This is a genomic window from Streptomyces sp. NPDC060205 (genome assembly GCF_042728395.1).
GTDB lineage: Bacteria > Actinomycetota > Actinomycetes > Streptomycetales > Streptomycetaceae > Streptomyces.
Genome location: NZ_JBHWZP010000027.1, coordinates 1 through 50,148, shown reverse-complemented (window position 1 = coordinate 50,148; position 50,148 = coordinate 1). Strand labels below are relative to the sequence as shown.

Here is a 50,148-nt window from a genome sequence, read left to right as displayed (position 1 = left end):
GTCGGCCACAGCACCGCTGACGGCACCTCACGCCAGGCGGCGGAACACCGGCTTCACCGGGCGTCCGGTCAGCCAGGGTGTGGGATCGCCCGCGTCCAGCGCCTTGCGGTACACCGCGCACGCCTGGGCCACCACGTCCACGGTGTGGTCGATGTCGGTGTCGCTGAGCGCGCTGCTCACCACGAACGACGGGGCGAGCACCCCGCCCGCCAGGAGCCGGTGCAGGAACAGGGTGCGGTACTCCTGCGACGGCTGCCCCTTCTCGTCGAGGGTCGCGAAGACGAGGTTGCTGGCCCGGCCCCGTACGACGACGTGGTCGCCGACGCCCATACCGGCGGCGGCCTCGCGAACCCCGGCGGCCAGCCGCTCGCCGAGAGCGTGCAGGCGGGCGGTGATGCCCTCCTCGACGTAGGTGGTGAGCACGGCCGTCGCGGCGGCCAGGGAGTGCGTCTCCGCGCCGTGCGTCGTGGACAGCAGGAACACCCGCTCGCCGGAGTGCCGCAGCCCGCCCCGCTCCATGAGGTCGCGGCGCCCGGCCAGCGCGGAGACGGCGAACCCGTTGCCCAGCGCCTTGCCGAAGGTGGAGAGGTCGGGGACGACTCCGTACAGGCCCTGGGCGCCCGCCTCGGACCAGCGCAGGCCGGTGATCATCTCGTCGAAGATCAGTACGCAGCCGTGCCGGTCGGCCAGTTCGCGCAGGCCCGCGAGGTAGCCGGGCGGCGGCTCGGTGTGGGTGGCGGGTTCGAGGATCAGACAGGCGACCTCGCCCTGGTGCCGGGTCAGCAGTTCCTCCGTGGCGGCCAGGTCCCCGTACGGGAACGCCACCGTGAGGTCGGTGGTCGCCGCCGGGATGCCGGCCGACATGGGTGTGGTGCCGATGAACCAGTCGTCGGTGGAGAAGAACGGGTGGTCGCCGCAGATGGCCACCCGCGGGCGTCCGGTGACCGCGCGGGCGAGCCGTATCGCGGCGGTGGTGGCGTCGGAGCCGTTCTTCGCGAACTTCACCATCTCGGCGGTCGGCACGGTGGCCAGGAAGTGTTCCGCCGCCTCGGCCTCCACGATGGACGGCCGTACGAAGTTGCTGCCGCGGTCCAGTTCGCGGCGTACCGCCTCGATCACGCGCGGGTGGGCGTGGCCGAGGCTGACCGACCGCAGGCCGGAGCCGTACTCGATGTAGCGGTTGCCGTCGACGTCCCAGACGTGGGCGCCGCGGCCGTGGTCGATGACCGGGGCCAGGTGCTCGGGGTACTGGTCGTCGCCCTTGGCGTACGTGTGCGCGCCGCCGGGAATCACGGCGTGCAGCCGCTCGTTGGCCAGCCGCGACCGGGGCAGGGAGAATTCCTGACCGATGTCCACGGTCCGCACGCTCTCTTCGGTGTCCACGGTGTCTTCGGTGTCCACGGTGACTTCAGCTCTCTCTCTGCTTCAGGACCTCGGCGAGGCTCGGCGCCTCCCGGTCCCGCTGGGACATCGAGGTGGCGGGCAGCGGCCAGGGGATGCCGAGTTCCGGGTCGTCGAAGGCGATCGTCACGTCCTCGGCCGGGTCGTGCGGTCGGTCGATGCGGTAGGAGGTGTCGGCTGTCGCGGTCAGCGCCTGGAAGCCGTGTGCGCAGCCCGCCGGGATGTAGAGGGTCTTCTGCGTCTCACCCGACAGTTCGAACCACGCCACGTTGCGGTACGTCGGCGAGTTCGGCCGCAGATCCACGACGACGTCGAAGATCTCCCCGTACGAGCAGCGCACGAGCTTGGCCTCGCCCGCTCCGGAGCGCAGGTGCAGGCCGCGCAGGACGCCCCGGACCGAGCGGGAGACGCTGTCCTGGATGAAGGCGTTCGGGTCCAGGCCCACCGAGCGGACCACGTCGGCGTCGAAGGTGCGGCAGAAGAAGCCGCGCTCGTCGGCGTACGGCGTCGGTTCGAACAGGTACGCGCCGGCGATCGCCGGGACTTCGGTCGCTTTCATGAGGTTCATGAGGTTCATGAGGCCTTCCGCAGGGCGTGTGCAGGGCGGGCGGCCGGGAAGAGGGCCGCGGTCAACGCGGTGAACTGGTGGTCGAGTTGGCGGGTGGCCAGCAGGTTCCGCTCGGTGAGGGTCCGCCGGACCTGCGGCGCGCTGCGCTCCAGCTCCCGGAACTGCCGCAGGAGCCGGTCGGCGTCGACCTCGCGGGCCGGGTGGCAGTACGCGTCGAGCCCCATCCGGGCCATCAGCGCGTCGCTCTTCGCCGCGTAGCTGAGGGCGAGCGTCGGTGTGCCGGCCTTCAGCGCGCAGACCAGGTTGTGGTAGCGCGTCGCGACGACGGTGTCGGCCGCCGCCGTCTCCTTCATCAGGTCGGCCAGTGAGGACGCCTCGGAGGCGGTGACCAGCGGTGAGTCCACGGCGTCGAGGATCGCGGCGACCACCGGCCTGTCGCACTCGTCGCCGGTGAGCAGCCGGACGGGCCTGCCGTCCTCGACCAGCGCGCGGACGACCCGGGTGGTCCCCTCCAGATAGCGGCGGTGGATCTCCTCGGCGCGGGCGCGGTCGTCGTTGCCGCCGTGGAAGTCCATGACACCGACGCAGACCGTGCCCGGGGCCGGGGTGCCCGAAGGCTGTTGCGAGGACGCTCTCGACTGCGGTGCGGGCTGCGGCGTCGGCAGCGCGAACGCGAGGTCCGGGTAGACCTCGTCGTGTGCGGTGTCCACGCCCATGTCCCGCAGAGCTTCCCGCGAGTGGACGTCCCGGTAGGACCGGTACGCGGCCAGCCGCGCCGACCAGCGCACCAGGATCCGGGTCGGCCGGTTGCCGATCGCGGCGGCGCCGACACCGACGAGCGCGACGCGGGTGCGCGTCAGCCGGCCGCTCGCGCAGAGCAGGAAGAGGGAGTAGGGGAAGCCCCACGGCCGCAGGGGCAGCGTGGCTTCCAGGACGCCCATCCCGGGCACGATCACCACGTCGTGCCGGCGCACCCAGGCGGCGGTGCGGAAGACGTCGACCAGCTTGCCGAGGCCCTTCCCCACGATCGCGCCGAGGCGTGACGCGGTCCGGTACTCGCCGCGGTACCAGTGCAGCCGCGTCGCGGGGATCCCGTACCGGGCCTCGACGACCTCGGGTCCCCCGCACAGCGCGTCCACGGCCGCCTCCGGGTGGGCGGTGCGGAGGTAGCCGAGTACGGCCTCCAGCGATCCGTCGTTGCCGAGGTTGCCGGAACCGAGCAGGCCGAACACCCCGACGCGCACCGGGGTTTCGCCCCCGGGAGCCCCGGACGTCCCAGGCGCCCCAGATTCCCCGGACGCCCCGGGCGCCCCGGTCACCTCGGTTTCCGGCTTCATGTCCGCCTGCCCTCACGGCCGGCGACGACCGCGTCCACGGAGACGTCGTACCGGCCCGGGTCGACCGGGGCGCGGTCCTCGACCCGCTCGCCGGTGCCCGGCCGGGCCCGGCTGGTCATCCACGACGCCAGGTGGCGGTAGCAGGCGCGCCGGTCGGCCGGGGACAGCGGCGCCCGCCGGATCGCGGAGGCGAAGCCCCAGACGTACTCGGCGAGCAGCCGGGGTGTCGGGTGCAGGAGGCCTGCCCGGCGCGGGTCCAGGTTGACGCAGCGGGAGCGCTTGGAGGGGTTCGCGCGCTCGGCGCGGGTGGGGTGGTCGCGGCGGAAGTACAGCAGTTCCGGCACCTGGTGGAAGGGGCCGTGCAGGGTGATCTCGGCGACGAACGTGCGGTCCGCGTGGTGGTAGCTGTCGTGCGGCTTCACCCGGCGCAGCATGTCGGCCCGCATCACGCCGTAGAAGTCGTCGCCGCCGGGTTCGAACAGCAGGCTGCGGAAGCGCTCGGGCGCGTGCGGCGAGTCGGTGGCGAGCCCGTACTCGTAGGGGACCTTGACCTTGCCGTCCTCGTCGATGACGGCCTGGCCGCTGTGCGCGAGGACCACGTCGGGGCGCTCGTCCAGGGCCTCGACGCAGGCCCGCAGCAGGTCGCGGGCGTACAGGTCGTCGTGCGAGGCCCACTTGAACAGTTCGCCGCGGCACTCGGTGAACACGTAGTTGTGGTTCGGGGCGGCGCCGATGTTCCGGGGCAGCCGGATGTACCGGATGCGTGAGTCCCGTGCGGCGTACGCGCGGCAGATGTCCTGGGTCCCGTCGGCCGAGGCGTTGTCGGAGATGACCAGTTCGAAGTCCTCGTACGTCTGGCCGAGCAGGGCGTCGAGCGACTCGGCGAGGTACTCCTCGCCGTTGTAGACGGGCAGGCCGATGCTCAGCCTGGGTCGGGCAGTCATGGGGTCCTCACTTCGGGGATGGGGTGGTGGGCGCGCTCGCGCAGGGCGGACCGCAGTTGCAGCCACCAGACGGCCGAGGCGCAGACGGTCGCGGCGGCGACGCCCCAGGCCGAGCCGACGGTGCCGGCCAGGGCGGCTCCGCCGAGGCCGCCGCCGACATAGCAGGCGGAGGCGAAGAGCTGGCAGCGCAGGCTGCGGCGGGCGGCGGCGAGCGCGCGCAGTCCGGCCGCCGCGCCGCTGCCGAGTCCGGCACCCGCGACGCCGAGCGTGGCGGGCACGATGAGCTGCGCGGCGGAGTCCCAGACGTCGCCGAGCACGAGTTCGCCCGCCCGGTCCGGCATCAGCAGCAGGGCCGCGCCCCACAGCAGCGCGGCGGCGGCCTGTCCGCCGCCGAGGAGGAGGCAGAACCTGGCGAGCCGGTGCGGGGCCCGCCGCAGTACCCGGGCCGCCTCCGCGACGGTGACCAGGGAAAGGCCCATGAGGAGGGCGAGGAACGGGCCGAGGAGCAGTTCCGCGCCGCGGACCGCGCCCACCGCGCCGACGCCGACGATCACTCCGAGTCCGTACGCGCGCAGTTGGCTCGCGCCGCTGAGGCTGACGTTCTCCACCAGGTACCGGTAGCCGAGGTCGCGTTGCTCGCGCAGCCAGCCGCGTGCCAGGGCCGGCCGGGGGCGGATGCCGGACTGGAGGCAGCCGTAGCCGGCGGCGACCGCGGCGGACGCGCCCCAGGCGAGCACGAAGGCGGCGACGGTGTCCACGCGGGCCGCGATCACCATGGCCGGGACGAGCGCGACGCCCCATACGAGGTCGTTGACGAACGCCTTGCGTCCGGCGCCCGCGGCGAAGAACGCGAACCGCCAGGCGTCCTGGAGGAGCAGTGCCGGAAGGACGACGCCGAGGGAGATGAACGCGGGCCCCACCCGGTCGCCGATTCCCAGTCCGACCAGCAGGCACACCGCGCCGAGGGCCGCGCCCACGCCGAGCGCGGCGCCCGAGGAGCGGGCCGCCGCCGCCCGCCAGGACGCCTCCGGTACGCCGCTGAAGCGCACGACGAGCGGGTCGGTGGCGAGCCCGCGGGCGACGTTGAGCACCACGCCGTAGGTCAGCCAGGCCAGGCTGAACACGCCGAACGCGGTCAGGCCCAGCGAGCGTGCCACGTAGATGCCCACCGCGAAGTTGGTCATGCTGGAGGCCGCCTGATCGGCCAGTCCCCAGGACAGCCGGCCGACGATGCCCTTCCTGGCGGACCGATCTGCCGACTGGTCGGCGGACCGATCCGCGGACCGGTCGGCGGACTGCTCGGCGGGGCGGCCTGCGGCCGTGGCCCGGTCCGCCGGTGTCGGTGGCTTCTCCCCCTCGGTGGCCATCGGCGTCATGCCTTGATCAGCCCGGCGCCGTGCAGGGCGTCGGCCGCGACGACGACGGTGTCGAACGGCAGCCCCGCCCGTTCGGCGACGTCCAGCAGACTGTGCTCGCCGTCGGAGAGGCTGAGCACCCAGAGCATGGCCATCTGGGCCTGCTTGGCGTCGCTGCGGCCACCGAGCGAGTCGTACAGCCCGCGCCGTCCCAACTGTGGTTCGCCGTAGGGGCTGAGGTTGACGTAACTGCGGTTGCGGTCGAGCACGCCGAACGCCTCGCGGCAGACGGCGAGGGTGTCCTCCATCGCCTCCGGGGAGACGAAGTCCGGGTTGTCCCCCGAGGTGTGGTACTCGGGATAGCCGGCGTACGGGGTCCGGCTGAGCGAGCCCACGCCGAGGTTGAACCCGGGTGAGCAGTACTGCCGCTCGTCGTAGCCGTACGGGGTGAACTCGTTGATGCGGTGAGGGCGTTCGGACGCGGTCAGCACGTGCCGCAGCACGCGGTCGATCTCCGCGTCACCTCGCCTGCTCTGCTTGTAGTTCAACTGCCCCGAGTCCCCGGCGCAGGCCAGCACCAGCCCGTGCCTGACCCGCTCGATCCGCTCGGCGTTGCGGGCCAGCCAGGTGATCGCCCCGACGGTCCCGGGCGCGAAGATGAACCGGTAGGTGTAGTACGGCGTCGTCTCCGCCAGGGCACGGGCCAGGTAGGCCGCCACCGCGACGCCCGCCAGGTTGTCGTTGGCCAGCGACGGATGGCAGACGTGGCAGGAGACGATCACCTCGTCGGAGACCTGCCCCGGCACGACGTGCTCGGCGTAGGTGAGGTGCCCGTCGGCGAGGGTCGAGTCGATACGGACCTCGTAGTCGCCGTCCGGCAGCCCGTCCAGGGTCTCCTGGGACAGGCAGAAGCCCCACTTCGGCTCGTAGTAACTCGTGCGGTACGGGACCAGGTCGGGCTGGTCCGGCAGGGTGTACAGGTGCTCGCGCAGCTCGGACAGCGGCATGGTGGCGGACACCGGCACGCTGTAGCCGAGCACGTGCAGGCTGGACGCGGCGAAGTCGACGACCCGCCTGCCCGCGCTGTCGGCGATGTAGGCGTCCCGGATGTTCCACTCCTGCGGGACCGTCCAGTCGAGCACCTGCGTCCCGGTCGGCACCTCGTGCACCTGGAGAGGGACGTACTCGTTGACGATGTCCAGGGTGGCGCGCACCCCGTCGCCGGTGATGCTCCGGCAGAGCGGGTACAGCCGCTCCACCAGCGCGTGCATCTCCTCGCCCGGCGTGCTCATCGGCGCCACCGCAGGGTGTCGTCGACGGAGCCGGCCTCGGAGGCCGCGCGCAGTACGGCGAGGCGGGTGAAGCGCCGGTCGAAGTCCTCCTTGGTCAGCGCGTGTTTGCGGTAGGCGTCGGCGAGTTCGTGCGCGCCCTGCTCGACCGTCCACTCGCAGTCGAAGCCGGGGATCGCGGCGCGGAAGCGGGAGAAGTCCACCCGGTACGAGCGCGGGTCGGCGCCGTTCTCGCCGGTGATCCGCACCTTCGCCCCGGACACCGCGTCGGCGACCTGGTCGGCGATCTCGGCGACCGTGACGTTGTTGACCTCGCTGCCGATGTTGAACGCGCGGTCGTGCACCGCGTCCCGGGGCGCGGTCAGCGCGGCCGTGAAGGCGCGGGCGATGTCGGCGGCGTGCACCAGCGGGCGCCAGGGCGTGCCGTCGGAGAGCACCAGCACCTCGCCGGACAGCAGCGCGTGGCCCACGAGGTTGTTCAGCACGATGTCGGCGCGCAGCCGGGGCGAGTAGCCGAAGGCGGTGGCGTTGCGCATGAACACGGGGCTGAAGTCGTCGTCGGCGAGCGCGTGCAGGTCGTCCTCGACCCGCACCTTGGACTCCGCGTACGGCGTCACGGGGCGCAACGGGGCGTCCTCGGCGACGAGTTCACCGCCGCCGGCCGCGCCGTAGACCGAGCAGGTGGACGCGTACAGGAAGCGCCGCACCCCGGCCTCGCGGGCCAGCCGGGCCAGTCGTACGGAGGCGTGGTGGTTGATGTCGTAGGTGAGGTCCGGTGCCAGCGCTCCCAGCGGGTCGTTGGAGAGCGCGGCCAGGTGGATCACGGCGTCCACGCCGGCCACGTGCTCGGCCGTGACGTCGCGCAGGTCCACCCGGTGTCCCTGCGGGTCGTCGGGCTGCGGGCCGAGGACGCAGTCGGCGAACAGGCCGGCGTCGAGACCGACGACCTCGTGCCCGGCGGCGGCGAGGACCGGGGCCATCACGGTGCCCAGGTAGCCCTGGTGGCCGGTCAGCAGTACGCGCAAGGTTCATTCCCCCAGTGGTGAAGTGCCCGGGCCAAAAGTGCCCAGGTCGAGCGTGAGTTTGTGGACGGCGAACGCCTCGGCGTAGCGGGCGTGGCATTCGATGCCGCGGATGCGGGCGAGGCCGAGGAACGCCTCCCGGTCGTACCAGGGCCGGTGCCGCTGCGAGGGGTAGTGCTCCTGCAGCAGCCGCACCTTCCGTTCGGCGGTGTCGGGCGTCAGCGGCTGGTACGCCGCCATCCGGCCGAGGTCGCCGTCCCATTTGACGATCTCGTAGCCGAGTACGAGGTGGTCGCGGAACGCGGTGGGCAGCAGTCGCGCCAGGCCGCGGTGGTCCTGGTGCGCGTCGTCGGTGCGCGGGGCGAGGACCAGGTCCGGATCCGTGCGCGCGCGCAGTTCCTCGACGGCGGCCTTGGCCTCCTCCCACTGCGCGGGCAGCCGCCCGTCGGCCAGTTTGAGCACGGTCAGCCGCAGGTCGGCGCCGGGGCAGAAGGCTTCGAGCGCGGCCTGCTCCTCCTGTTCGCGTTCGCTGCCGCCGCCGGTGAGCACCAGGGCGTCGACGCGCAGGCCCGGCCGGGCGAGGCACATCGTCAGCAGGGTGCCGCCGGCGCCGATGGCGATGTCGTCGCAGTGCGCGCCGACCGCGACGATCCGGTCCAGGCGTCCGGATCCGAGCCCGATCACGCGCTGCCCACTCTGGTGCCCGCCCGTGCGCCGTCCCGCTCCCACACGGCCCAGGGGCGGTCGCCCCGGGCGTAGGCCTCGTCGAGGGCGGCCTTCTCCTTGACGGTGTCGGTCGGCTTCCAGAAGCCGCGGTGCTGGTGCGCCACCAGCCGTCCCTGCTTGGCCAGTTGGCCGCAGCCGTCGGCGACGAGGTCGCCGCCCTCCGGGATGTGGTCGAAGATCTCCTGGCGGAGCACGAAGTAGCCGCCGTTCTCCCACAGCGGCATGTCGCTGACCGCGGTGATGCCTCCCACCAGGCCGTCCTCGCCGAGGTCGACGCAGTGGAACGAGGACTGCGGCGGCACCACCATCATCGACGCGCCCGCGTCGCGGCGGGCGAACTGGTCGATCATCTGGGGCAGGGGTGCGTCGGTGAGCACGTCGGCGTAGTTGGCGAGGAACATCTCGTCGCCGTCGAGGTGGTGCCGTACCCGGCGCAGCCGCTCCCCGATCGGTGACTCGATGCCGGTCTGCGCGAACGTGATCGTCCAGTCGGCTATGTCGGTGGACAGCAGCTCGGTGCGCCCGCCGCGCAGGACGAAGTCGTTGGACGTCGTCTCCTCGTAGTTGAGGAAGAAGTCCTTGATGTGGTGGGCCCCGTAGCCGAGGCACAGGATGAACTCGGTGTGCCCGAAGTACGCGTAGTAGCGCATGACGTGCCAGATCAGCGGCCGGGGGCCGACCATGGCCATCGGCTTGGGCGTGTCGTCGGAGGCTCCGTTGCGCATGCGCAGTCCGTAACCGCCGCAGAACAGAACGACCTTCATGCTGCAATCTCCTTCACGACGCGTCCTCGACGGCGTTGAGTTCCGGTATGACGATGCTGAGTTCCGGTATGGGGAAGACCAGCCGGCCGCCCCACTCGTGCACGAAGGACAGCTGCTCGACCAGCTCGGTGCGCAGGTTCCACGGCAGGACGAGCACGTAGTCCGGCTTGTCGGCGGCGATCTGCTCGGGCGCCAGGATCGGGATGCGGGTGCCCGGGGTGAACCTGCCGTGTTTGTACGGGTTGCGGTCGACGGTGTACGCGAGCAGGTCGGGCCGGATGCCGCAGTGGTTGAGCAGGGTGTTGCCCTTGCCGGGGGCGCCGTAGCCGACGACGGTCTCGCCGCGCTCGGCCGCCTCGATGAGGAACTTCAACAGGTCCCGGCGGACCTTGGCGACCCGGGCTGAGAACTCGGTGTAGCCGGACAGCTCCTGGAGCCCGGCGGCCTTCTCCCTGGCCAGGACGTCGGCCACCCGCTGGGACGGCTCGCCCGCCACTTCGGCGGGGCGGGCATGGAGCCGGATGGAGCCGCCGTGCGTGGGCAGCAACTCGACGTCCACGAGCGTGAGTCCGCCGCTCGCCAGGGCCCGGATCGCGGACGCGACCGTGTAGTACTGGAAGTGCTCGTGGTAGATCGTGTCGTACTGGTTGTCCTCGATGAGGGTCAGCAGGTGCTGCACCTCGATGGAGACCCAGCCGTCGTCGGCGACCAGGGCGCGCAGCCCCTGGGTGAAGCCGACCACGTCGGGGATGTGCGCGTACACGTTGTTGGCGACGACCAGGTTCGCCGGACCGTGCTCGGCGCGGACGGCGGCGCCGGTCTGCGGGGACAGGAACTCCGTGAGCGTGGGCACGCCCGCGTCCCGTGCGGCGGCGCCGACGTTCACCGACGGCTCGATGCCCAGGCAGCGGATCCCCCGGTCCACCACGTGCTTGAGCAGATAGCCGTCGTTGCTCGCGACCTCGACCACGAACGCGTCGGGGCCGAGGCCCACGCGCTCCACGGCGTCGGCGACGAAGGTCCGCGCGTGCTCCACCCAGGAGGTCGAGAAGGAGGAGAAGTACGCGTACTCCTTGAACGTGTCCTCCGGGGTGATCAGCGGAGGGATCTGCGCGAGCCAGCAGTCGGTGCACACCCGCAGGTGCAGCGGGTACGCCGGTTCGGCTTCGTCCAGTTGTTCCGCGGCGAGGAAGCTCTCGCACGGCGGGGTCGCTCCCAGGTCGACGACGCTTTCGAGCGCCGCCGAGCCGCAGAGTCGGCATCGTGTCATCTACTGCCCCCATCCCGCTCGCGCAGGTGCCCCCGGCGCGAGCCAGTGTTTCCCTCACGTAGCGGCGGCGGGCCGTCCCCGCCGCCCGACCGGCCCGCGATCGCGGAGCGGTACCCCTCCACCAGGCGTTCGAGGCCGACGGCCGGGCTGAAGCCCTGCTCGTACCGGCTTCGGGCCGCCCGGCCCATTTCTTGGTTGCGCTCCTGACCGGCCGTGATCCGGCGCAGGCAGGAGGCGAGCGAGGCGGGCTCGCCCGGCCGGTGCAGCAGCCCGCTCACCCCGTCCTCGACGAGTTCGACGAAGGCGCCGTGGGCGGCGGCCACGGTCGGGACCCCGGCCGCCATGGCCTCCACGACGACCAGGCCGAAGGCTTCCAGCCAGGTCGAGGGGGCCACCACGGCGACCGACCGCGCGATGGCCTGCCGGCACTGGGCGGGGTCGTACAGGCCGACGTAGCGCACGTCGTCCCGGTCCGCCGCCCAGGCGGTCACCTCGGCCTCCAGCGGTCCCGTGCCGGCGATCATCAGCGGTACGCCCACCCCGCCGTCCGCCGCGAGCTCGTCCCACGCGGCCATCAGCAGCCGGACGCCCTTGGCCTCCGCGAGGCGGCCGAGGTAGAGCACGTGCTCGCCCGCGCCCGTGCGGCGGACGTCCGGTTCGGGGACGAAGTTGTGCTTCACCGCGAGGCGTTCGGCGGGCATGCCGGACCGCACCAGGACGTCGCGCTGCGCGGCGGAGATGCAGAAGAACCGCTCCACGCCGGACCACCACCGCCGCCGGTTGACGGACAGGCTGACCGCGAGCGGCACGGTCGCGAGGCGGGAGCCGCGGTAGCAGCCGTGCCGGACGGCGGGCAGCGGCGACGCGCCGACGCACTCGGTGCACGGCCTGCCGTCCCGCTGGAGCGTGCCGGGCGGGCAGACCTGGGTGTAGTTGTGCAGCGTGGCCACGGCGGGCACGCCCGCGTCGGCGCAGGCGGCGAGCACCGCGGGCGACAGGAGCGGGAAGACGTTGTGGATGTGCACCACGTCCGGCCGCTCGGTACGGAGCCGGTCGGCCAGCTCCGAGCGGACCGCCGGGTTCCACGGCACCAGGAGCGGCAGCGCGGCCTTGCCCAGCAGGGACCGGCCGGCGATGTCGTCGCTGCGCCGCTCGAACACCCCGACCCGGTGGCCGGCCGCGCGCAGCAGCTCCGCCTCCTGGTCCACGACGTTGTTCTCCCCGCTCGGCTGCGCCGAGTTGTAGCGGTTGTGCACCACGAGGACACGCATGGTCGAGGTCACCTCCCCTCCTTGGCCCAGCGCGGGACATGTCGTCTGGGAACCACTGGCTTCAACGGGGGCGCGGGCGGCGCGGGTATCGCCAGCAGCGAGGCGGCCAGCGCCAGATGGAGCAGATACGGCGAGGCGTCGCCGAGGCCCGCCTCGGTGTACGAGGCGATCGCGCAGTAGCTGATCAGGAAGATCGCGCAGGCCCTCGGCAGCGACGGCGGGCGCAGCAGCGCGACCCCGCCCAGCACGGCGAAGACGGCCGCGACGAGGGTGACGCCGATCCAGCCCTGCTCGTGGTAGACGGCCAGCCAGCTGTTGTCGATCGGCAGGCCGCCGAACGACTTGTCGCCCAGGCCCATCCCGAACAGCTTCTCCCCGGTCGTGCGGGGCTCCGCCAGCAGGGCGTCCCAGACCTTGGCCCGGCCGGTGAGGCTGGTGAGGTTCTCCTGGCTCTGTCCGCGCAGGAACCAGGTCCGCAGCGCGGAGGCGAACCCCACCGCGGCCACCACGGCGACGAGCACCGCCCAGGTGAAGAAGCGGCGGGCGGCGGCGCTGGTCAGCACGAGCGAGCCGATCGCCAGCACAAGACCGATGAGCATGCCGATGGTGGCCGTGCGGGTGTGGGTCAGCGCGAGCAGGACGAGGGAGGGCACGATGACGACCGTGGCGCTGGTCCGGTCGGCCCGGCGGCCCAGGACGAGCAGCACGGTGAGCCCGATGATGACCGCCGCGTACTGGCCGATCTGCGGCGGGGTGAGCGGCCACAGGGCGCCGACCAGCCGTCCGCCGTACAGCTCGGGCAGGGCCGCGCCCGGGGAGACGACCAGTCCGGCGGCGACCGACCCGAGGACCGCGAAGTACATCCGGATGTGGTGCCGTACGAAGGTCAGGTCGCCGTTCCACCAGCGGCTGAGCAGCCACAGCGTGGCGACGAAGAGCGCCAGCCGGGTGCAGCGGAACAACGCGCCGAGTCCGGACTCCAGTTGCAGGCTGGAGATCAGGCTGGGCACCAGCAGCAGGGTGAGCAGGAGCACGAAGGCGCTGGCCCGGATGCGCAGCCGGAGGTTGAGCGCGAGCGCCAGCGTGAACGCGGCGACCAGCGCGCCCATGGTGACCAGCTGGATGAGCGAGCGCGGCAGCGGGACGATGGTCTTCGCCCCGGCGGAGCCCAGCGTGTTGAGGATCAGCAGTCCCCAGATGACGCCGACGAGTTTCGGTGTGCCGCTGCGCAGGTCCTCGGTCATCTCAGTCACCGGCCTGCGGGTCGAGGGTACTGCCGGTGTCCTGCTGGTAGGGCGTGCTCTGCCACTGGCCGAAGTCGAGCACCTGGCTGGGGTCGTGGGCGACGAACTGCCAGGGTCCGACGTACACGTTGTCGTGCCAGCGGTTGTGCTGCTTGCGGGTGATCGCCTCGGCCACCTTCTCGCCCTTGTACGGCGACCACTTGGGGTAGGTGCCGTAGTTGGACAGCACCGCCATGCGGTCGCACTTGGCGGTGCACTTGAGGACGGACTTGTCCAGCGTGAAGCGGTTGTCGTGGATGTCCACGCGCTGGGTCTTCCACCGGCAGTCCCCGTAGAGCGGTGCTCTGGCGATCGCGGGCCGCACGCAGCGGTCGGTGTCCCGCATCAGCAGGGTGCAGTCGCCGGAGGAGGTGTTGGCGGGGCTGTTGCAGAACCGGTCGGCGTTCTCCCACAGGGTGATGCCGGACCAGTTGTCCTCCAGCACGTTCCCGTAGATCTCGATCTTGTCGGTGCGGGCGGGGACCCGGGGTTCGCCGCCGGACTCGGACAGGTAGACGGTCGCGAAGGGGAAGCTGTCGCCGCGCTCGGCGTACGTGCGGCCCTCGACCCAGTTGTTCCGCCGGATCGTGTTCTTGCGGATGACCGCGTTGTAGCTGGTCTCGTACATCAGCGCGGCACCGTCGTTGTCCTCAAGGACGTTGTTCTCGATACGGAAGTCGTTGTTGTTGGTGTCCGCCCACAGTCCGGCGCCGCGGTTGTCGTGGACCCAGTTGCCGCGGATGTCGGCGCCGTCGACGGCCCAGAACTTGATGCCTCCGGTGCAGCCGCAGCCCTCGCGCCGCCGCTCCCAGTCGCCGGTGTTGTTGCCCGTGATCTCGTTGCCCTCGACCACCAGATCCTTGAGGGGATCACCGGATTTGTAGGCGTTCATGCCGTACTGGCCGTTGGCGCGCAGACAGCTGGCGCGGACCTCTTGGCGGGCTCCGGCCATCAGCCCGGCGCCGGAGTTGCGCTGGATCGTGGCGTGCTCGATCACCCAGCCGTCGGCCGAGTCGTGGTTGACCACGCCCTCGTCGTGCGGGGCGACGAAGTTCTGCACGGTCAGATGGCTGATGGTGACGTCACGGGCGGTGCCGCCGAACGCGTACTGGTTGGTCCTGCGGCCGTCGAGGACCGCGCCCGGCGCACCGAGGTAGCGGTCGCCCTTCTTGGGGATGACCTGCGCGTAACGGTCCGCTTCGAGCCGGTGCGTGCCCGGCTTCAGCCAGAACGTGGTGTTCGCGGGGCTGTTCTTGGTCTTGGCGGCCAGGTCGCCGGTCTTCGCGGGGTCGACCGTCACCGCGCCCGCCGGTGCCTTCGCCGGTCCGGGCGCGGGCTTGGCGCACACGCCCGCCACGGACCGGGCGCCGGACGTGGACGGCGCGGCGGTCGGCTCCGACGGGGCGTCCGACGTGCTCACGCAGCCGGTCGCCAGCACGGCCAGCGCCGCCGCCGGCAACGCCCGCCTCCGCCACTTGGATCGCACGCTTCCTCCCCCTTCCTAGTCGCGGAACCTGAGTACGGTCGTGAACTGCCGCGCGCTGTCGGCGAAGCCGGTGCCGACGAGCGTGGTGGCGGGCTCCTTGCGCCCGAAGCCGGCCGAGTACCAGCCGAGCGGCGGGTCGCTCTCGCCGCGGTGCGCCCGCCAGTTCAGCTCTCCGGGCAGTTCGAGGACGGCGGAGCGCTCCTCGCCGTCGCGCGTCCAGGTGAGTACGGCCCGGCTCCCCGTCAGGTCCGCGGTGATCGCCGGCCCGAGGTGGAAGGCGAGGCGTGCGGCCCGGCGCGGGCCCCGTACCTCGTCGACCACGCGTACCTCGGCTGTCGCGTCGGTCAGTTCCACCCGGCGGCGGTGCACCGAGCCCTGGTAGCCGTCGTGTTCGGCGCACCAGCGGGCCGTCCCCCCGCCGGACGGCACGGAGGTGTCGAGGACGCGGGTGCGGGCGTGCCGGGTCCACAGGAACGGGCCGCCGGACACGGACTGGTCGGTGCCGTCCAGTTCCAGGGTGTTGTGGCCGAGGGTGGACCGGAAGTACCGCCGCCACTCGGGCTGCCCGTGGTAGCAGAAGGTCCCCGGGTCGGCGAGGACGTCGACCCCGTCGTGCCGGACCTCCACCGACAGCGCGTCCGCGTGGGCGTGCGCGGCGATGGACAGGAAGCCGTGCGGACCGCCGTCGCAGCGGCACCAGATCCCGCCCGGGCCCCGCAGCACGGTGAGCCCCGCGTCGGCGAAGTGGGCCGGACGGGTCGCCGGACGGGTCACCGCCGTCGCGGTCCCGTCGTGCGGGGACGGCTCGTTCTCCGCGTTCGGACGCGCCTTCGCGTACGGGCGGATGAGCGCGGCCAGCAGCGGGGTGCGTACGTCGGTGCCGGTCACCTCCGGCCACCAGTCGAGCCGCCCGAACACGGCGTCGCCGGTGGCAAGGAGCGAGGCCCAGCGGTCGGTGCCCGTGCCGTCCACGACCAGGCCGTGTCCGTCGTCCGCGTCCCCCTGGCGCGGTGGCCGCAGCCGGTCGTCCACGACGGCGGCGAGCGCGTCGGTCATCCGCAGCAGCACCAGACGGACCGTCTCGGGGACGGTTACGTCGGCGGCGTCCGCCTCGGCCAGCGCGGCCAGGCCGAGTTCGAGGACGAGTCCGTGGTATTCGCTGGCCAGCTCGCGGTTGAGGCCGGAGAGGAAGGTGTTGGCGCGCAGGTGCCGGTCGAGGGAGCGCAGCGCGTCGGTCCGCCACCGGCCGGAGGAGGGGAACCAGTCGAACGCGCAGGCGGCGGCGAACTGTCCGGCGGCCTCGGCGACGATGTGGTTGTTCGCCGACGAGCCCCGGCTGGGGAAGGCGGCGAGCCAGCGCTGGTGGTGCCAGATCTGGTCGCGCGCCACCGGGTTGTCCTCGAAGAGAGGGGCTGCGCCCGGCCAGCCGTCCAGGAGCCGGCGGATCCACACCCAGGACAGCAGCCGGATCCCCAGCTCGATACCGCTGATCCAGTGCACGCCCTGCAGCGGCGGGTTGACGGTCCACCACGACCGCAGATGTGCGGCCACGCGTTCGGCGTACCGCTCGTTCCCGGTGATGGCGTAGGCGGCGGCGAGCACGGTGAGGTACTGGTGCCGGGACGGCTCCCAGATCTGCTTGATGTCCCCGGCCGCGTCCTCGCTGCGGTACGGCACGTCGAAGGCGTAGCCCCCGGGTGCCCGGCGTCCGGTCTTCGGGTCGTACCACCAGTCCGGGTCGGCCAGGTCGTCGCGGACCACGCCGAAGAACTCGGCGTGGCCGTCCATCAGCCGGTCCGCCTCGGCGACGAGGCGTTTCGCGGCGTCCGGGGGTATCGCGGCGACCGTCCCGGCGGGCAGTGCGGCGGTGAACCGGGCGCCGGTCACGCTGGGCGCGTCGGGCTGTGCCGCCCGCCACCGCCGTCTGCGTACGGTGTCGCCCGCCCGGCCGGCGACCTCCAGCGGTCCCATCCGGGACAGCCGCCGCAGGTACCAGCCCGCGGTGGTGCTCACGCTCATCGCGCCCTCGTCAGCGTCACCGGCGCGCCGCCGGCCAGGCCGGACGGTACGGCGAGGGTGGCCGCCGTGGTGGCGACCAGCGACTCCAGCGGCACCGGCATGGGCCCGCCGGTCCGCACGGCCTTGACGAACGCGGCCAGCTCGGCGTTCTGGCCCTTGTCCCGGGCCTTGGGCAGCCGTGAACTGACCCACCGCTTACGGTCGTACACCGAGGCCCGGACGAAGTCGTCGAGCCGCAGCACCTTGCCGTCGGCGACGAGGTCCAGGGTCTCCTTGGGGAAACCGGCGGCGCCCGTGGTGACGTAACTGATGGTGGCGGTCGAGCCGTCGGGGTAGCGCAGCAGCACGTTCAGGTCCTCGTTGCCGGGTGCGGCGGTGGCGTACACCGAGACCGGGTCCGCGTCGAGGAGCCAGCTCGCCGTGTCGATGAAGTGGCCGCCCTCACCGGCGAACCGGGAGCCCTCGGTGCCCTGTTGGAGGTACCAGCTGCCGTGCTGCAGGCGGCCCGCGTTGACCAGGTAGCGCAGGTTCGCCGGGCCGGTCCGGACGCCGAACTTCGCCTTGGCCTCCTGGAGCAGCGGGGCGAAGCGGCGGTTGAAGCCGACCTGGAGCCGGTCGTTGCCGGACTCCTCCACCGCCGCGAGCACCCCGGCCAGCTCGTCCTCGGAGAGCGCGAGGGGCTTCTCCACGAACACCGCCTTGCCGGCGAGGAGCGCCCGGCGGGTCAGTTCGGCGTGCGAGCTGTGCCGGGTGACGACGAACACCGCGTCGACGGACTTGTCGTCGAGCACGGCGTCGAGGTCGGTGCTCGCCTCCTTGAACCCGAACTTCCGCTTGGCGTTGGCCGCGGACAGGGCCGTCGTGGTGACGACCGTGGACAGCTCGACGCCGTCGCGCTGGGCCAGGTGCGGCAGCAGCATCGACGTCGCGTAGTTCCCGGCGCCGGCGAACGCCACCCGCACCGGCGCGTGGGCGGACCGGGCCGGGGCGGACGGTTTCCCACCCCGTCGTACCTCGGGCACGGTCACCGAGGGCGCGGGCGTCTGCGCGGAGGCCTCGGCCGGGTCCTCGGTAGGGCCGGGGTAGCGGAACAGCACGGCGACGGCCTTCAACGCGCCGTCCTTGAGGCGCTGGTACGTCTCGACGGCGTCGTCGAAGTCGGCGACGTGCGAGATCAGGGGCTCCACGTCGACGCGGCCCCGGGCGGCGAGGTCGAGGAAGCACGCCAGGTTGCGGCGCTCGGTCCAGCGCACATAGCCGATCGGGTAGTCCCGTCCCTCCAGCTCGTACGACGGGTCGTAGCGCCCGGGGCCGTAGCTGCGGGAGAAGCGGACGTCGAGTTCCTTCTCGTAGTACGCGTTCCAGGGCAGGTCGAGGCGACACTTGCCGATGTCGACGACCCGGCCGCGGTCGCGGCAGAGCCGGGCGGCCAGTTCGACGGGCTGGTTGCTGCCGCCGCCCGCCGCCAGATACACCTGGTCCACGCCGTGGCCGTCGGTGAGTTCGGCGACGGCCGCCTCCACGGCCGCGGACCCGGGGTCGCCGCAGGCCGCGGCGCCCAGGCGTTCGGCGAGTGCGCAGCGCGCCGGGTCGGGGTCGGCCCCGACGACGCGTACGCCCGAGGCGGTCAGGAGCTGGGCGACGAGCTGCCCGATCAGGCCGAGGCCGATGACCAGGGCCACCTCGCCGAGCTGCGGCTCGCCCTGCCGGACGCCCTGCATGGCGATCGACCCGACCGTGCCGAAGGCCGCGTGCCGGGGCGCGAGACCGTCCGGTACCGGGGTGTAGAGGTTCTTCGGCACCCAGTTCAGCTCGGCGTGCAGCGCGTGCTCGTTGCCCGCGCAGGCCACCAGGTCCCCGACCTTCACATCGTCGATGCCGGGGCCGACCTGCTCGACCACCCCGCACAGCGAGTAGCCGAGCGGGGTGTACGAGTCGAGCTTGCCCATCACCTTGCGGTAGGTGGCGGGCACGCCGTTGGTGGCCACGCTCTGCATGACCTTGGCCACCTGGTCCGGCCGGGAGCGGGCCTTGCCCACCATCGACATACCGGCCTCGGACACCTTCATGAGCTCGGTGCCGGTGGAGATCAGCGAGAAGGCGCTGCGGACCAGCACCCCGCCGGGCTTGCACCCCGGCACGGGCACGTCGAGCAGCGCCAGTTCGCCGCTCTTGTAGTTCTGCACAACCTGTTTCACCCGAGCTCCTCTTGATTCCTACGCCGTCAAGCCGTCGTGCGGTCGTGCCGTCGAACCGTCGTGCTGTCAGGTCCTCGTACCGTCAGGTCCTCGTACCGTCATGCCGCCTGGCTCCGGTCGGAGCCGGAGGTCGCGTCGCGGTACCAGTACTCCAGGGTCAGGACATGCCACAGGTGCTTGGAGAAGTCCCGCTGTCCCGCGGCGTCCTCGGCGACCATGCGGGCCAGCGCGTCGCGGCGCAGGATCCCGGAGTTGACGAGCACACCGTCATTCACCACCTCGCGCACCAGCGGTGCCAGATCCCGGCTCATCCAGGCCCGTAGCGGGGCGCTGAACAGGCCCTTGGGCCGGTAGACGATCTCCCGGGGCAGGACCGAGGTGGCCGCCTCCTTGAGGACCGCCTTGCTCTGCCGTCCGGCGATCTTGCGATTCCCGGGGAAGGCGAACGCTGCCCTGACCACCTCGACGTCCACGTACGGCACCCGCACCTCGGTGGAGGCGGCCATGCTGGAGCGGTCGGTGTAGGCGAGGTTGAGGCCCGGCAGGAACATCCGGGCGTCGCCCAGGCACATGCGGTTGACGAAGTCGTCGAGTTCGTTGTCCTCGTAGACGTCCGCGTGCTCGGTCAGTACGTCGTCGACCGTCCCGGCCAGGTCCGGATCGACCAGCGCGAGCAGTTCGTCCTGGTCGTACATGGTGTAGCTGCGCCGGAACGCGGTCTCCTCCGGCAGGTCGGCGAAGGACAGGAACCGCTTCGCGAAGCGCACCGACCGCAAGCCGCGGCGGGAGGTGGCGACCGGCAGGCGGTCCACCGTCGCGGACACGCCGCGCCGCAGGGGCCGCGGGATGCGCTGGTAGCGCAGCGCGAGCAGGTTGGCGAGGTGCTTGCGGTAGCCGGCGAACAGTTCGTCCGCGCCCATCCCCGAGAGCATCACCTTGACCCCGGCCTCCCGGGCGGCCGAGCAGATCAGGAAGGTGTTGATCGCGGCGGGGTCGCCGATCGGCTCGTCCAGGTGGTGGGTCATCCGCGGCAGCAGGTCGAGCACGTCCGGGGCGATCTCGATCTCGTGCAGGTCGACGCCGAACTGCCCGGCGACCTGCCGGGCGTAGCGCAGGTCGTCCGGCATCGCCTCGAACTTGGCGTCCTCGGCGCGGAATCCGATCGTGTAGGCGGAGATCCCGGGCCGGTCGCGGGCCGCCAGCGCGGTCAGATAGCTGGAGTCGAGACCGCCGGAGAGGAAGGTCGCCACGGGCACGTCGGAGAGCAGGTGCTGCCGGGTCGACTCCTCGACGACGGCGGCCAGGTCCGGGAGTTCGCCGCTGCGGGCGCGCTCCTGGCCCTCGGCGGCGACGTCCTTGAGGTTCCAGTACCGGCCGCGCTCGATCCGGCCGTCGGGCCGGCACCGCAGCCAGCTGCCCGGCGGCAGTTTCTCCGCCTCGCTGAACGCGCAGCGCGAGTCCGGCACCCAGTAGTAGAGGAGCGAGGCCACCAGGGCCGCGTGGTCCACCTCCAGCGTTCCGCCGGTCACGGCGGCGAGCGCCTTGAGTTCGGAGGCGAACATCAGGCCCTTGCCGCGCCGGAGCAGGAACAGCGGCTTGATGCCGAGCTGGTCGCGGGCGAGGACCAGTTCGCCGGTCCGCTCGTCGAAGACGGCGAACGCGAACATGCCGCGCAGCCGGGGCAGGCAGTCGGTGCCCCAGCGCCGCCAGGCCTCAAGGAGCACCTCGGTGTCGGAGGTGCCGCGGAACCGCACCCCGGCGGACTCCAACTCGGTACGCAGCTGGGGCGCGTTGTACAGCTCGCCGTTGTACGTGAGGGAGAGGCCGTCACGGACCATCGGCTGGGCGCCGGTCTCGGACAGGTCGATGATGGCCAGCCTGCGGTGCCCGAGGTGCACTTCGCCGTCACCGGCGCGGTGGCTCCAGCGGCCCGCGCCGTCGGGGCCGCGGTGGGCGAGGACATCGGTGAGCCGGTCGGTCACGGCCTTGCCGTCCGGCCACAGGTACGTGCCTGCGATGCCACACATGATCTACCTGGCCTCCTGGTCGCTGTACGGGACGCGTGCGGCCGTCATGGAGGGCCGTTCGGTCCGCGGCTGGCCGGTTCCGGCCTGCCGGGCGGGCCGCTCGTGGGCGCCGCGCAGCGCGGTGTGCAGCCCGTCCCACAGCGTGCCGTCGGTGCGGTCGCGCGGATCGGGGTCGATCAGCACCACGCCGATCACCGGGATGCGCTGGTCGGCGAGTTGCCGTGCCACGGTGTGCAGCCAGGCGGCGCTGCCGTGTCCGGCGCGCACGACGAGCACGGTCTGCCCGCCGAGGTACTGCAGATCGGTCCACGCGGTGCCGGGCGCGACGGAGCCGACGCCGAGCCGGCGTGCCTGTTTCGGCACGGCCGCCGCGTCCTCGCCCCGGACGACGGTGGGACCGCCGGGCTCCTGGCGGCTGTTGGCGAGTTCCCGTCCGGGCAGGCCGTCGATGACGACGACCGGGCCTTCCGCCGCCAGTGCTCGGGCGACGTTCAGGGCGATCACGCTCGTGCTGCGCGCACAGCCCAGTTCCAGCAGCGACACGGGTTCCGCGGAGGCCCGTACGGCGCGGGCCAGGGTCGCGGTGAGCCGTTCGCGGGCGGCGCGGGTCCGGCGGGGCCGCCACAGGCCGGGCGACCAGCGGGGTACGGCGCGCAGTTCCGCGACGACCGAGGCGCCCAGGTTCGCCGCGATCTCCTTGCGCAGTACGGGCCGGTCCGCCACCACCGTGCCGACCGCGGCGAGGCCGAGGCCGAGGACGAGCCCGAGGACGAGTCCGATCACCGCGTTGGTGGCGGCCGATCGGGGCAGGGACTGCTCGACGGCGCGGGGGGCGTCCACGATCTGGGTGCCGGCGATGACCTTGGGTGTGCCGGTGCGCGCGTCCGCGGCGCGCTGGTCGAAGTCGGCGATCCGCGAGTTGAGCAGGGCGCGGCGGGCGAAGAGGGACTCAAGGCCCGCCGACGCCTGGGGGTCGCTCTCCGGTGAACGGTCGCCGATGGCGTTGTTGACCTCGGTGAGTTCGTCCCGCATACGGTCGCGCTGGTCGAGCAGGGCCTTGGCCTCGGCCTGCGCGGCCTCCCGCATCCTGCGCACATGGTCCGCGACGAAGGCCTCGGCCAGTGCCTTCGCGCGGGCCACCGCCTCCTCGTCGGTCCTGCCCGTCACATCGATCTGCAGCAGGTTGTTGGTCAGGCCGGTGCCCCGGTAGTCCTTCATGAAGTCCTCGGGTTTCTCCGGGGACTTGAGGGCCTGGAGGGCCTTGTCGGCGATCCGGGTGGTGCCCAGCAGGGCGACGTCGGTACGGATCAGCGTGCCGGTGTCGTTGGGCTGGTCGTCCTGGTGCACGACAAGCACCTTGGCCGTGGCGCTCGGCGGTGGCGGCAGCAGGACGGCCACGGCCGCGCCGAGCAGCAGCCCCAGGAGTGCCACGGAGCCCCAGAGGCGGCGGCGCCTGCGCACCGCCACGACCAGCGCGTGCAGATCGAGCAGCGGGGTGGCGGCCGACGGCTCCGCGGTCGTACTCGTCGTCATGCCGGACCTCCCGTGGTGGTGCCGGGAACCGCGAGTGCCAGCGGGCTGCTGTCCGCGGGCCGGTCCGCCGAACCCGTCGGCCGGGCCCGGACCGTGCCGGCGACGACGATGCCGACGACCTCGTGCCGGGCGTCCGCGCAGGCCTCGGCCACGGCGGTGAGCTCCGCCGCGGTCCAGCTGCCCGCGCTGAGCACGACCAGGACGCCGGACTCGGTGTCGCGGTCGGGGACCATCGGGTGGGACACCGCGACGTCCACGACCCGCAGCACCGGATCGCTCTTGGCCTCGGCGACGAGCTGATCGGCGGCGCGGCGGGCGGTCCCGTCGCCGTCCGGTACGACGACGAGGAGCCGCCGGGGGGCCGGCAGCTGGTTGCGCAGGCGCACGCACACCCGCCGGTAGCGGATCCGCCGGCCGGCCTCGTCGCCGTAACTCTGCGGGTCCGGGACGTCCCACCGGGTGTCGGTGCCGAGCAGCCGGCGGATCCGGGCCGCCCGGCCGCGCTCCCGCTGCCCTGGTGCGGGCCGTTCCTCGGGTACGTCGACGGTGCCGAGCAGGGTCGAGCCCAGTGCCGCGGCGATCTCCGGTTCGGTGCGCAGCCTGCGGTTCATCCGGGCGGCGGCGAGATGGGCGACGACGGTGAGCAGGAACGCCAGCAGCGCCCCGCCGACGACGAGTTGCATCCGGGTCGGTGGTGCCTCGCCGGTCGGGCGGGCCGCCGGTCCCATGACCACCATGCCGGCCTTGCTGGTCGCCGGGTCGGCCTCGTCCAGTTTCTGCATGGCCTCTTCCAGCGCTGTGCGCAGGTTCGCGAGCGCGGTGCGGGCCTGCACGCTCTCCACGGTCTGTCCCGGATCGGCGGCCTTGGACAGGTCGGTGATCCGGCGGTTGGTCTCCTCCACCTGCTGGCGCAGGGCTTCGGGACCCGTGGCCGCGTCGGAGTCGGTGCCGTCGCCCGCGACGCGCGCGGCGAAGGCGACGAACTGCTGGGCCGACCGGTCGGCGAGCCGCTGGGCGCGCTCCGGGGAGTCGGCCGTGCCCGAGATCTTGATGATGTTGCCGTTGGCGGCGGCGGCGCTCACCTCCTTGCGCAGGTCGCTGCCGCTGACGCCCTGCCAGTGGAGCGTGGCGGCCACGCGGTCGATCACGACCGAACTGGTCGCGATCTCCGCCTGGGTGAGCAGTTCGCGCTCCTCCCACTGCCCCGGCAGCAGCACCGACGCCACGGCCGTGTACTTCGGCGGGAACAGCACCGAGGTGCCGTAGCCGACGAGCGCGCCCACCACGACGAGGAGGGCGAGGAGCCGCCGGCGCCGGCGGAGAATCCGCCCGATCGTGACCAGGCGTATCGTGTCGTCGCTCAACGGAGCGGCCTCCTCCCTGTGCGGGTGGGGCCGCCGGCCGGCGCCGGAGCGCGGTCGCGGCAGGCTGCGGTGTAGGCGGCGAGCAGTGCCGCCTGCGAGTTCCGCCAGGAGAGCTGTCCGCTGATCCGTTCCTGGCCGGTCTTCCCCATCTCGGCCCGCTTCGCCGGGTCGTCCAGCAGCAGCGCGACGAGCTTCGCGAATTCGGCCTCGTCGTTGGCGGGCGCGTAGACGGCGGCGTCGCCGGCGGAGACGCGTGCCTCGCGGAGGTCGAAGGAGACGATGGGCCGGCCCATGGCCATGTACTCCAGGACCTTGTTCATGGTCGACACGTCGTTGAGCGGGTTGCGCGGGTCGGGTGACAGGCACACGTCCGCGGTGGACAGGTAGCGCACCAGGTCGGCGTCCGGGATGCGGCCGGTGAACTGCACCTGATCGGTGAGCCCGAGCGTGCGGGACAGTTCCACCATGGCGTCGAAGGCGTCGCCGGAGCCGACGAACACCGCGTGCCAGTCGGTCCGGCCGAGGTCGTCGCGGAGTTTCGCGAGGGCCCGCAGGGCGTAGTCGACGCCGTCCTGGGGGCCCATGACGCCGAGGTAGCACAGCAGATGGGGCTTGCCGCGCTTGAGTTCCGGCTCGGGCGGTACCGGCTGGAAGCGGTCGGTCTGGGGCGCGCTGCGCACCACGAAGACGTCTTCGGGCCGCTGCCCGCCCCGGCTGACCGCGACGTCGCGGTAGCTCTCGTTCGTGGCGAGCACGATGTCCGCGGCCCGGTAGGTCATCCGTTCCAGCGCGCACACACCGCGGTAGAGCAGGTCCTCGCCGCGGTCGAACCGGGAGAGGTACAGCTCGGGCACCAGGTCGTGCTGGTCGAAGACGAACCGTGCGCCGCGCCGCTTCATCCACAGCGCGGGCAGGAACAGCAGGTCGGGCGGGTTGCAGGCGTGGACGACGTCGACCGGGCCGACCTTGCGGGCCAGCCGGAGCGTGTGCCACAGCGCCGCTCCGTACTCCCGCAGATAGCCGGCCGGTCCGCCGGTGGCGGCGCGCAGCGGGTAGCGGTGGATCCGCACCCCGTCGATCACCGCCTGCGGCTCGGTGTCCCGTTTGGTTCCCCGCGGGCAGATGACGTGGACCTCCCAGCCCGCGTCGCGCAGTGTCGTGCACTCCTGCCAGACCCGCCGGTCGAAGGGCACCGACAGGTTCTCCACGAGGATCAGCGCGCGCCGGCCGGTCCGGTCGGTGCCGGTCGTGTCGTCGGACGATGTGTTACCAAGCAAGGCCCATGTACCCCGGTTCGGTTCGGCGCGCCTCGGCGTCGGGAAGGTGGATGAGATCGATGAGCACGGGGCCCTCGCCATGGGGCAGTGCCGACAGGACGGCCGGATCCCTGGTGCCGACCAGGCAGACCTCGGCGTGGTCGAGCACCTCTTCGACGGAGTCCGCGAGGAGGTGCGCGAGGTGCGGCAGCCGGGTTTCGATGTATTCGCGGTTCGCGCCGAGCAGCCTGGAGAGGCTGACGTTGGCGTCGTAGATCTTCAGGTCGTAGCCCTTGCCGAAGAGACGTTCCGCCAGTTCGACGAGGGGGCTCTCGCGGAGGTCGTCGGTGCCGGGTTTGAAGGACAGCCCGAACAGTCCGGCGCGGCGTTTTCCGGTGCGCTCGACCATCTCCACCGCGCGTTGCAGATGGGCGGAGTTGGAGGGCAGCACGTGGGACAGGATGGGCACGGAGACGTCGGCCCGCTGTGCCGCGTGGACCAGGCTGCGCAGGTCCTTGGGCAGGCAGGAGCCGCCGAAGGCGAAGCCGGGGCGCAGATAGGCGGGGCTGATGTTCAGCTTGCGGTCGGCCAGGAAGACGTCGATGACCTGGTGCGAGTCCACCCCGAGCGCCTGGCAGACGGCGCCCAGTTCGTTCGCGAAACCGATCTTGAGGCCGTGGAAGGCGTTGTCGGCGTACTTGATCGCCTCGGCCGTCGGGACCGGCACCCGGAACACCTCGCCGGGCAGTCCGTCGTACAGGGCCCGCACCGCGTCGCCGCTCGCCCGGTCGAGTTCGCCGATGACGGTCTTGGGCGGGTCGAAGAAGTCCCGCACGCTGGTGCCCTCGCGCAGGAACTCCGGGTTGACCGCGACTCCGACGTCCACCCCGGCCGTGCCGCCGACGTACTTCTCCAGGATCGGCAGGAGCAGGTTCAGGCAGGTGCCCGGCAGCATGGTGCTGCGGAACACGACGGTGTGCCGCCCGCCGCGTTCGGCGAGCGCGGCGCCGATCTCCTCGGTGACCCGCTCCAGGTAGGTGGTGCACAGGCTGCCGTTGGCCTCCGAGGGGGTGCCCACGCAGACGAGCGAGATCTCGCTGCCCATGATCGCCTCGCGGACGTCGTCCGTGGCTCTCAGGGCACCGGTCCGTACGACGTCGGCGATGAGTTCGCCGATACGTTCCTCCACCACCGGGGCCTTGCCGTCGTTGACCAGGTCGACCTTGACCTGGTTGACGTCCACCCCGATGACCTCGTGCCCCATGCTGGCCAGGCACGCGGCTGATACGCAGCCCACGTAGCCGAGCCCGAAAACGCTGACCTTCATGATCCTTTTCTCCCCCCAGGCAGGCCCTCCCGGCCTGCGGTCCGTGCGCCTGCCGGCTTCTGTCGCCGCAGTCCCCCGCGCATCAGTACGCCCCGTGGCCGTAGAGCACCGCGCGTAGCGTCTTCCACAAGATCACCGTGTCCAGGGCGAGCGACCAGTCCTCCACGTACCGCAGATCGAGGCGGACCGCCTCCTCCCACGGCAGGTCGCTGCGCCCGCTGATCTGCCACAGCCCGGTGAGTCCGGGTTTCACCAGCAGCCGCCGCCGGATGTCCGGGCCGTACGCCGCGGACTCCTCCGGCAGCGGGGGTCTCGGGCCGACGAGCGACATCGATCCGGTGAGTACGTTGACCAGTTGCGGCAGTTCGTCGATCGAGTACCGGCGCAGCACCGCTCCGAGCCGGGTCACCCGTGGATCCCGGCGGAGCTTGAACAGCAGGCCGGCGCCTTCGTTGCGGTCGGCCAGCTCGGTACGGGCCCGGTCGGCCCCGGCGACCATCGTGCGGAACTTGTAGATGGTGAACTCGCGGCCGTCCTTGCCGACTCTTCGCTGGCGGTAGAAGGCCCCGCCCCGGCTCTCCGTCACCACGAGCAGTCCGACGAGCAGCATCAGCGGCGCGAACAGCAGCAGCAGGAACGCCGCGCCCAGCCGGTCGACGATGCCCTTGACCGCCCGGCGGCCCCCGGTGAAGGCCGGCATGCTGACCCGCAGCAGCGGGATCCCGAGCACGGCGTCGACGTGCAGCCGGGGGCCGGCCACCTCCATCAGCACGGGGGCCACGACCATCTCGGCCTCGCTGCCTTCGAGGTTCCAGGCCAGCCGCTGCAGCCGGTCCGGTGACCAGTGCGGGTCCGGTGTGACCGCGACGACCCGGTAGCCGTCACGGCGTACGTGGTTGGCGACGTCGGCGAGCCGGCCGACGACCGGCACTCCGTCCACCTCGTCGCCGTCGGGCCCGAGGCCGTCCGTCGTGCACACCCCGTCCACCCGCCAGCCGAGGTGCGGGAACTTGCGGGCGCGGGTGATCAGGTCGCGCACGGTCTCCGGGCTCCCGGCGGCCAGCACCGGTCTCAGGCACTGTCCTTCCTTGCGCTGTTTGTGCAGCCTGAGCCGCAGCAGATAGCGCGCGACCATGGTGACGATCGCGATCGCGGGGATCGCGACGAAGATCCAGAGTTTGATGTTGCGTGAGGTCAGGGCGATTCCGCCGAGCGCCAGGACGACGGCCGCCGTGAACAGCGAGCGCCCGAGCCGGCGGAATTCCTCGGCTCCCTGGCCGAGCACGGCCGGCGCCCACGAGCGGTTGACGGTGAGCGCGCCGAGCACCAGCAGTTCGGTGCCGAAGGCGAGAATCACCCATTTCTCATGCCAGTTGGCCGCGTCCCGGGCCCCGAAGAAATTGCCGATCCCGGCCACCACGACGGCGGTCGCCACCGTGTCGGTGATGATCACGGTACGGCGGTAGCGCTGTTCCCAGTCGCTCGCGGGCCGGCTGATGGTCTGGTTCGCCAGTCGCCCGCGTGCCGACGGAAAAGGGTTGACTAGATCCCCCCGCTGCACAGAACCCCCCAGGTCCCCAGTGGTTCGACGTGTTCGTACGACACCGCCCCTCCCCCCGGGAGGCCCCCGCCTCCCGCACCGGTCCTCCCCCCGGGAGGCCCCGCCCCCCGTGCCGCGCCGTTCCCTGTTTCCGGGAGGCCCCCGCCTCCCGCGCATGACGATTCCGCTGTACGGGTGGTGCTTGGTCGACACACCTCGGCTACGGCGGACTCGAAGGTCGTGCCGGACTCTCAAGGTGCGCGGAATCCCGTCGGAACCTCGGGTGCTCCCCGCACTCGATGGCTCCTCCCGGGCTCCGGGAGTGGATCACTGCCGCGTCGGGGGTCTGGGACGCGACTATTGCCTGTCTGTGGCGCCAAACCTTTTGATCATTATTTGTCGCCATGTGTCCGAACAGCTGAAGCACGGTCAATCTAGACCATGAACACCAGTATGTAGAGGGGATGTGTGCAACTTGCGCTCATCTTTTGAGTCTTGAGAGTGCCTTGACGAAAAACGCGTGTCGTGTGACCTGTGAACGACTCCGGGTTCGGTGGAAGCTATGCGCGTTGACTGCAGCGGCCGACCGAGACTCCCGGTGGGCGTGATGGCCGGTCACGCGCCCGTGGGACGGGTTTCTCGCGGTTCCAGCGTGAAAGTGCTGGTCGCCGAACTGGGCGATCCACTTCGCGATACGGGGACCGGCGCCGGGGAGGCCGCGCGAGGGCTCGCCGTGCTTGATCAACTCCCCTGTACGGGAGCCGAATCGGACTTCCCGGGCACCCGCCCCGGGGCGTCGCCGACGGTACCGATCGAGTCGCCGACGCCGTCCGGAAGGAGCCGTTCCCTGCACATGAAAGGCCTGTAATGGCCGTTGGCGTCCGAATGACGAACCGGCCGGGCCTTCACACGCCTGCTACGCGACCGCTTCTCCCCCGACCGCCTCTCCCGCACCGGCGATTCCGGTCACGCCGGCCCCGTCCGCCACACCCCGGCCCTCGCGCACCGGCTTGTCGAACTGGGTGCGGTACAGCTGCGCGTACCGCCCGCCCGCGGCCAACAGCTGGTCGTGCGTGCCGCGTTCGACGATGTGGCCCGCCTCGACCACCAGGATCAGGTCGGCGGCCCGTACCGTCGACAGCCGGTGGGCGATGACGACGGCGGTGCGTCCCTCCAGGGCCTCGGCGAGGGCCGCCTGGACGGCGGCCTCCGAGGTGTTGTCCAGGTGGGCGGTCGCCTCGTCGAGGACGACCACGCGCTGGCGGGCGAGGAGCAGCCGGGCGATGGTCATGCGCTGTCGTTCGCCGCCGGAGAGCCGGTAGCCGCGCTCGCCGACCACCGTGTCGAGGCCGTCGGGCAGGGAGCGCACGAGGTCTTCGAGGCGGGCCCGGCGCAGTACGTCCCACAGGTCGTCCTCGGTGGCGTCCGGCCGGGCGAGGAGGAGGTTGGCGCGGACCGACTCGTGGAAGAGGTGGCCGTCCTGGGTGACCATGCCGAGGGTCGCCCGCATCGACTCGGCGCTCAGGTCGCGGACGTCGACGCCGCCGATGCGTACGGAGCCCCCGTCGGCGTCGTACAGCCGGGGCAGCAGTGCGGCGACGGTGGACTTGCCCGCGCCGGACGAGCCGACGAGGGCGACGGTCTGGCCGGGTTCCGCGCGAAAGGAGATGCCGTGCAGGACCTCGGCGCCGCCCCGGGTGTCGAGCGCGGCGACCTCCTCCAGGGAGGCGAGGGAGACCTTGTCGGCGGACGGATAGGCGAAGCGGACGTCGGTGAACTCGACGGAGGCCGGGCCCTCGGGCACCGCGCGGGCGTCCGGCTTCTCCTCGATGAGCGGCTTCAGGTCGAGCACCTCGAAGACGCGCTCGAAGCTGACCAGCGCGCTCATGACCTCGACGCGCGCCCCGGCCAGCGAGGTGAGGGGCGCGTACAGGCGGGTCAGCAGCAGGGCCAGCGAGACGACGGCGCCCGGTTCCAGGCTGCCGCGCAGGGCGTACCAGCCGCCGAGGCCGTAGACCAGCGCGAGGGCCAGGGCGGAGACGAGGGTGAGGGCCGTGATGAACGCGGTCTGCGCCATCGCCGTGCGCACCCCGATGTCCCGTACGCGGCGGGCGCGGGCCGCGAACTCGGCGGACTCCTCGGCGGGGCGGCCGAAGAGTTTGACCAGGGTGGCGCCGGGCGCGGAGAAGCGTTCGGTCATGCGTGTGCCCATCGCGGCGTTGAGGTCGGCGGCCTCGCGCTGGAGTCTCGCCATGCGCCTGCCCACTCGGCGGGCCGGGATCACGAACACCGGGAGCAGGACGAGCGCGAGCAGGGTGATCTGCCAGGACAGGGTGAGCATCACGGCGAGGGTGAGCAGCAGGGTCACGACGTTGCCGACCACTCCGGAGAGGGTGTTGCTGAAGGCGCGCTGGGCGCCGATCACGTCGTTGTTGAGTCGACTGACGAGCGCTCCCGTACGAGTGCGTGTGAAGAACGCGACCGGCATGCGCTGCACATGATCGAACACGGCTGTCCGCAGATCGACGATGAGTCCCTCGCCCAGCGTCGCGGAGAACCATCGGCTCACCAGGCCGAGGGCCGCCTCGGCGAGCGCGATCACCGCGATGAGCAGGGCGAGCCGGACGACCGTCGTCTCGTCGCCGCCGGCCACGATCGCGTCCACCACACGTCCGGCGAGGACCGGCGTGGCCACGGCGAGCAGGGCCGTGGCCACGCTCAGCACCACGAACTGTCCGATCCGGCGCCGGTGCGGGCGGGCGAATCCGGCGATACGTCGGAGGGTGGCGCGGGCGAAGGGCCGGCGCTCCCGCTGGGCGTTCATGACGCTGTACAACTGCGTCCAGGCTGTCGTCTCCATACTCATGGGACCGACCGTAGAACCTCAAGTTTTCTTGAGGTCAAGGGAATCGCGATGACACTCACCGAAACGAAGTACCTCCCCGGCATCCCGGCTCCCGCCGGGGCGGGCGACGCGAGGCCGTGCGCAGCGTGTCAGCCCTCGTCCCCGTGTCCGCAACCCCCCGTTGGTGCGGCACGGAAAGCCTCGTGCGATGTGACGGTCGAACGGCTCCCCCACAGCCTCCCCAGACGCCTTCCGGTCCGGCAGATCCTGTGCCTGCTCCCGCTCGCCCTCGTGGCCGTGGTGGGGATCCAGCACCGGTCCGTGCTCGCGGAGGGCTTCGGGTATCTCGCCTCGGCGAAGTGGCCCTGGCTGCTGGCCGCCGGCGCCGCGACCTGTATGACGTGGGTGGCGGCCTCCCTCACCCGGCAGGGCGCCCTCGTCCAGCGGCTGCCCAGACGGCGGCTGCTGGCGACCCAGTTCGCGGCGGGCGCGGCCAATCACCTCCTGCCGACGGGCCTCGGCGCGAGCGCGGTCAATCTGCGGTTCATGACGGTGTGCGGGGTGCCGCTGGCCCGTTCGTCGTCGGCGCTCGCGCTGTATCTGCTGGCGGAGTCCGTCGCGCGGGTCGGACTGCTGCTGGGCCTGCTGATCGCCTTCCCGGACGCGCTGCGGGTCGGCGGACTCCTCCCGGACGGCGCGGTGGGCCCGCTGCTGCTCACCGTCGGCGCGGTGGTGCTCGTCGCGGTGACGGTCCTGCTGCTCGTACGACGGGTGCGGACCGCCGTGTTCTCCTTCCTGCGGACCGCGCTGGGCGAGGCCCGGTCGGTGCACACGCGGCCCGCCCGCGCGCTGGCGCTGTGGGGCGGCTCGTTCTCGTTCCCCGTCTTCCAGGCGGCGGGGCTGGCCGCGGTCGGCCAGGCGCTGGGGCTGCCGGTGCCGCCGCTGCACATCGCGGTCGCCTACCTGGCGGCCACGGTCGCCGTCGCGCTGGTGCCGACGCCGGGCGGGATCGGCTCGGTGGAGGCCGCGCTGATCGTGGCGCTGGTCGCGGCGGGCGGCCCTGCCGCGTTGGCGACGGCGGTGGTGCTCGCCTACCGCATCATCACGGTGTGGCTGCCGCTGCTGCCGGGGGCGCTCACGCTGGGTGCGCTGGTGCGGCTGAAGGTGATCTGAGGGGATGCGCTTCGGCGCTTGGCGGAGTGTGGCGGTGGGTGCGCTGTGCGACGTGGCGCTTGCCGGAGTGTTGCGGCTGCGGGAGGTGGGTGGCTGGCCGCGCAGTTCCCCGCGCCCCTTGAGGCGGGGCTGCGCCCCTGCCTCCGGGGCGTTCTCCGCGCCCCTTGGGGCGGGGCTGCGCCCGCGCCCCTGCCTCCGGGGCGTTCGTGGCTGCTGAGGTGTTTGTGTCGATGCATCCAGGCCAACTTGGTACCTGGCCCGGAACGGGCTCGTCGTCGGGGCGGCGGGGTGGACGGCCGGGCGGACTCCGCTCCCGTACCGGCCGGACGGGGCGCCAACAGGACCGGAGATGTACCGAGTTGGCGGCGTTGTCCGTGGGAGATGGCCTGACCTGTGCGGCTGCGCCGCGAAGCACCCGTACGCATGTAGCAAGATGAGCCAGTCCCGCCGGTCGGCGCCCTGTCATGCCCGGCGGGCCGGCACATCCCGGAATCGAGCAGCAGGTGGCAACAAGGTGACGACACACATGACGGGCGTACGCCCTCTCCCCCGCACGACGGGAGGCAGTTGGTGAACCGAGACCTCACTGCCCACGACTGGATCCTGGCGGGCGTCTGGCTGCTCGCCGGGCTCGTGGCGACCGTTCTGCTCCGTTTTCTCCTGCGCTGGCTGGGCAAGCACGCGACCCGTACCCGGTGGACCGGCGACGACGTACTCGTCGACGCCCTGCGCGCGCTGGTACCGGTCGCGGCGATCACGGGCGGAGTGGCCGCCGCGGCGGCGACGCTGCCGCTGACCGGCAAGATCAACCACACCGTCAACCAGATCCTGACGGTCCTGGTCATGCTCGCCGCCACCATCACCGTGGCGCGTGTCCTCGCCGGTCTGGTGCGGGCCGTCACCCAGTCCCGTTCCGGTGTCGCCGGATCGGCCTCGATCTTCGTCAACATCACCCGGGTCGTCGTCCTGGCCATCGGCTGCCTGGTCGTGCTGCAGACCCTGGGGATATCGATAGCCCCGCTGCTCACGGCCCTGGGCGTCGGCGGTCTCGCGGTGGCGCTGGCCCTCCAGGACACCCTCGCCAACCTCTTCGCGGGCATCCACATCCTCGCCTCGAAGACGATCCAGCCCGGCGACTACATCCGCCTCACCAGCGGGGAGGAGGGGTACGTCGTCGACATCAACTGGCGCAACACGGTCGTACGCAACCTCTCCAACAACCTGGTCATCATCCCGAACGCCCAGCTGTCCAGCACGAACATGACCAACTACAGCCGGCCGGAACAGGAGATGACCCTCATGGTGCAGGTCGGTGTCGCCTACGACAGCGACCTGGAGCACGTGGAGCGCGTCACCTCAGAGGTCGTGACCGAGATCATGACGGAGATCGAGGGCGCGACGCCCGAGCACGAACCCGCCATCCGCTTCCACACGTTCGGGGACTCGCGGATCAGCTTCACGGTGATCCTGGGCGTCGGCGAGTTCAGCGACCAGTACCGGATCAAGCACGAGTTCATCAAGCGGCTGCACAAGCGGTACCGCGTCGAGGGGATCCGCATCCCCTCCCCCGCACGCACGGTCGCCCTCCAGCAGAACGGCGTGGCGATTCCCCCGCAGCGCGACGGCTCCCTCTCCCTCCCGTAGAACAGGGGAGGACGGAACGGCTACGGGAGAACGGGGCGCGGGGACATGACGGTGCTCGGGGTCGACATCGGTACGTCCAGCAGCAAGGGCGTGCTGGTCGACGCGGACGGAAGGGTCCTCGCGACGGCCATGCGGCCGCACACGGTCGACCGGCCGCGCCCCGGGCACGTCGAGATGGACGCACGGGTGTGGTGGGACGAGTTCGCCTCCCTCGCCCGGGAGTTGCTGACGTCCGCGCCCGACGGCACGTCCGTCACCGCGGTCGGCGTCAGCGGGATGGGCCCGTGCGTCACACTCGCCGACGCGGCGGACACCCCGCTGCGTCCGGCGATCCTGTACGGCGTCGACACCCGAGCCACCGAGCAGATCGCCCGCCTTGAGGCCGAGTTGGGCCGTGACGCCGTACTGCGCCGCTGCGGCTCCCTGCTGTCCACCCAGGCCGTGGGCCCCAAGCTCGCCTGGCTGGCGGAGCACGAACCGGAGACGGTCGCGCGGGCCCGGCGCCTCTACATGCCCAGCTCGTACCTGGTGCGCCGGCTCACCGGGGCCTACACGCTCGACCACCACTCGGCGAGCCAGGCCGTCCCGCTGTACGACTCCGTCGCCCAGGAGTGGTACGCACCGTGGACGCGGCACGTCGCACCCTGGCTGGAGCTGCCCCGGCTGCTGTGGCCCGGGGACATCGCCGGGCGGGTGACGGCCGAGGCGGCGGACGCCACCGGCCTGCCCGTCGGCGTCCCGGTGATCGCAGGCACGGTCGACGCCTGGTCGGAGGCGCTGAGCGTGGGGGCCCAACACACCGGTGACCTCATGCTCATGTACGGCAGCACCATGTTCCTGATTCACACCCTGGCCGACCGTCTGCTGGTGCCCGAGCTGTGGAGCACGGTCGGGGCCCTGCCCGGCACCCGCAGCCTCGCGGGCGGCATGGCCACGTCCGGTGTGATCACGGACTGGCTGCGGGAGTTGTCCGGGGCGCCCGACCACACGACCCTGCTCGCGGAGGCCGAGGCGTCCGGACCGGGTGCGCGGGGGCTGCTGATGCTCCCGTACTTCGCGGGCGAGCGGACGCCGGTGGCCGATCCGCACGCACGGGGTGTGATCGCCGGGCTGACGGTGGAGCACACCCGCGGTGATCTCTACCGGGCCGCCCTGGAGGCCACGGCCTTCGGTGTCCGGCACAACGTCGAGGCGATGCGCGCGGCCGGAGCGGACGTCCGCCGGGTCGTCGCCGTCGGCGGCGGCACCCGCGGCGGCCTGTGGACCGGGATCGTCTCCTCGGTGACCGGCCTGGAGCAGGAGGTCAGGGCCGTGTCGCTCGGCGCGAGTTACGGGGCGGCGTTCCTGGCCGCCGGCGCGGTCGGCGACCCGCGCATCGACGTGTGGAACCCGGTACGCGAGCGGGTCGCCCCCGACCCGCTCCTGCGCGCCCGCTACGACGAGGTGTACGCCCTCTACCGCCGGCTGTATCCGGCGACGCGGGACATCTCCCACGCGCTGGCCGGACACCAGCGGGACGCCCACGGCTGAGCGTCCCGCACGGCGCCCCTCCCTGTGGGCTCAGTGGGCGGTGACCAGCCCCTGGGGCGTGTCGCTGCCCGCCGCCCGCTTCGCGCCGCGCAGTGCGGCGACGCCGATGAAGACCATCGACGACAGGCCCGCGATCGCGAAGGCGGTGAAGCCCCAGTCGCCGTTCCCGGCGGCGAGCAGCTGGCCGCCGAGCCAGGGCCCGAACACGGCGCCGAAGCGGCCCATGCCCGAGGTCCAGCCGACGGCGGTGGCCCGGCTGTCGGGGGTGGAGCGGATCGAGACGGTCGCGTAGATCATGACCTGGGCGCTGTTGAGGAACACCCCGGTGAGGAAGACGACCGCGAAGGTGAGCCCCAGCGGCATGTGGACGCTGAGCAGGAAGACCCCGGCGGCGGTCAGCGCGAACCAGAGCGACGAGATACGCGGGGCGCCGAAGCGGTCCGCGGCCCGTCCGGCGACCAGCATGCCCACGATGCCCCCGAGGTTGAACAGGACGACGAAGGTCAGGGCCGAGCCCAGTTCGTACCCCTCGCCGCGCATCAGCGTGGGCAGCCAGGTGGCGACTCCGTAGACCAGCAGCAGACCGCCGAAGGAGGCCAGCCAGTACAGCAGGGTCTGGGTCCACTCGCCGCCGCGGAACAGGTTCGCGAGAGCGTTCCAGCGGTCGCCCGCGGGCTTCTTCCCGGTCTCGGCGGGCAGTTCGACCTCGAAGCGGCCGGCCAGTGCGCGGGCCTCCTCGGTACGGCCCTTGGCGACGAGGAAGCTCAGCGACTCGGGCAGGAACTTCGCGAGCGCCGGGACGAAGAGCAGCGGGACCACACAGACCCAGAACGCGGCGCGCCAGCCGAGGGGCTCCACGATCCACAGGGCCACATAGGCGGAGAGGATGCCGCCCGCGTGGTGGGCGGTCATCAGCAGGCCGATGGTGAGGGCGGCGCGGGTGCGCGGGGCGTAGTCGGAGACCATGCTGATCGCGGTGGGCAGCAGTCCGCCGAGGCCGACACCGGCGAGCGTCCGGCCGAGGCCGAAGACCGCCACGCTGTCCGACAGGGCGCAGAGGCCGGAGGCCAGCGAGAAGAGCGTGACGCAGGCGACCATCAGCTTCTTGCGGCCCACCCGGTCGGCGATCGTCCCCGCGGTCAGCGCGCCGATCAGCATGCCGAAGGTGGCGTAGCTGCCGAGGTCGCCCGCCCGGTCCGGGGTGAGGCCGAGGGACTTCTCGGCGAGCATGTGCGGCAGTACGGAGCCGTATATGAACATGTCGAGGCCGTCGAAGAGCACGGCCAGCCAGCACAGGCCCAGAACCAGGAGGGCCATTCTGCTGCCGCGTGCGGACAGGGCGAAGGAGGAAGAGGAGGGGGACATCGTTGTTCCTCTCGTCCAGGAGTCGGGCGCCTGGAGGGGATTCGGGAGGTGGGCCGCGCGGTCCGTGCGACTGACGGCCGACGGCTGACCCGGTGTTGCGCTCGACGCTAGAAATCCGCCCCTTGATTGTCAACGTTTTTGTCAACAATCACAGGAACCGGCGGGGTGCCGTGCGTGTGGAAGGACTCGATGGTCTTCAGACCCCACGCCTGCCCCTTCTTGCGCTCGTTCTCCGTCCAGGTGACCAGCGGCCAGTCGGGGGCGAGCACCAGACGCGTGAGCGGGTTGCACAGTTCGATCCGGTTGCCGCCGGGCTCGTACACGTACAGGAAGAACGTCTGCTGGATGGCGTGCTTGTGCGGGCCCGTCTCGATGAACACACCGGTGTCCAGGGCGAGATCGGCCGCCCGCAGGATGTCCTCGCGGGTGTCCGTGGCGAACGCGATGTGGTGCAGGCGCCCCGTCGAGCCGGTCCAGTCCTCGGTGTAGACGACGTCGTACGACTTGCTGCTGAAGGTCAGCCACTGGGCGGCGATCCTGCCGTCGTCGAGCTGGATCTGCTCGGTGGGGCGGGCGCCGAGCACCTCGTGGACGAAGTCGCCGTTCGCACCGACGTCGGCGGCGAGGAAGTTGACGTGGTCCAGGCGGCGTACGCCCACGCCGTGGCCGGGCTTGGCCTGCGGCTGGTTCTTCAGGCCCGGCTTCAGGCCGTCCGGCGCCCGGTACCACTCGCTCTCCCAGTAGAGGGCGATCTCGTGGCCGTCGGGGTCGGTGGTGACGTACAGCGGGCCGAGGCCCGGCTCGTCCTCGACCCAGCGGCCGGCGCGGCCGGCGCTCTCGGCCTCCTTGACCCGGCGCTGCAGGGCCTCCTCGCTGGAGGCCCGCAGGGCGGTGCGGCGGATGCCGGACGTCTCGTGCGCGGTCAGCACCAGGCTGTGGTGTTCGTAGTCGTCCCAGGTCCGCAGGTAGACGGAAGTCCCGTCCGCGGAGCGGCCGTTCTCGGTGAGGCCGAGGTAGGCGGTGAAGAACCGGACACTGGCGTCCAGGTCGGGGGTGAGCAGTTCGACGTGCCCGAGGTGGGCGATGTCGCCGAGCGGCGGGGCCATGAGGCCTCCTCAGAAGTGTGGTGCGGCTCAGGGGAGTTGCGCTCCGGGTGGTGCGCGGCTCAGGCGGGCCGGGGGAAGACCGTGCCGTCGAAGATCTTGCGGGCGGTACGGACGACGGCGGTGCGCCGGGCCACGGGAGCGCCGCCCGGAAGGTCATGGGCGAGGGCCGTCTCGATGTCGAGGAAGCCGGTGGGATGCTCGATCCGCATCCGGTCCCCGTGCTCCGGCACGCGCGCCACGCCCTCGCCGACACCGCCCTCGACACGCAGTCCCGCGGCGACGCTCGCCGCGCCCAGGACGCCGATCGAGGTGTGGCAGCGCACGGGTATGAAGGTGCGCGTCATGACCGCGCCGCCGTCCACCGGTGGTGCGAGCAGGCTGAGTTTGGGCACGGTGGTGTTCTCCACGTCGCCCAGGCCCATGAGTTCGCCGGCCGCCAGCCTGATCTCCCGCAGCCGCGCGCCCAGTTGCCGGTCCGCCTCCAGATCGGCGGGCTCCTCGTAGCCGGTGACACCGAGCGAGGACGCCGCGATCAGGACGGTCGGCATGCCGTTGTTCACGCAGGTCACCGGGGTGTCGGCGACGAGGTCGCGCGCACGGCCGGTCGGCAGCAGCGGACCGGTCCCCGGCGGGAACTCGATGACGACCGGCGCGGCGGACCCCGGCACGCCGGAGATCTCCGCCGCGCCGGAGTAGTCGACGATTCCGCCCGGCGTGGGGAACTCCGCGACGGCGAGGTCCCCGGTGTTCAGCATGCGGATCCGTACGGAGGTGCGGTCGCCGCCCGGGGCGACCAGGCCGCGCTCCACGGCGAAGGGGCCCACGCCCGCGAGGAGATTGCCGCAGTTCTGACGATCACTCACCTCGGGCTTTTCGACGCCGACTTGGAGGAACAGATAGTCGACGTCCGCCGCCGGGTCGGCGGACACGGAGACCACCGCGACCTTGCTGGTCAGGGGATGCGCACCGCCCAGACCGTCGATCTGCCGCGGGTCGGGGCTGCCCATGGTCCGCAGCAACAGGGCGTCGCGCGGGGCGGGTTCGGCGGGCAGGTCCCCGGCGAGGAAGTAGGCGCCCTTGGAGGTGCCGCCGCGCAGGAGCATGCAGCGCACCTCGTCGGTACGGGCAGCCGCGGGAGCCTGCGTACGGGGAGTGGCGGCGCCGGTCAAGACCCGGCCCCGTCCCGCTCCGCCGCACCGTCGCGCTCGCGCTCCCGCTCGTACTCGTCGTACGACTGATAGGAGACCCCGAGGCGTACGAGGGTCTCGCGCAGGCCGTAGCGGTCGAGGCCGAGCTGGCCCTCCTGGAAGGCGGCCCGGGCGCCGGCCTCCTTGGCCTCGCGGGCCTCGGACGCCTCGGCGGTGCGGCGGGCCCGCTCGCGCGGTACGCACACCACACCGTCGTCGTCCGCGATGATCACGTCACCGGGACGGATCACCTGGCCGCCGACGACCACCGGCACATTCACGCTGCCGCCGGTCGCCTTGACCGTGCCCTGCGGGCTGACCGCCGCGGACCAGGCGGGAAAGCCCATCTCGCGCAGTTCCACCGTGTCCCGGATGCCCGCGTCGATGACCAGGCCGCGCACTCCGCGCCGCTGCAGCGCGGTGGCGAACAGCTCGCCGAACATGCCGTCGGTGGAGGGCGAGGTGGTCGTGACGACCAGGATGTCGCCCTCGCCGCACTGCTCGACCGCCGCGTGGATCATGAGGTTGTCGCCGGGCCAGGAGAGCACCGTGACCGCGGTGCCCGCGACCCGGGTGTCCTGCTGGACCGGGCGCAGACGGGTGCCGAGCAGGCCGGTGCGGCCCATCGCCTCGTGCACGGTGGCGACCCCGTGGGCGGCGAGCGCCTCGACGTCCTTCGCGTCCGCCTTCGGCGGGTCGGTGACGATCACGCCGCTCATGCCAGCTCCCCTGTGACCTGCGGGTAGGGCCGCATGTACGCCTCGGCCATGGTCTTGTGGGCCAGCCCCAGATTGGGTCCGGCGTTGCGCTTCAGCTGGACACCGCGGCGGACCGCGAGGTCCGTGTAGTAGTCCCACAGGTGCTGCTGGGCGGCCAGGCACTCCATCGCCTTGCGCTTGGTCTCCCAGACCTCCGAGATGTCGAGGAGCACCTGCGGCTTGAAGCCGCACATCTCGGGCTGGTGGGGCTCGAAGAAGAACACCGGCGGGGCGCCGATGATCTCCCCCTCGGCCGGGTAGCCGATCGCCTGCGCGAGGACGCGTGCGTCCAGGGCCATGCGGGCGGCGGCCGGATGGTCGCCGTTGTAGGGATCTTCGAGCGGGTGGGTGAGTACGACGTCGGGCTGGGCCGCGCGGTAGACGCCCACCAGACGGTCGGTCAGTTCCGGGGTGACGGTCAGGGGGTAGTCGCCGGCGTCGAAGAAGACGACCTCGGCGCCGAGCGCGGCGGCTGCCGCCTCGGCCTCTTCGCGGCGGATCCCCTTGATCTCCTCCAGTGACCTGCCCGCGCGCCAGGCCTTCGCGGACTCGCCGCGCTCGCCGTAGGTGAGACAGGCGATGGTGACCTTCTCACCGCGGGCGGCGGCGAGGGCGATGGCTCCTCCCGCCCGCCACACGAAGTCCCCGGCGTGGGCGGTGACGACGAGCGTCGACCGTGGGGTGTTGGGCGCGTTGCCGTGGGTCATTCCTGCGATCTCCTTGCTGGACAGGCCGATTGACCCACCCCGCGGCGTCATGCACGCGTTACGTCATTCACGCAGCGCGTCGATCACACCCGCGAGGTGGGAGCGGACGGCCTCTTCGGCCGCCTGCGGGTCCCGGGCCCTGATCGCGTCGATCATGGCCAGGTGCTCATTCAGGGACTTCTGGGGGCGCCCCGGGCGCAGCGCGAGCTGGAAACGGTGGCGCACCAGTTGGGCGTTGAGCCGTTCCAGGAGACCTACGGCCACCTGCTGGCCGCTGAACTGCCTGATGTGGGCGTGCAGTTCGTGGTTGAGGTCGGAGTAGGTCACCGGTTCGCCGTCGGCGACGGCCTTGGACATCGCCTCGCCCAGGGCGGTCAGCTGGTCCAGCTGCTCGTCCGTGGCCTCGACGGCCGCCTTGCCCGCGCACAGTCCTTCCAGGACCATGCGGCACTCGGTGATGGCGACCGCTTCCTCCACGGTCACCACGCGGACGCGTGAGCCGCGGTTGCGGATGCGTTCGACCAGTCCTTCCGACTCCAGCTCGATCAGGGCTGCGCGGACACTGGCCCGGGTGACCTCGAACTGCTCGGCGAGTTCGTTCTCCACGAGGCGTTGGGCCGGGGCCATGTCGCCTCGCAGGATGGCTTGCCGCAGCTGCGTGAGTGCGTGCTGTCTGGCTTGCTCTCCGGTGCTCGGACGGGCTTCTTTCGGCATGTGCGCCCTCCCTGAGTGAGTGCCTGTCGAACGTAAATCTAGACGAACAAGATTGTCAACAATTTTGTTCGTGATCTACCCCGACGTGCCCCGGCACCTCACGGCGGCTTGTCTGTCACCCGCGGCCCGGTGGGGGCTGGCCGCGCAGTTCCCCGCGCCCCTAAAACCCAAAAGACACCGCCGCACCCCCACCCCACGACGGCCAGTCATAAAACGGCGCCCCTAAGGGGCGCGGGGAACGGCGCGACCAGCCACAACGGATCCGCACCCAGCGACGGCCAGTCGTCAAACGGCGCCCTTAAGGGGCGCGGGGAACTGCGCGACCAGCCACGACGCACCCGCACCCCACGACGGCGAGTCATCAACCGGCGCCCTTCAGGGGCGCGGGGAACGGCGCGGCCAACCCCCACCCACCCGCACCCCACGACGGCCAGTCGTCAGACTGGAAACCCCGCGCTCCGCCGAACCCCCCGCCCCGCGTCCACCGCGAACACCTCGCACCCCCCACGCGCCGCGGCCCACTCAACCCCCTCCGCGCCCATCGCGAACCCCGCCGTCGCCACCGCGTCCGCCTCCGTCAGCGTGGGCGCGACCACGGTCAGGCTGAGCAGCCCGGTCGCCGGCAGCCCCGTACGCCCGTCGAGGATGTGGTCCCCCCGCTCGTACCGCCCGGAGGTCGCCACCGCCCCGTCGGCGACCTCCACCACCGCGCAGACACGATCGGCCCGCTCCGGATGCCGTATCCCGATCCGCCAGGGACGGCCCGCCGCGACCACGTCACCGCCGGCGTTGAGGCAGAACATGGTGACGCCCGACGCCCGCAGCAGCTCAGCCCCGCGCTGGACCGCCCAGCCCTTGACCATGGCGCAGGGATCGAGCCCCCGGCCGGGCAGCCGCACCTGGAACGCGCCGCCGCTCTCGACCCGGTAGCGCTCGCACAGGCCGAGGACCTCGACCAGATCGGGGCTCAGCTCGTCGTCCGACAGTTCGCCCCGGTCCAGCCGGGACACCTCACTGTCGGGCAGGAAGGGGCTGAACCGCGCGTCGACCTCCCGCAGCCACGCGAACACCCGGTCCGCGGCCTCCCCGCCGGACCCGCCGGACCCGCCCGCGCCCTCGATCCGCAACGAGATCGGCAGCCCCATGATCTGCTCGACCCGATGCACCGCCGCACTCGCACCGAACGCCGTGGACACCACCGCCATCAGCCCCTCGCGTCGAGCGCAGCCTGCAGCGACTCGACGTACCCCTCGCTCGTGATCGTTGCCCCGGACACCGCGTCGATGTCGGCGCTCTGCGCCTCAAGCGTCGACGCGATGAGCTTCGGCACGGCCGCCTCGGTCTGCGGATGGTTCGGCTGCTGGAGCATCCGTACCGAACCGATGGTGTCGCCGTCGAAGGTGACCTCGACCTGGACGGTGCCCTTCTCGGTGTTCACCGCGGACCCCGCCACCACCTGGGACGCGGCGGCCGACGCGGACGGCGAGGCGGAGGCCGCCGCCGCGGACTTCGCCTGCGCGTCGATGGCCGCCTGCAGCGACTCCCGGTAACCGTCGCTGGTGATCGTCGCGCCGGACACCGTGTCGACGTCGGCGCTCTGCGCCTCAAGCGTCGACGCGATCAGCTTCGGCACGGCCGCCTCGGTCTGCGGATGGTTCGGCTGCTGGAGCAGCTTCACGGCCGTGATCTTGTCGCCGTCGAAGGTCACCTCGACCTGGACGGGGCCCTTCTCGGTGGTCACCGTCGTGCCCCTGACCACCTGGGACGAGCCGTCCCCGGCGGAGGACGCGGAGGGCGTCGAGGCGGGCGCCGACGCCTCGGTGGTGGTCGTCGTTCCGTCCGAGGGGGCGTAGCGCCACACCGGGACCAGGCCCGCGACACTCAGGACCAGGACAGGTATTGCTCGCTTCACGATGTCTCTCTCATCCCGCTCACGGCGTCGCTCAGCCCGCCAGGCTGAAGCGCTCGAAATGGATCTGCGGCTTGGGTACGCCCAGCTCGCGCAGGCTGCCGAGGACCGCGTTCATCATCGGGGGCGGTCCGCACAGGAAGACGTCACGGTCGCCGATGTCCGGGACGAGCCGGGCCAGCTCGGCCGGGGCCAGCTTGTCGGGGCTGACAGGACCGGACACCAGGTGCAGCTCGGCCCCCTTGGCGTGGGCGAGTCCGCGCAGTTCCTCGTACAGGACCGCGTCCCGGTCCGAGCCGACCCGGTAGATGACGACGGCGTGCCCGTGCAGTTCCTCCAGCAGGGCCCGGATCGGCGTGACACCGACGCCGCCGGCGATGAGTACGGCTTCGGAGCGGGTGCGGTGCATCGCGGTGAAGGCGCCGTACGGGCCCTCGGCGAAGACCCGCGTACCCACCTTGAGGTGCCTGAGGGCGGCGGTGCCGTCACCGGCCGTCTTGGCGGTGAGTCGCAGCGAGCGGCCGTCGGGGGCGGCCGACAGGGAGAACGGGTTGGCCTGCCACCAGCGGTCCTTGGTGAGGAACCGCCACAGGAAGAACTGCCCGGCGCGGGCCGGCAGCCGGTCGAGGTCGCGTCCCGTGATGTGGACGGAGACGACGGTGTCGGACTCGGGCACCACGGCGGAGACCCGCAGCTGGTGGCGCATGTTCCGCCACAGCGGCAGGACGGCCCGGCCCAGCAGCACCGCGCCGAGGGCGACGCCCCACAGCACGTACCAGTACGTCGTGGCGGCGGGCGACGCGGTGAACGTCGTACCGGCCGCGACCTGGTGCGTGAACGCCAGCACCACGGCGACGTACGTGTACAGGTGGATGAAGTGCCAGGTCTCGTACGCGAGCCTGCGGCGGGCGAAGCGCGCCGAGACCCCGCCGATCACGAGGATCAGGCCGAGCGCGACGATCGCGCGGAAGACACCCTCGACGGTCTGCCCGAGGTCGACCAGCTGGTTGACCGGGTCCATCGAGGACGACTGGGCGTAGCCGAAGGTGATGAACACGGCGTGCCCGAGCAGGGTGAAGAGCAGGCCGAAGCCGACCCAGCGGTGCCAGGAGGTCAGCCGGTCCATGCCGATACGGCGGTCGAACCACGGCAGCCGGGCGACCAGCAGCAGCTGGAAGGCCATCAGGAGCGCGCCGTACAGGCCGGCGAGTCTGCCCAGCACGATGAGGGCGTTCGAGGCGAACCCGGCCTGGATGAAGAACACGGTCACCACGACCACGTTCACGGCCAGCACGCCGTACAGGCCGGCGCGGGCCACCACCTTGGGGCGCACCGCCGCGGTCGGCGGCGGAACGGTCGTCTGGACAGTCGTCACGGACGGCAACTCCTTGATCGGGTCCTCGGACCCCTGATCCGGGTCCTGGATCCCTCATTCGGGTCCTGGGACTCCGAGCCTGCCTCGTCAACCCTGTCGTTTTCCTGTCGCTGAACTTTCAAGTGTTTATCGATCCGGTCCCGGAGCGTTCTCGCCTATGGCGTATCCGGCCACGTGAAGCACTATGGGCACGTGGAAAAAGTACGACTTCTCGTCGTGGACGACGACCCGCCCATCGCCGACCTGGTCGCGACGGTCGCCCGCTACGAGGGCTGGGAGGCGGTCACCGCGAACTCCGGCGAGGAGGCGCTGCACCGCGCCGCCGAGTTCCACCCGGACATCGTGGTGCTCGACCTGATGCTGCCGGGGCTCGACGGCTTCGCCGTCCTGGACCGTCTGCGCCTGTCCGGGACGATGGTGCCCGTCGTCTTCCTCACCGCACGGGACGGCGTGGCGGACCGGGTCGCGGGCCTCACCAGGGGCGGCGACGACTACCTCGTCAAACCGTTCGCGGTGGAGGAGCTCATGGCCCGGCTGCGGACCGTGCTGCGCCGCAGCGCGGGACCCGCCTTCCAGCGCTCCGTGCTGACGGTGGCGGACCTGACGATGGACGAGGACACCCGCGAGGTGCGCCGGGGCGAACGACTGCTGACGCTGACCCCGACCGAGTACGAGGTGCTCCGCTACCTGATGCGCAAATCACCGACGGTACTCACCAAGGCCCAGATCCTCGACCACGTCTGGGAGTACGGCTTCGGCGGGCGCTCGAACGTGGTGGAGCTGGTCATCAGCCGGCTGCGCCGCAAACTCGACGGCGACCCCGACACGACGACCGGCGACGACAAGGGCGACGAGCCGCAGCTGATCCACACCGTACGGGGCGTCGGATACGTCGTCCGGCAGGTCACCGAGTGATCGGCCGGCTCCGCGACACCTACCGCAGACTCCGCCTCGGCACCCGGCTCGCGCTCGGCATGGGCGTGCTCTCGCTGGTCGTCTTCGCCGTGGTCGGCACCGCGCTGTCGACGTACATGCGGGACTATCTGGAGCGCCAGCTCAACGACCAGATGAAGCTCGTCCAGACCACCCAGTCCAAGGACGCCCAGGCGCACGGCACGGTGGAGCGCCGGCCGTACTACGGCTGGTACACGGCGGTGTACGACGTCTCGGGCGACTCGGCCGTCCTGCGCAAGCCCAGTGACGTGCCGAAGGACACCGTCGAGCTGACCTCCTTCGCCGAGTCGCTGGCCAGGGCGGGGGCGACGGAGATGTCCCACACCACGCGCATCGAGGACGAGGGCGCGTACCGGCTGCGTGCCTGCAAGATCGGCCAGGGCGTCGTCCTGGTCACCGCGGCGCCCCTGGAGGACATCGAGGACACCATGGACCAACTCGTCACGGTCCAGGTCGTCGCGTTCGCCCTCGCGCTGCTCGGGCTCGTGGTGTTCGGGCGCGCGGTGCTGCGCCGCGGTCTGCAGCCGCTCAGCGACATGGCGCACACCGCCCGCGGCATCACCTCGCACGACTTCACCGACTCGGCCCGGCTGCCGGTGCGCGCCGACCGCGGCAACGGCGGCCCGGAGGTCGAGGAACTGCGTACCGCGTTCAACACCATGCTGGAGCACATCGACGACTCCCTCGCGGTCCGCACGGAGGCCGAGCAGCGTCTGCGCCGCTTCGTCGCGGACGCCTCGCACGAGCTGCGTACGCCCCTGATGTCGGTACGCGGTTACGCGGACCTCTTCCAGTACGCGGCGGCCAACGAGCCCGGCGAGCGGGACAGGCATCTGGCCAGGCTGCGCGCCGAGGCCGCCCGGATGGGTGTGCTGCTCGACGATCTGCTGCTGCTCGCCCGCCTGGACGCCGCCGAGGTGGAGGCGCCGCTGCGGCTGGAGGAAGCGGACCTCGCGGAGCTGGTGCGGCAGGCCGCGGACGCCTTCCGGGCCACCCACGCGGACCGTCCGCTGACCGTGACGGCCGCTTCCGGCCCGGTGCGGCTGCGGCTCGACGTCCTGCGGATCCGGCAGGTCCTCGACAACCTCCTCACCAACGCCGCCGTGCACACCCCCGCCGGTACCGAGGTCGCCGTGGAGGTGTCCGTCACGTCCGGGGCGGCCGTCGTGCGGGTCACGGACTCCGGTCCCGGCATCCCGGCCGCCGACCAGGAGCGCGTCTTCGACCGCTTCTTCCGGATCGACAAGGCCCGCAGCCGGGACCGGGGCGGCAGCGGGCTGGGACTTGCCGTGGCCCGCTCCCTGGTCCGGGCCCACGGGGGGACCATCGACGTGCGGAGCCGGCCGGGGGCGACGACGTTCACGCTGACGATCCCCTTGCACCGCGACATCCCCTGACGGGGCGCGGCCGGTTCAGCCCGCCCGGTAGAGGGCCGTGAGCAGTTCGGTCACGGCCGGGGCGGCGGGATGCGGGTCGTCGCGCCACCAGGCCAGGCGGACCGCGATCGGCTCGGCGTCCCGGACCGGCCGGTAGACGACCCCGGGCCGCGGATACTGGTGCGCGGTCGACTCCGCCGTCATCCCCACGTACCGGCCCGTGGAGATCGTGGTCAGCCAGTCGTCGATGTCGTGGGACTCCCTGGTGTCCGGGCGGGCGTCCGGCGGCCACAGTTCCGTCGTGGTGGTCCCGGTCCGCCGGTCGACGAGCAGGACGCGTCCGGCGAGGTCGGCCAGCCGGACCGATCGGCGCCGCGCCAGCGGGTCGTCGGAGGCCATGGCGCACAGCCGCCGTTCCAGGCCGACGATGACCGAGTCGAAGCGGCGCTCGTCCAACGGCCGCCGTACGACGCTCAGTTCACAGGTGCCCTCGGCCAGTCCGGCGGTCGCGGAGTTGGCGCGGACCAGTTCCAGTTCCGTCGCGGGGTGCGCGGTCGCCCAGGCGCGCTGGAAGGTCAGCGTGTGGCGGCCGAGCGCCGACCAGGCGTACCCGATCCGCAGCGAGGTCTGACCCGAGGCGGCCTCCCGGACCAGGCCCTCCACCTCGGCGAGCACCCGCCGGGCGTGCGCCACCACGCGCAGGCCCGTCGCCGTCGGGGTCACCTCCCTGGAGGTACGTCTCAACAGCCTTACCCCCAGGGCCCGTTCGAGCGAGGCCAGGGTGCGGGACACCGCGGCCTGGGAGACCCCGAGGGCGATGGCCGCGTCGGTGAAGCCGCCCTCGTCGACGATCGCGACGAGACAGCGCAACTGCCGCAGTTCCACATCCATGACTCAAGCGTATAGATGGATCCGAGAATGCATTTTGCGCATGCCGGCGACCGGCGCAGCATCGGAGCATGTACGCAGCCTCCGCGCCTTCGCCGGCGTCCGCACCGGCTTCGACTCCCGCGCAGCACGCGCCCGCGGCGCCCACGGCGCCCGCCCCCGAGGGCGGGCGTCCGGCGGCTCTGCTCACCCTCCTCGGCAGCGGTCTGTCCAATCAGACCGGCGCGGCGATCGGTTCCCTGGCCTTCCCGGTCCTGGGTCCCCTCGGTGTCGTCGCGGTCCGCCAGTACGTGGCCGCGCTCGCCCTCTTCGCGGTCGCCAGGCCTCCGCTGCGCTCCTTCACCCGGCACCAGTGGTGGCCGGTCCTGCTGCTGGCCCTGGTGTTCGGGACGATGAACCTGTCCCTGTACACCGCCATCGACCGCATCGGGCTCGGTCTTGCGGTGACCCTGGAGTTCCTCGGCCCGCTCGCCGTCGCACTGTCCGCGGCGCGCCGGCGGATCGACGCCTGCTGCGCGCTGGTCGCCGCGGCGGGCGTCGTCACGCTGATGCGCCCGCAGCCGTCGGCGGACTATCTCGGCATGGGCCTCGGACTGCTCGCCGCGGTCTGCTGGGCCTCCTACATCCTGCTCAACCGCACGGTGGGCCGCCGCCTCCCCGGAGCGCAGGGCTCGGCCGCCGCGGCGGCCGTCTCCGCCCTGATGTTCCTGCCGGTGGGCATCGTCCTCGCGCTCCGCAGCCCGCCGACCCTCACGGCTGTGGGGTACGCCGTCGCCGCGGGCGTGCTCGCCTCCGCCGTGCCGTACCTGGCGGACATGTACACCCTGCGCCGTGTCCCCGCCGCGGCCTTCGGCCTCTTCATGAGCGTCAATCCGGTACTGGCGGGTCTGGTCGGCTGGGTCGTCCTGGGCCAGCGCCTGGGCCCTGTGGAGTGGGCCGCCGTCGGCGCGGTCGTCGCCGCCAACGCGCTCAGCATCCTCACGGCCCGGCGCTGAACCGGGCGGCGCGCCGCACCCCTCGTCAGTGGGTCACTCGGCGTAGAACGTGGCGTCCGCCCTCGCCGTCGCCGTGTCGGCGGGCTGCGTGACGAGCAGGTAGTCGTAGTGCCGGACATAGCTGCCCGCCACGTTGTACGACTCGAAGGAGACACCCGTCGCGTCCGCGAGACCGGCCCGCCGGTGGAAACTCGCGTCGCCCTTGAAGGCCGTACTCCCGTCGCTCCTGTCCACCCACACCTCGCCGTTGCCGCGGTGGCGGAGGTAGTAGCCGGGGAAGTTCGCCGATTCGAGCGAGACGGTCCCGGTGCCGGCGAGACCGGTCACCACCCGGAACTGCGAGTCGGCGAGGTTGGTGACGTTCGGCTCGATCTTCGCCCGGTACTCCCAGTGCCGGATGAACCGGTCGGGGAAGTTGTACGAGGAGAAGCGGACCGGGGTGACCCCGTCGGCCACCGGGATGCCGAAGTTGGGTGTGCCGTCGGCGTTCCAGTACAGCTTCTGGTAACGGGTGCGCCGGTTGGGGTCGTTGAGCGGATCGCCGCTGATGTCCTTGTAGTTGCGGTCGTGGTAGACGAGGACGTCGGACCTGCCGTCCTCGGACGTGGTGAAGGTGTTGTGGCCCGGTCCGTACTGGCCGGTGGCCGCGTTGCTGGTGAAGACCGGGGTGGGCGTCTTGGCCCAGGAGGACGCGTTCATCAGGTCGGCGGAGGCCGAGGCGGTCAGCAGACCGAGGCAGTAGTTGCTGTCGGTGGCGCTCGCCGAGAAGGTCATGAAGACCTTGCCGCCGCGCTGGATGACCGCCGGGCCCTCGTTGACGGTGTGCCCGACCTTCTCCCAGGCGTTGGTGGGCCGGGAGATCATGACCGGACTGCCGCTGATGGTCCAGGGGTTGGACAGCTTGGCCAGATAGATGTTGGTGCCGTCACCGACCGCCGGGTCGTTCTGCGCCCAGCTCAGATAGCGGGTGCCGCCGACGGTGAAGGTCGTCGCGTCCAGCGAGAAGGTGTCGAGCGGGAGAGCGATACGGCCCTTCTCGGTCCAGGTTCCGGTCAGCGGGTTGGCCGCGCTCGTCTCCAGGACGTACGGCCGGATCTTCCAGATGTCACTGGTGGACCCAGCGGCGAAGTAGACGTACCACTTGCCGCCGATGTAGTGGATCTCGGGAGCCCAGATGTGCGCGCCCATGTCCCCGCTGGCGTGCTTGGTCCAGATCGTCGTCTCGGCGGCCGTGGACAGCCCCTGGAGGGTGGTGGCCCGCCGCATCACGATCCTGTCGTACGCGGGCACGGTCGCGGTGAAGTAGTAGTAGCCGTCGGTGTGCTTGAAGATGTGCGGGTCTGCGCGCTGTTCGGCGACGGGGTTGGTGTAGGTGACGGCGGGCGAGGTGGGGGCGGCGGCCTCGGCGGTGCCGGAGGCCAGTGCGGCCAGGATGACGGACAGGGCCGTCACCGCCCTTGCGATCGTACGTCTCACGGTGTTCCTCCCGGATGGGTCCACTCACGACGGTTCCGACAGACGGGTTCTCGCCCCCGCCGCCCCTACCCGTTCCCGTTCCTGCATGGGGGCTGCGCCCCCTCGCCCCCCTTTGCGCAGTTCCCCGCGCCCCAGTTCCCCGCGCCCCCAAAAAAAGGCAGTTCCC

The 50,148-nt window shown here is 71.8% G+C and carries 39 protein-coding genes; 6 read left to right on the top strand and 33 right to left on the bottom strand.

Features of this window, described 5'->3' with window-relative positions; translation table 11 throughout:
• Nucleotides 1-27: 27 nt before the first annotated feature.
• The 22 genes from ACFWGJ_RS07435 to ACFWGJ_RS07330 all read right to left on the bottom strand — a co-directional run bounded on the left by ACFWGJ_RS07435 (nt 28) and on the right by ACFWGJ_RS07330 (nt 30,846).
• Entirely contained in the window at nt 28-1,401 is a 1,374-nt protein-coding gene (locus ACFWGJ_RS07435; protein WP_387321607.1) for a glutamate-1-semialdehyde 2,1-aminomutase, read from the bottom strand.
• A gap of 7 nt (nt 1,402-1,408) precedes the next feature.
• Nucleotides 1,409-1,960, bottom strand: a complete 552-nt coding sequence (gene rfbC, locus ACFWGJ_RS07430) for a dTDP-4-dehydrorhamnose 3,5-epimerase (protein WP_387321606.1) — start codon at nt 1,958-1,960, stop codon at nt 1,409-1,411.
• A 14-nt stretch (nt 1,961-1,974) separates the two neighbouring features.
• On the bottom strand, nt 1,975-3,213 hold the full coding sequence (locus tag ACFWGJ_RS07425; protein ID WP_387321605.1) for a polysaccharide pyruvyl transferase family protein: 1,239 nt from the start codon (nt 3,211-3,213) through the stop codon (nt 1,975-1,977).
• 89 nt (nt 3,214-3,302) lie between these two features.
• The gene (locus ACFWGJ_RS07420; protein WP_387321604.1) at nt 3,303-4,250 is read right to left on the bottom strand and encodes a glycosyltransferase family 2 protein; all 948 of its coding nucleotides are present in this window, start codon (nt 4,248-4,250) and stop codon (nt 3,303-3,305) included.
• On the bottom strand, nt 4,247-5,626 hold the full coding sequence (locus ACFWGJ_RS07415) for a hypothetical protein (RefSeq protein ID WP_387321603.1): 1,380 nt from the start codon (nt 5,624-5,626) through the stop codon (nt 4,247-4,249). Before ACFWGJ_RS07415 ends, ACFWGJ_RS07420 begins: the two co-directional genes overlap by 4 nt.
• Nucleotides 5,623-6,897, bottom strand: a complete 1,275-nt coding sequence (locus ACFWGJ_RS07410; protein ID WP_387321602.1) for a DUF4910 domain-containing protein — start codon at nt 6,895-6,897, stop codon at nt 5,623-5,625. The genes ACFWGJ_RS07415 and ACFWGJ_RS07410 overlap by 4 nt, the downstream gene beginning before the upstream one ends.
• Nucleotides 6,894-7,919: an NAD-dependent epimerase/dehydratase family protein gene (locus tag ACFWGJ_RS07405; RefSeq protein ID WP_387321601.1), complete on the bottom strand. Its 1,026-nt coding sequence runs from the start codon at nt 7,917-7,919 to the stop codon at nt 6,894-6,896. The genes ACFWGJ_RS07410 and ACFWGJ_RS07405 overlap by 4 nt, the downstream gene beginning before the upstream one ends.
• A 3-nt stretch (nt 7,920-7,922) precedes the next feature.
• Entirely contained in the window at nt 7,923-8,600 is a 678-nt protein-coding gene (locus tag ACFWGJ_RS07400) for a PIG-L deacetylase family protein (RefSeq protein ID WP_387321600.1), read from the bottom strand.
• A complete protein-coding gene (locus ACFWGJ_RS07395) occupies nt 8,597-9,406 on the bottom strand; it encodes a glucose-1-phosphate cytidylyltransferase (protein WP_366786668.1) in 810 nt (269 codons plus the stop codon). The genes ACFWGJ_RS07400 and ACFWGJ_RS07395 overlap by 4 nt, the downstream gene beginning before the upstream one ends.
• A 13-nt stretch (nt 9,407-9,419) precedes the next feature.
• Entirely contained in the window at nt 9,420-10,676 is a 1,257-nt protein-coding gene (locus tag ACFWGJ_RS07390) for a class I SAM-dependent methyltransferase (RefSeq protein WP_387321599.1), read from the bottom strand.
• Complete coding sequence (locus ACFWGJ_RS07385) at nt 10,673-11,947, bottom strand: glycosyltransferase (protein ID WP_387321612.1); 1,275 nt, start codon at nt 11,945-11,947, stop codon at nt 10,673-10,675. Before ACFWGJ_RS07385 ends, ACFWGJ_RS07390 begins: the two co-directional genes overlap by 4 nt.
• 8 nt (nt 11,948-11,955) lie before the next feature.
• Nucleotides 11,956-13,191: an O-antigen ligase domain-containing protein gene (locus ACFWGJ_RS07380; protein WP_387321611.1), complete on the bottom strand. Its 1,236-nt coding sequence runs from the start codon at nt 13,189-13,191 to the stop codon at nt 11,956-11,958.
• 1 nt (nt 13,192) lies between these two features.
• Nucleotides 13,193-14,716, bottom strand: a complete 1,524-nt coding sequence (locus tag ACFWGJ_RS07375) for a right-handed parallel beta-helix repeat-containing protein (protein WP_387321598.1) — start codon at nt 14,714-14,716, stop codon at nt 13,193-13,195.
• A 15-nt stretch (nt 14,717-14,731) separates the two neighbouring features.
• Nucleotides 14,732-16,735 carry an alginate lyase family protein gene (locus tag ACFWGJ_RS07370; protein WP_387321597.1) on the bottom strand — a complete coding sequence of 668 codons (2,004 nt, stop codon included), beginning with the start codon at nt 16,733-16,735 and terminating at the stop codon, nt 14,732-14,734.
• Nucleotides 16,732-18,933, bottom strand: coding sequence for a bi-domain-containing oxidoreductase (locus tag ACFWGJ_RS07365; protein ID WP_387321596.1), 2,202 nt, complete (start codon nt 18,931-18,933; stop codon nt 16,732-16,734). Before ACFWGJ_RS07365 ends, ACFWGJ_RS07370 begins: the two co-directional genes overlap by 4 nt.
• 98 nt (nt 18,934-19,031) lie before the next feature.
• Nucleotides 19,032-20,960 (bottom strand): asparagine synthase (glutamine-hydrolyzing), encoded by a 1,929-nt coding sequence (gene asnB, locus ACFWGJ_RS07360; protein ID WP_387321595.1) that lies wholly within the window; start codon nt 20,958-20,960, stop codon nt 19,032-19,034.
• Nucleotides 20,961-20,963: 3 nt separating this feature from the next.
• Entirely contained in the window at nt 20,964-22,493 is a 1,530-nt protein-coding gene (locus ACFWGJ_RS07355) for a Wzz/FepE/Etk N-terminal domain-containing protein (RefSeq protein WP_387321594.1), read from the bottom strand.
• Nucleotides 22,490-23,857: a Wzz/FepE/Etk N-terminal domain-containing protein gene (locus ACFWGJ_RS07350; protein WP_387321593.1), complete on the bottom strand. Its 1,368-nt coding sequence runs from the start codon at nt 23,855-23,857 to the stop codon at nt 22,490-22,492. The genes ACFWGJ_RS07355 and ACFWGJ_RS07350 overlap by 4 nt, the downstream gene beginning before the upstream one ends.
• Nucleotides 23,854-25,134, bottom strand: coding sequence for a glycosyltransferase family 4 protein (locus ACFWGJ_RS07345; protein WP_387321592.1), 1,281 nt, complete (start codon nt 25,132-25,134; stop codon nt 23,854-23,856). The genes ACFWGJ_RS07350 and ACFWGJ_RS07345 overlap by 4 nt, the downstream gene beginning before the upstream one ends.
• On the bottom strand, nt 25,124-26,440 hold the full coding sequence (locus tag ACFWGJ_RS07340) for a nucleotide sugar dehydrogenase (protein WP_387321591.1): 1,317 nt from the start codon (nt 26,438-26,440) through the stop codon (nt 25,124-25,126). Before ACFWGJ_RS07340 ends, ACFWGJ_RS07345 begins: the two co-directional genes overlap by 11 nt.
• Before the next feature lie 82 nt (nt 26,441-26,522).
• The gene (locus ACFWGJ_RS07335; protein ID WP_387321590.1) at nt 26,523-28,001 is read right to left on the bottom strand and encodes a sugar transferase; all 1,479 of its coding nucleotides are present in this window, start codon (nt 27,999-28,001) and stop codon (nt 26,523-26,525) included.
• A gap of 895 nt (nt 28,002-28,896) precedes the next feature.
• Nucleotides 28,897-30,846 (bottom strand): ABC transporter ATP-binding protein, encoded by a 1,950-nt coding sequence (locus ACFWGJ_RS07330; protein ID WP_387321589.1) that lies wholly within the window; start codon nt 30,844-30,846, stop codon nt 28,897-28,899.
• Nucleotides 30,847-31,035: 189 nt separating this feature from the next.
• On the opposite strand from ACFWGJ_RS07330, the gene ACFWGJ_RS07325 reads away from it, so the two are divergent.
• From ACFWGJ_RS07325 to ACFWGJ_RS07315, 3 genes are all read left to right on the top strand, one after another.
• Nucleotides 31,036-31,998, top strand: a complete 963-nt coding sequence (locus ACFWGJ_RS07325) for a YbhN family protein (RefSeq protein ID WP_387321588.1) — start codon at nt 31,036-31,038, stop codon at nt 31,996-31,998.
• A 570-nt stretch (nt 31,999-32,568) separates the two neighbouring features.
• Entirely contained in the window at nt 32,569-33,642 is a 1,074-nt protein-coding gene (locus ACFWGJ_RS07320; protein WP_387321587.1) for a mechanosensitive ion channel family protein, read from the top strand.
• Nucleotides 33,643-33,687: 45 nt separating this feature from the next.
• Nucleotides 33,688-35,172 carry an FGGY-family carbohydrate kinase gene (locus tag ACFWGJ_RS07315; RefSeq protein ID WP_387321586.1) on the top strand — a complete coding sequence of 495 codons (1,485 nt, stop codon included), beginning with the start codon at nt 33,688-33,690 and terminating at the stop codon, nt 35,170-35,172.
• Nucleotides 35,173-35,202: 30 nt separating this feature from the next.
• Here ACFWGJ_RS07315 and ACFWGJ_RS07310 read toward each other — a convergent pair whose 3' ends face one another.
• The 9 genes from ACFWGJ_RS07310 to ACFWGJ_RS07270 form a co-directional block, all read right to left on the bottom strand.
• Nucleotides 35,203-36,537 (bottom strand): MFS transporter, encoded by a 1,335-nt coding sequence (locus tag ACFWGJ_RS07310; protein ID WP_387321585.1) that lies wholly within the window; start codon nt 36,535-36,537, stop codon nt 35,203-35,205.
• Nucleotides 36,538-36,644: 107 nt separating this feature from the next.
• The gene (locus ACFWGJ_RS07305) at nt 36,645-37,643 is read right to left on the bottom strand and encodes a catechol 2,3-dioxygenase (RefSeq protein ID WP_387321584.1); all 999 of its coding nucleotides are present in this window, start codon (nt 37,641-37,643) and stop codon (nt 36,645-36,647) included.
• A gap of 59 nt (nt 37,644-37,702) precedes the next feature.
• Nucleotides 37,703-38,746, bottom strand: coding sequence for a 4-oxalomesaconate tautomerase (locus ACFWGJ_RS07300; RefSeq protein WP_387321610.1), 1,044 nt, complete (start codon nt 38,744-38,746; stop codon nt 37,703-37,705).
• Nucleotides 38,747-38,808: 62 nt separating this feature from the next.
• The gene (locus ACFWGJ_RS07295; RefSeq protein ID WP_387321583.1) at nt 38,809-39,549 is read right to left on the bottom strand and encodes a 4-carboxy-4-hydroxy-2-oxoadipate aldolase/oxaloacetate decarboxylase; all 741 of its coding nucleotides are present in this window, start codon (nt 39,547-39,549) and stop codon (nt 38,809-38,811) included.
• Complete coding sequence (locus ACFWGJ_RS07290) at nt 39,546-40,295, bottom strand: PIG-L deacetylase family protein (RefSeq protein WP_387321582.1); 750 nt, start codon at nt 40,293-40,295, stop codon at nt 39,546-39,548. Before ACFWGJ_RS07290 ends, ACFWGJ_RS07295 begins: the two co-directional genes overlap by 4 nt.
• A 63-nt stretch (nt 40,296-40,358) precedes the next feature.
• On the bottom strand, nt 40,359-41,009 hold the full coding sequence (locus ACFWGJ_RS07285) for a GntR family transcriptional regulator (protein WP_387321581.1): 651 nt from the start codon (nt 41,007-41,009) through the stop codon (nt 40,359-40,361).
• A gap of 437 nt (nt 41,010-41,446) precedes the next feature.
• Entirely contained in the window at nt 41,447-42,175 is a 729-nt protein-coding gene (locus ACFWGJ_RS07280; protein ID WP_387321609.1) for an FAD:protein FMN transferase, read from the bottom strand.
• A 38-nt stretch (nt 42,176-42,213) separates the two neighbouring features.
• The gene (locus ACFWGJ_RS07275) at nt 42,214-42,921 is read right to left on the bottom strand and encodes an FMN-binding protein (RefSeq protein ID WP_387321580.1); all 708 of its coding nucleotides are present in this window, start codon (nt 42,919-42,921) and stop codon (nt 42,214-42,216) included.
• A gap of 31 nt (nt 42,922-42,952) precedes the next feature.
• The gene (locus ACFWGJ_RS07270) at nt 42,953-44,293 is read right to left on the bottom strand and encodes a ferric reductase-like transmembrane domain-containing protein (RefSeq protein WP_387321579.1); all 1,341 of its coding nucleotides are present in this window, start codon (nt 44,291-44,293) and stop codon (nt 42,953-42,955) included.
• Nucleotides 44,294-44,485: 192 nt separating this feature from the next.
• On the opposite strand from ACFWGJ_RS07270, the gene ACFWGJ_RS07265 reads away from it, so the two are divergent.
• Together ACFWGJ_RS07265 and ACFWGJ_RS07260 are read left to right on the top strand one after the other, a co-directional pair.
• Entirely contained in the window at nt 44,486-45,208 is a 723-nt protein-coding gene (locus tag ACFWGJ_RS07265; protein WP_387321578.1) for a response regulator transcription factor, read from the top strand.
• Nucleotides 45,205-46,644, top strand: coding sequence for a sensor histidine kinase (locus tag ACFWGJ_RS07260; protein WP_387321577.1), 1,440 nt, complete (start codon nt 45,205-45,207; stop codon nt 46,642-46,644). The genes ACFWGJ_RS07265 and ACFWGJ_RS07260 overlap by 4 nt, the downstream gene beginning before the upstream one ends.
• 15 nt (nt 46,645-46,659) lie before the next feature.
• Here the strand turns inward: ACFWGJ_RS07260 and ACFWGJ_RS07255 are convergent, their stop codons facing one another.
• Entirely contained in the window at nt 46,660-47,514 is an 855-nt protein-coding gene (locus ACFWGJ_RS07255) for a LysR family transcriptional regulator (protein WP_387321576.1), read from the bottom strand.
• A 68-nt stretch (nt 47,515-47,582) separates the two neighbouring features.
• On the opposite strand from ACFWGJ_RS07255, the gene ACFWGJ_RS07250 reads away from it, so the two are divergent.
• A complete protein-coding gene (locus ACFWGJ_RS07250; RefSeq protein WP_387321575.1) occupies nt 47,583-48,506 on the top strand; it encodes a DMT family transporter in 924 nt (307 codons plus the stop codon).
• A 33-nt stretch (nt 48,507-48,539) separates the two neighbouring features.
• Here ACFWGJ_RS07250 and ACFWGJ_RS07245 read toward each other — a convergent pair whose 3' ends face one another.
• On the bottom strand, nt 48,540-49,958 hold the full coding sequence (locus tag ACFWGJ_RS07245) for a family 43 glycosylhydrolase (protein ID WP_387321608.1): 1,419 nt from the start codon (nt 49,956-49,958) through the stop codon (nt 48,540-48,542).
• Nucleotides 49,959-50,148: the final 190 nt, after the last annotated feature.

What these genes read in the sequence shown, in the direction of transcription:
- rfbC (WP_387321606.1), bottom strand. Translation starts at nt 1,960, where the DNA reads ATGAAAGCGACCGAAGTCCCGGCGATCGCCGGCGCGTACCTGTTCGAA.
- ACFWGJ_RS07420 (WP_387321604.1), bottom strand. Translation starts at nt 4,250, where the DNA reads ATGACTGCCCGACCCAGGCTGAGCATCGGCCTGCCCGTCTACAACGGC.
- ACFWGJ_RS07415 (WP_387321603.1), bottom strand. Translation starts at nt 5,626, where the DNA reads ATGACGCCGATGGCCACCGAGGGGGAGAAGCCACCGACACCGGCGGAC.
- ACFWGJ_RS07410 (WP_387321602.1), bottom strand. Translation starts at nt 6,897, where the DNA reads ATGAGCACGCCGGGCGAGGAGATGCACGCGCTGGTGGAGCGGCTGTAC.
- ACFWGJ_RS07395 (WP_366786668.1), bottom strand. Translation starts at nt 9,406, where the DNA reads ATGAAGGTCGTTCTGTTCTGCGGCGGTTACGGACTGCGCATGCGCAAC.
- ACFWGJ_RS07390 (WP_387321599.1), bottom strand. Translation starts at nt 10,676, where the DNA reads ATGACACGATGCCGACTCTGCGGCTCGGCGGCGCTCGAAAGCGTCGTC.
- ACFWGJ_RS07385 (WP_387321612.1), bottom strand. Translation starts at nt 11,947, where the DNA reads ATGCGTGTCCTCGTGGTGCACAACCGCTACAACTCGGCGCAGCCGAGC.
- ACFWGJ_RS07380 (WP_387321611.1), bottom strand. Translation starts at nt 13,191, where the DNA reads ATGACCGAGGACCTGCGCAGCGGCACACCGAAACTCGTCGGCGTCATC.
- ACFWGJ_RS07370 (WP_387321597.1), bottom strand. Translation starts at nt 16,735, where the DNA reads ATGAGCGTGAGCACCACCGCGGGCTGGTACCTGCGGCGGCTGTCCCGG.
- asnB (WP_387321595.1), bottom strand. Translation starts at nt 20,960, where the DNA reads ATGTGTGGCATCGCAGGCACGTACCTGTGGCCGGACGGCAAGGCCGTG.
- ACFWGJ_RS07355 (WP_387321594.1), bottom strand. Translation starts at nt 22,493, where the DNA reads ATGACGACGAGTACGACCGCGGAGCCGTCGGCCGCCACCCCGCTGCTC.
- ACFWGJ_RS07340 (WP_387321591.1), bottom strand. Translation starts at nt 26,440, where the DNA reads ATGAAGGTCAGCGTTTTCGGGCTCGGCTACGTGGGCTGCGTATCAGCC.
- ACFWGJ_RS07330 (WP_387321589.1), bottom strand. Translation starts at nt 30,846, where the DNA reads ATGAGTATGGAGACGACAGCCTGGACGCAGTTGTACAGCGTCATGAAC.
- ACFWGJ_RS07315 (WP_387321586.1), top strand. Translation starts at nt 33,688, where the DNA reads ATGACGGTGCTCGGGGTCGACATCGGTACGTCCAGCAGCAAGGGCGTG.
- ACFWGJ_RS07310 (WP_387321585.1), bottom strand. Translation starts at nt 36,537, where the DNA reads ATGTCCCCCTCCTCTTCCTCCTTCGCCCTGTCCGCACGCGGCAGCAGA.
- ACFWGJ_RS07305 (WP_387321584.1), bottom strand. Translation starts at nt 37,643, where the DNA reads ATGGCCCCGCCGCTCGGCGACATCGCCCACCTCGGGCACGTCGAACTG.
- ACFWGJ_RS07300 (WP_387321610.1), bottom strand. Translation starts at nt 38,746, where the DNA reads ATGCTCCTGCGCGGCGGCACCTCCAAGGGCGCCTACTTCCTCGCCGGG.
- ACFWGJ_RS07295 (WP_387321583.1), bottom strand. Translation starts at nt 39,549, where the DNA reads ATGAGCGGCGTGATCGTCACCGACCCGCCGAAGGCGGACGCGAAGGAC.
- ACFWGJ_RS07290 (WP_387321582.1), bottom strand. Translation starts at nt 40,295, where the DNA reads ATGACCCACGGCAACGCGCCCAACACCCCACGGTCGACGCTCGTCGTC.
- ACFWGJ_RS07285 (WP_387321581.1), bottom strand. Translation starts at nt 41,009, where the DNA reads ATGCCGAAAGAAGCCCGTCCGAGCACCGGAGAGCAAGCCAGACAGCAC.
- ACFWGJ_RS07255 (WP_387321576.1), bottom strand. Translation starts at nt 47,514, where the DNA reads ATGGATGTGGAACTGCGGCAGTTGCGCTGTCTCGTCGCGATCGTCGAC.
- ACFWGJ_RS07250 (WP_387321575.1), top strand. Translation starts at nt 47,583, where the DNA reads ATGTACGCAGCCTCCGCGCCTTCGCCGGCGTCCGCACCGGCTTCGACT.